The organism is Serratia plymuthica NBRC 102599 (assembly GCF_001590925.1).
Taxonomy (GTDB): domain Bacteria; phylum Pseudomonadota; class Gammaproteobacteria; order Enterobacterales; family Enterobacteriaceae; genus Serratia; species Serratia plymuthica.
This window is the reverse complement of record NZ_BCTU01000013.1, coordinates 111,382-169,052: the sequence shown is the minus strand read 5'-3', so window position 1 is coordinate 169,052 and position 57,671 is coordinate 111,382. Positions and strand designations below refer to the sequence as shown.

The 57,671-nt window shown below is 54.6% G+C and carries 49 protein-coding genes and 1 tRNA gene (2 of these 50 only partly in view); 15 read left to right on the top strand and 35 right to left on the bottom strand.

Annotation, left to right across the window (positions count from 1 at the left end; all coding sequences use genetic code 11):
* Nucleotides 1–546, bottom strand: the beginning of a protein-coding gene (locus tag SPL01S_RS10270; protein WP_063199403.1) for a GGDEF domain-containing protein. Its footprint begins 1,155 nt before the window's first position; the window shows 546 of its 1,701 coding nt (coding positions 1–546); it begins with the start codon at nt 544–546; the stop codon falls past the left edge of the window.
* A gap of 446 nt (nt 547–992) precedes the next feature.
* On the opposite strand from SPL01S_RS10270, the gene pepN reads away from it, so the two are divergent.
* Nucleotides 993–3,608 carry an aminopeptidase N gene (gene pepN / locus SPL01S_RS10265; protein ID WP_063199400.1) on the top strand — a complete coding sequence of 872 codons (2,616 nt, stop codon included), beginning with the start codon at nt 993–995 and terminating at the stop codon, nt 3,606–3,608.
* Between the two features lie 41 nt (nt 3,609–3,649).
* On the opposite strand, the gene ssuB is transcribed toward pepN, so the two are convergent.
* The 5 genes from ssuB to ssuE are packed head-to-tail and all read right to left on the bottom strand — an operon-like array spanning nt 3,650 to nt 7,971.
* Nucleotides 3,650–4,426, bottom strand: coding sequence for an aliphatic sulfonates ABC transporter ATP-binding protein (gene ssuB, locus SPL01S_RS10260; protein ID WP_004942726.1), 777 nt, complete (start codon nt 4,424–4,426; stop codon nt 3,650–3,652).
* Complete coding sequence (ssuC, locus tag SPL01S_RS10255) at nt 4,423–5,217, bottom strand: aliphatic sulfonate ABC transporter permease SsuC (RefSeq protein WP_004942729.1); 795 nt, start codon at nt 5,215–5,217, stop codon at nt 4,423–4,425. Before ssuC ends, ssuB begins: the two co-directional genes overlap by 4 nt.
* A gap of 11 nt (nt 5,218–5,228) precedes the next feature.
* On the bottom strand, nt 5,229–6,377 hold the full coding sequence (ssuD, locus tag SPL01S_RS10250) for an FMNH2-dependent alkanesulfonate monooxygenase (protein WP_063199398.1): 1,149 nt from the start codon (nt 6,375–6,377) through the stop codon (nt 5,229–5,231).
* Nucleotides 6,378–6,393: 16 nt separating this feature from the next.
* Nucleotides 6,394–7,359: a sulfonate ABC transporter substrate-binding protein gene (locus SPL01S_RS10245; protein ID WP_062871321.1), complete on the bottom strand. Its 966-nt coding sequence runs from the start codon at nt 7,357–7,359 to the stop codon at nt 6,394–6,396.
* 33 nt (nt 7,360–7,392) lie between these two features.
* Nucleotides 7,393–7,971, bottom strand: a complete 579-nt coding sequence (gene ssuE, locus SPL01S_RS10240; protein ID WP_006324576.1) for an NADPH-dependent FMN reductase — start codon at nt 7,969–7,971, stop codon at nt 7,393–7,395.
* Between the two features lie 257 nt (nt 7,972–8,228).
* Here ssuE and pyrD point away from each other — a divergent pair, with 257 nt between their 5' ends.
* Nucleotides 8,229–9,239: a quinone-dependent dihydroorotate dehydrogenase gene (gene pyrD, locus SPL01S_RS10235; protein ID WP_062870401.1), complete on the top strand. Its 1,011-nt coding sequence runs from the start codon at nt 8,229–8,231 to the stop codon at nt 9,237–9,239.
* Nucleotides 9,240–9,413: 174 nt separating this feature from the next.
* Nucleotides 9,414–9,962, top strand: a complete 549-nt coding sequence (locus SPL01S_RS10230) for a cell division protein ZapC (RefSeq protein ID WP_004942754.1) — start codon at nt 9,414–9,416, stop codon at nt 9,960–9,962.
* A gap of 6 nt (nt 9,963–9,968) precedes the next feature.
* Here the strand turns inward: SPL01S_RS10230 and SPL01S_RS10225 are convergent, their stop codons facing one another.
* Entirely contained in the window at nt 9,969–11,072 is a 1,104-nt protein-coding gene (locus SPL01S_RS10225) for a YcbX family protein (protein WP_063199396.1), read from the bottom strand.
* A 103-nt stretch (nt 11,073–11,175) separates the two neighbouring features.
* On the opposite strand from SPL01S_RS10225, the gene rlmKL reads away from it, so the two are divergent.
* The 6 genes from rlmKL (at nt 11,176) to rmf (ending at nt 19,230) form a co-directional block, all read left to right on the top strand.
* Complete coding sequence (gene rlmKL, locus SPL01S_RS10220; protein ID WP_111738562.1) at nt 11,176–13,296, top strand: bifunctional 23S rRNA (guanine(2069)-N(7))-methyltransferase RlmK/23S rRNA (guanine(2445)-N(2))-methyltransferase RlmL; 2,121 nt, start codon at nt 11,176–11,178, stop codon at nt 13,294–13,296.
* Nucleotides 13,297–13,301: 5 nt separating this feature from the next.
* The gene (locus tag SPL01S_RS10215; protein ID WP_006324578.1) at nt 13,302–15,209 is read left to right on the top strand and encodes an ABC transporter ATP-binding protein; all 1,908 of its coding nucleotides are present in this window, start codon (nt 13,302–13,304) and stop codon (nt 15,207–15,209) included.
* Between the two features lie 74 nt (nt 15,210–15,283).
* Entirely contained in the window at nt 15,284–16,600 is a 1,317-nt protein-coding gene (gene pqiA, locus SPL01S_RS10210; RefSeq protein ID WP_063199391.1) for a membrane integrity-associated transporter subunit PqiA, read from the top strand.
* Nucleotides 16,587–18,233, top strand: coding sequence for an intermembrane transport protein PqiB (gene pqiB, locus SPL01S_RS10205; RefSeq protein ID WP_063199388.1), 1,647 nt, complete (start codon nt 16,587–16,589; stop codon nt 18,231–18,233). Before pqiA ends, pqiB begins: the two co-directional genes overlap by 14 nt.
* Nucleotides 18,230–18,787 (top strand): membrane integrity-associated transporter subunit PqiC, encoded by a 558-nt coding sequence (gene pqiC, locus SPL01S_RS10200; protein ID WP_063199385.1) that lies wholly within the window; start codon nt 18,230–18,232, stop codon nt 18,785–18,787. Before pqiB ends, pqiC begins: the two co-directional genes overlap by 4 nt.
* 272 nt (nt 18,788–19,059) lie before the next feature.
* Nucleotides 19,060–19,230: a ribosome modulation factor gene (gene rmf / locus SPL01S_RS24560; protein ID WP_013812328.1), complete on the top strand. Its 171-nt coding sequence runs from the start codon at nt 19,060–19,062 to the stop codon at nt 19,228–19,230.
* A 63-nt stretch (nt 19,231–19,293) separates the two neighbouring features.
* Here the strand turns inward: rmf and fabF are convergent, their stop codons facing one another.
* The 4 genes from fabF to SPL01S_RS10180 all read right to left on the bottom strand — a co-directional run bounded on the left by fabF (nt 19,294) and on the right by SPL01S_RS10180 (nt 23,561).
* The gene (fabF, locus tag SPL01S_RS10195; RefSeq protein WP_062870408.1) at nt 19,294–20,568 is read right to left on the bottom strand and encodes a beta-ketoacyl-ACP synthase II; all 1,275 of its coding nucleotides are present in this window, start codon (nt 20,566–20,568) and stop codon (nt 19,294–19,296) included.
* Nucleotides 20,565–21,092 carry a winged helix-turn-helix transcriptional regulator gene (locus tag SPL01S_RS10190; RefSeq protein ID WP_063199381.1) on the bottom strand — a complete coding sequence of 176 codons (528 nt, stop codon included), beginning with the start codon at nt 21,090–21,092 and terminating at the stop codon, nt 20,565–20,567. The genes fabF and SPL01S_RS10190 overlap by 4 nt, the downstream gene beginning before the upstream one ends.
* A 130-nt stretch (nt 21,093–21,222) precedes the next feature.
* Nucleotides 21,223–21,741, bottom strand: coding sequence for a bifunctional 3-hydroxydecanoyl-ACP dehydratase/trans-2-decenoyl-ACP isomerase (gene fabA, locus SPL01S_RS10185; protein WP_004942787.1), 519 nt, complete (start codon nt 21,739–21,741; stop codon nt 21,223–21,225).
* A 68-nt stretch (nt 21,742–21,809) separates the two neighbouring features.
* Nucleotides 21,810–23,561 carry an AAA family ATPase gene (locus tag SPL01S_RS10180; RefSeq protein WP_174523956.1) on the bottom strand — a complete coding sequence of 584 codons (1,752 nt, stop codon included), beginning with the start codon at nt 23,559–23,561 and terminating at the stop codon, nt 21,810–21,812.
* Between the two features lie 209 nt (nt 23,562–23,770).
* On the opposite strand from SPL01S_RS10180, the gene matP reads away from it, so the two are divergent.
* Nucleotides 23,771–24,229, top strand: coding sequence for a macrodomain Ter protein MatP (gene matP, locus SPL01S_RS10175; protein WP_004942789.1), 459 nt, complete (start codon nt 23,771–23,773; stop codon nt 24,227–24,229).
* A gap of 102 nt (nt 24,230–24,331) precedes the next feature.
* Here the strand turns inward: matP and ompA are convergent, their stop codons facing one another.
* Both ompA and sulA read right to left on the bottom strand, forming a co-directional pair.
* The gene (gene ompA / locus SPL01S_RS10170; protein ID WP_063199374.1) at nt 24,332–25,411 is read right to left on the bottom strand and encodes a porin OmpA; all 1,080 of its coding nucleotides are present in this window, start codon (nt 25,409–25,411) and stop codon (nt 24,332–24,334) included.
* Nucleotides 25,412–25,769: 358 nt separating this feature from the next.
* The gene (sulA, locus tag SPL01S_RS10165; RefSeq protein WP_063199371.1) at nt 25,770–26,276 is read right to left on the bottom strand and encodes an SOS-induced cell division inhibitor SulA; all 507 of its coding nucleotides are present in this window, start codon (nt 26,274–26,276) and stop codon (nt 25,770–25,772) included.
* A 233-nt stretch (nt 26,277–26,509) separates the two neighbouring features.
* Between sulA and SPL01S_RS10160 the strand changes: the two genes are divergently transcribed.
* Nucleotides 26,510–27,169: a TfoX/Sxy family DNA transformation protein gene (locus SPL01S_RS10160; protein ID WP_063199368.1), complete on the top strand. Its 660-nt coding sequence runs from the start codon at nt 26,510–26,512 to the stop codon at nt 27,167–27,169.
* Here the strand turns inward: SPL01S_RS10160 and yccS are convergent, their stop codons facing one another.
* Together yccS and SPL01S_RS10150 are read right to left on the bottom strand one after the other, a co-directional pair.
* Nucleotides 27,170–29,305 (bottom strand): YccS family putative transporter, encoded by a 2,136-nt coding sequence (gene yccS / locus SPL01S_RS10155; RefSeq protein ID WP_006324587.1) that lies wholly within the window; start codon nt 29,303–29,305, stop codon nt 27,170–27,172.
* A gap of 26 nt (nt 29,306–29,331) precedes the next feature.
* Complete coding sequence (locus tag SPL01S_RS10150) at nt 29,332–29,784, bottom strand: YccF domain-containing protein (protein WP_006324588.1); 453 nt, start codon at nt 29,782–29,784, stop codon at nt 29,332–29,334.
* A gap of 166 nt (nt 29,785–29,950) precedes the next feature.
* On the opposite strand from SPL01S_RS10150, the gene helD reads away from it, so the two are divergent.
* Nucleotides 29,951–32,005, top strand: coding sequence for a DNA helicase IV (gene helD / locus SPL01S_RS10145; RefSeq protein ID WP_063199365.1), 2,055 nt, complete (start codon nt 29,951–29,953; stop codon nt 32,003–32,005).
* 33 nt (nt 32,006–32,038) lie between these two features.
* Here helD and SPL01S_RS10140 read toward each other — a convergent pair whose 3' ends face one another.
* The gene (locus SPL01S_RS10140; RefSeq protein WP_004942809.1) at nt 32,039–32,497 is read right to left on the bottom strand and encodes a methylglyoxal synthase; all 459 of its coding nucleotides are present in this window, start codon (nt 32,495–32,497) and stop codon (nt 32,039–32,041) included.
* A 122-nt stretch (nt 32,498–32,619) separates the two neighbouring features.
* Nucleotides 32,620–33,291, bottom strand: a complete 672-nt coding sequence (locus SPL01S_RS10135) for a DUF2057 family protein (protein ID WP_063199362.1) — start codon at nt 33,289–33,291, stop codon at nt 32,620–32,622.
* Between the two features lie 259 nt (nt 33,292–33,550).
* Here SPL01S_RS10135 and SPL01S_RS10130 point away from each other — a divergent pair, with 259 nt between their 5' ends.
* Complete coding sequence (locus SPL01S_RS10130) at nt 33,551–33,964, top strand: CoA-binding protein (RefSeq protein ID WP_020438813.1); 414 nt, start codon at nt 33,551–33,553, stop codon at nt 33,962–33,964.
* A 64-nt stretch (nt 33,965–34,028) separates the two neighbouring features.
* Here SPL01S_RS10130 and hspQ read toward each other — a convergent pair whose 3' ends face one another.
* Together hspQ and rlmI are read right to left on the bottom strand one after the other, a co-directional pair.
* Complete coding sequence (gene hspQ, locus SPL01S_RS10125) at nt 34,029–34,346, bottom strand: heat shock protein HspQ (RefSeq protein ID WP_004942817.1); 318 nt, start codon at nt 34,344–34,346, stop codon at nt 34,029–34,031.
* A gap of 61 nt (nt 34,347–34,407) precedes the next feature.
* A complete protein-coding gene (gene rlmI, locus SPL01S_RS10120) occupies nt 34,408–35,598 on the bottom strand; it encodes a 23S rRNA (cytosine(1962)-C(5))-methyltransferase RlmI (RefSeq protein WP_063199359.1) in 1,191 nt (396 codons plus the stop codon).
* Between the two features lie 91 nt (nt 35,599–35,689).
* Here rlmI and yccX point away from each other — a divergent pair, with 91 nt between their 5' ends.
* Entirely contained in the window at nt 35,690–35,968 is a 279-nt protein-coding gene (gene yccX / locus SPL01S_RS10115) for an acylphosphatase (protein ID WP_063199355.1), read from the top strand.
* A gap of 3 nt (nt 35,969–35,971) precedes the next feature.
* Here the strand turns inward: yccX and tusE are convergent, their stop codons facing one another.
* The gene (gene tusE, locus SPL01S_RS10110; RefSeq protein ID WP_004942823.1) at nt 35,972–36,301 is read right to left on the bottom strand and encodes a sulfurtransferase TusE; all 330 of its coding nucleotides are present in this window, start codon (nt 36,299–36,301) and stop codon (nt 35,972–35,974) included.
* Nucleotides 36,302–36,411: 110 nt separating this feature from the next.
* Nucleotides 36,412–37,071 carry an FtsH protease modulator YccA gene (yccA, locus tag SPL01S_RS10105; protein WP_004942825.1) on the bottom strand — a complete coding sequence of 220 codons (660 nt, stop codon included), beginning with the start codon at nt 37,069–37,071 and terminating at the stop codon, nt 36,412–36,414.
* Nucleotides 37,072–37,299: 228 nt separating this feature from the next.
* Between yccA and SPL01S_RS10100 the strand changes: the two genes are divergently transcribed.
* A tRNA-Ser gene (locus SPL01S_RS10100) sits at nt 37,300–37,387 on the top strand.
* A 402-nt stretch (nt 37,388–37,789) separates the two neighbouring features.
* Here SPL01S_RS10100 and SPL01S_RS10095 read toward each other — a convergent pair.
* The 14 genes from SPL01S_RS10095 to pigA all read right to left on the bottom strand — a co-directional run.
* Nucleotides 37,790–38,518, bottom strand: coding sequence for a DUF1295 domain-containing protein (locus SPL01S_RS10095; protein ID WP_013812343.1), 729 nt, complete (start codon nt 38,516–38,518; stop codon nt 37,790–37,792).
* A gap of 18 nt (nt 38,519–38,536) precedes the next feature.
* A complete protein-coding gene (locus SPL01S_RS10090; protein WP_063199352.1) occupies nt 38,537–39,616 on the bottom strand; it encodes a hypothetical protein in 1,080 nt (359 codons plus the stop codon).
* Nucleotides 39,606–40,163 carry a 4'-phosphopantetheinyl transferase superfamily protein gene (locus tag SPL01S_RS10085; RefSeq protein ID WP_232246019.1) on the bottom strand — a complete coding sequence of 186 codons (558 nt, stop codon included), beginning with the start codon at nt 40,161–40,163 and terminating at the stop codon, nt 39,606–39,608. Before SPL01S_RS10085 ends, SPL01S_RS10090 begins: the two co-directional genes overlap by 11 nt.
* 70 nt (nt 40,164–40,233) lie before the next feature.
* The gene (locus SPL01S_RS10080; RefSeq protein ID WP_013812346.1) at nt 40,234–40,548 is read right to left on the bottom strand and encodes a RedY/HapK family protein; all 315 of its coding nucleotides are present in this window, start codon (nt 40,546–40,548) and stop codon (nt 40,234–40,236) included.
* Between the two features lie 12 nt (nt 40,549–40,560).
* Nucleotides 40,561–42,873: a prodigiosin MBC biosynthesis protein PigJ gene (pigJ, locus tag SPL01S_RS10075; protein WP_063199346.1), complete on the bottom strand. Its 2,313-nt coding sequence runs from the start codon at nt 42,871–42,873 to the stop codon at nt 40,561–40,563.
* Nucleotides 42,870–44,339, bottom strand: coding sequence for a D-alanine--poly(phosphoribitol) ligase (locus SPL01S_RS10070; protein WP_063199343.1), 1,470 nt, complete (start codon nt 44,337–44,339; stop codon nt 42,870–42,872). The genes pigJ and SPL01S_RS10070 overlap by 4 nt, the downstream gene beginning before the upstream one ends.
* Before the next feature lie 3 nt (nt 44,340–44,342).
* On the bottom strand, nt 44,343–46,313 hold the full coding sequence (locus tag SPL01S_RS10065; RefSeq protein ID WP_063199339.1) for an aminotransferase class I/II-fold pyridoxal phosphate-dependent enzyme: 1,971 nt from the start codon (nt 46,311–46,313) through the stop codon (nt 44,343–44,345).
* Nucleotides 46,310–46,573 (bottom strand): hypothetical protein, encoded by a 264-nt coding sequence (locus tag SPL01S_RS10060; RefSeq protein WP_013812350.1) that lies wholly within the window; start codon nt 46,571–46,573, stop codon nt 46,310–46,312. The genes SPL01S_RS10065 and SPL01S_RS10060 overlap by 4 nt, the downstream gene beginning before the upstream one ends.
* A 14-nt stretch (nt 46,574–46,587) precedes the next feature.
* Nucleotides 46,588–47,613 (bottom strand): methyltransferase, encoded by a 1,026-nt coding sequence (locus SPL01S_RS10055; RefSeq protein WP_063199336.1) that lies wholly within the window; start codon nt 47,611–47,613, stop codon nt 46,588–46,590.
* Between the two features lie 11 nt (nt 47,614–47,624).
* On the bottom strand, nt 47,625–50,186 hold the full coding sequence (gene pigE, locus SPL01S_RS10050; protein ID WP_013812352.1) for a prodigiosin MAP biosynthesis aminotransferase PigE: 2,562 nt from the start codon (nt 50,184–50,186) through the stop codon (nt 47,625–47,627).
* Complete coding sequence (pigD, locus tag SPL01S_RS10045) at nt 50,183–52,783, bottom strand: prodigiosin MAP biosynthesis protein PigD (RefSeq protein ID WP_063199333.1); 2,601 nt, start codon at nt 52,781–52,783, stop codon at nt 50,183–50,185. Before pigD ends, pigE begins: the two co-directional genes overlap by 4 nt.
* 167 nt (nt 52,784–52,950) lie before the next feature.
* On the bottom strand, nt 52,951–55,623 hold the full coding sequence (gene pigC / locus SPL01S_RS10040; protein WP_063199329.1) for a prodigiosin ligase PigC: 2,673 nt from the start codon (nt 55,621–55,623) through the stop codon (nt 52,951–52,953).
* Complete coding sequence (pigB, locus tag SPL01S_RS10035; RefSeq protein WP_063199326.1) at nt 55,620–57,650, bottom strand: prodigiosin MAP biosynthesis oxidoreductase PigB; 2,031 nt, start codon at nt 57,648–57,650, stop codon at nt 55,620–55,622. The genes pigC and pigB overlap by 4 nt, the downstream gene beginning before the upstream one ends.
* Nucleotides 57,647–57,671, bottom strand: partial view of a prodigiosin MBC biosynthesis dehydrogenase PigA gene (gene pigA, locus SPL01S_RS10030; RefSeq protein WP_013812356.1) — the end only. 1,136 nt of this gene lie beyond the right edge of the window; 25 of the gene's 1,161 nt are visible here — the last part of the coding sequence; its start codon lies beyond the right edge, outside the window; it ends in the stop codon at nt 57,647–57,649. Before pigA ends, pigB begins: the two co-directional genes overlap by 4 nt.

Below are 57,671 nucleotides of genomic sequence, written 5' to 3'. Positions count from 1 at the left end.
CAGTCGGTTATTCAGGCGCACGGCTTCCAGAAACAGAAACGAGTCGGCATCGATCATGCGGGTATCGTAGGTATAACGGTAGTAGCTTTTGCTGGTCTGAGAAATGTAGTAGGCGCTGTTGATATTAAACAGATTGGCATTGGCATCGGTAACATATGAAAGCTGTCGATTATCGTTATCCAGCAATTGTTCCATCAGGCCGAGCATGGAAAGCGCGGCGATTTTTTGCCGTATACCGAGCTGTTGCGAAATCTTGCTGTCGATATGCGGCTTGAACCGGGCAATTTTTTCGCGCGCCAGGCTGTCGGCCTCTTGCCATTGCGCCGGGGTAATGTCCGCATTAACCAGACTCAGGCGTTTTAAACGGTGCGCCAACAGGGTGGCTTGAAAGGCTTCCGAGATCTCTTTGGCGCGACTCACCTTATACAGGTTAAGTTGATTGTCGCGATAGTCGGTATGGGCTTCAATCAGCTCATCGGAAATAAATATGGCGAACGATGACATCAGGGCAAAGGTAAAAAAATAGATCAGATATTTTACTTTCATATTGCCGTGAGCCCTTAAACCAGATTTATCAATTATATCATCGAGGCAGCTGATATGTCTTAACTATACCCCCGGAACCTCTGTCACCGAGAGGCGTTCTGCAGGCAGGGGTTTAGGGTTGGGAGCGGCGTTGAAACGGGGGTAATGGCCCATGGCGATGAAGTATTGACCGGTCTGTTATGAAAGGCGGCTTTTAGCATTAAATGCTGATTTTTGCTCTGCATCAGGTGAAGGAGCCTGATGGCATGGGCCCTTCGGCGACAACATTAGGATCCACCTCCGATTTCTCCGTTCCAGTACTCTGGCATCTCTAGGCTTTTTTCGTGGCTGTGATACAGTTTATTTACAATCAGGATCATCAACATTTTCGCGCCTCTGCGGCAGCTGAAATAAGCCAATGATGACAACCTGGCACCTGTAACTCACTGAGACGTCAAAGGGTTTTTATGACACAACTGCCACAGGCGAAGTATCGCCACGATTATCGCGCGCCAGACTACAGCATCACCGACATTGATTTGGATTTTGAGCTGGATGCAGAAACGACACGCGTCACTGCAGTCAGCAAGATTAAACGTCAGGGCGCTGCCGAGGCGGCGCTGGTGCTGAATGGCGAAGATCTGACGCTGGTAAGTATTCAGATCGACGGGCAGCCGTGGAGCGCCTATCAGTTGCAGGATAACAAGCTGGTTATAGAGAAATTACCAGCACAATTTACCATGACCATCGTCAATGATATTCACCCGGCGAAGAATACCGCGCTGGAAGGGTTGTACCTGTCAGGCGAAGCGTTGTGTACCCAGTGTGAGGCGGAAGGTTTCCGTCACATCACCTATTACCTGGACCGCCCGGACGTGTTGGCGCGCTTCACCACCCGCATTGTGGCGGATAAGGCGCGTTATCCGTTCCTGCTGTCGAACGGTAACCGCGTAGGCCAGGGCGAACTGGAGGATGGGCGCCACTGGGTACAGTGGCAGGATCCGTTCCCAAAACCTTGCTACCTGTTTGCGCTGGTGGCCGGCGATTTCGATGTGTTGCGCGACAGCTTTACCACCCGCTCCGGGCGCGATGTGGCGCTGGAACTGTTCGTTGATCGCGGCAATTTGGATCGCGCCGATTGGGCGATGACCTCGCTGAAGAACTCGATGAAATGGGACGAAACCCGTTTCGGTCTGGAATACGATCTCGACATTTATATGATCGTGGCCGTCGATTTCTTCAATATGGGAGCGATGGAGAACAAAGGGCTAAATATCTTCAACTCCAAATACGTGCTGGCGAAAGCGGAAACCGCAACCGATAAGGATTACCTGAATATCGAAGCGGTGATTGGCCACGAATATTTCCACAACTGGACCGGCAACCGCGTGACCTGCCGCGATTGGTTCCAGCTCAGCCTGAAAGAAGGCCTGACGGTGTTCCGCGATCAGGAGTTCAGCTCAGATCTGGGTTCACGTTCGGTCAATCGCATCGATAACGTGCGCGTCATGCGCGGCGCGCAGTTCGCCGAGGACGCCAGCCCGATGGCGCACGCCATTCGTCCGGATAAAGTGATCGAAATGAACAACTTCTACACCCTGACGGTGTATGAGAAAGGGTCCGAAGTGATCCGCATGATGCATACGCTGCTGGGCGAAGAACAATTCCAGAAGGGCATCCAATTGTATTTCGAGCGCCATGACGGCAGCGCAGCAACCTGCGATGATTTCGTTCAGGCGATGGAGGATGCCTCCAATGTCGATCTGTCTCTGTTCCGTCGCTGGTACAGCCAGTCCGGCACGCCGTTGCTGACCGTTCGCGATGAATACGACGCAGAGCATCAACAATACCGCTTGCACGTCAGCCAAAAAACCGAACCGACCGCCGATCAGCCAGAGAAGCTGCCGTTGCATATTCCGCTGGATATCGAATTGTACGACGCCGAAGGCAACGTGATTGCTCTGCAGAAAGACGGTGCGGCGATCGGTAACGTGCTGAACGTCACTGAAGCCGAGCAGACCTTCGTGTTTGACGGTGTGGCGCACAAGCCGGTGCCTTCGCTGTTGCGCGAGTTCTCCGCGCCGGTGAAGCTGGATTACCCGTACAGCGATCAGCAACTGACTTTCCTGATGCAGCACGCGCGCAATGAATTTGCCCGTTGGGACGCGGCGCAGAGCCTGCTGGCTACCTATATCAAACTGAACGTTGCCAAGCATCAGCAGAAACAGCCGCTGTCTCTGCCGTTGCACGTTGCCGACGCGTTCCGTGCCGTGCTGCTGGACGAGAAACTGGATCCGGCGCTTGCCGCGCAGATCCTGACGCTGCCTTCGGAAACCGAGATTGCCGAGCTGTTCGCGACTATCGATCCGGAAGCGATCGCCGCGGTGCATGAATCGATTGTCCGTTGCCTGGCAAAGGAAATGGCCGACGAGTGGCTGGCGGTTTATAACGCCAACAAAACCGACGGTTACCGGGTGGATCATGCCGATATCGGCAAACGTGCTCTGCGCAACCTGTGCCTGGGTTATTTGGCCTTTGGCGATGAAGCGCTGGCCGATCGGTTGGTGGCTGAGCAGTATCGTCAGGCGGACAACATGACCGATTCGCTGGCTGCGCTGGCTGCGGCGGTAGCGGCGCAGTTGCCGTGCCGCGATGCGCTGCTGGCGGCGTTCGATGAACGCTGGCATCAGGATGGGTTGGTCATGGACAAGTGGTTCGTGTTGCAGGCGAGCAGCCCGGCGGCGAACGTGCTGACCCAGGTACGCAGCCTGCTGAAGCACCGTTCGTTCAGCCTGAGCAATCCAAACCGCACCCGCTCGCTGATCGGCGGTTTCGCTTCCGCCAACCCGGCGGCGTTCCATGCGGCGGACGGCAGCGGTTATCAGTTCCTGGCGGAGATCCTCAGCGATCTGAACCAGCGCAACCCGCAAATTGCCGCCCGTTTGATTGAACCCTTGATCCGCCTGAAACGCTATGATGCTTCGCGTCAGGCTCTGATGCGCAAGGCGCTTGAACAGTTGAAAGGGCTGGAGAACCTGTCCGGCGATCTGTTCGAGAAAATCAGCAAAGCGCTCGACGCGTAAAAACTAACCAGGGACGGCGCTGCGACATGCCGTCCCTGGTTTCAATTCGTTGCCCGGCGTGGGCTTTCAGCCACCGGCGGGGGCGGTGACAGCACTCTGTCCAGCACCTCGGCTTCCAGTTCCGCCAATCTGGCCGACCCTTTACGGCGCGGGCGTGGCAGATCAATCGTCAGATCCAGCCCGATACGGCCCTCTTCAATCAAGATCACCCGATCCGCCAGCGCAATGGCTTCGCTGACATCATGCGTCACCAACAGCACGGTGAAACCATGTTGCTGCCACAGGCCTTCAATCAGCCCCTGCATTTCAATCCTTGTCAACGCATCAAGCGCCCCCAAAGGTTCGTCCAGCAACAGCAGACGAGGACGGTGGATCAGCGCGCGCGCCAGCGCTACTCGCTGTTTTTGTCCGCCGGACAGCGCTGCCGGCCATTCATTGGCGCGATCGGCCAGCCCAACGGCTTCCAGCGCCTGCAACGCATCGGCACGCCAGTCGCCGCGCAGGCCAAGGCCAACGTTATCGATCACCTTTTTCCATGGCAGCAGGCGCGCATCCTGGAACATCAGACGGGTATCCTCTTTGGCGCTGGCGAGGGGAGCATTTCCGCTAAGCAGCTCGCCGCTGCTGGCTTTTTCCAACCCGGCCATCAAACGCAGCAGCGTGCTTTTGCCACAACCGCTGCGGCCGACCACGGCGACAAATTGCCCGGAGCTGATACGCAACTGAATATTGTCCAGCACCGTTCGGTTGCCATAGCGTTTGGCAATAGAGTCCAGGGTAACCGGGGTGCCTTGGGGAATACGGGCGGGAGTCGTCATAGCGCTTCTCCTGGTTTAAGTTGATAAGCCGGATGCCAGCGCAACCATACGCGTTCCAGCAACTGCGCACTGACGTCCGCCAGCTTGCCGAGCAGGGCATACAGCACAATCGCCACCACCACCACGTCGGTCTGCAGAAATTCGCGGGCGTTCATCGCCAGATAACCAATCCCCGAGTTGGCGGAAATGGTTTCGGCCACGATCAGCGTCAGCCACATAAAGCCCAGAGCGAAACGCACGCCGACCATGATCGAGGGCAACGCGCCCGGCAATACCACCTGGGTAAATAACCGGAAACCGCTCAGGCCATAGCTGCGCGCCATTTCAAGCAGGCCGCTATCGATATTCTTGATGCCGTGATAGGTATTCAGATAGATAGGGAACAAGGTGCCCAGCGCGACCAGAAAAATCTTGGCGGATTCATCAATGCCGAACCACAAGATCACAAGCGGGATCAGCGCCAGATGCGGGACGTTACGGATCATCTGCACCGAGCTGTCCAACAGGCGCTCGCCCCAACGCGACAAACCGGTGATAAACCCCAGAACCAGCCCGATGCTGCCGCCGATGCTAAAGCCGATCAGCGCGCGCCAACTGCTGATGGTCAGGTGTTGCCACAGCTCGCCGCTTTTGGTTAGCGTCCAGAAAGCGGTCACTACCGCGCTTGGCGCGGGCAGAATGCGGTTAGACAGCCAGCCGGCTTCAACCGAGATTTGCCAGATAACCACCAGCGTGACCGGTAATGCCCAGGGTGCCAGCCGGTGCAGGATGCGTTGTGTGCCGTTTGCCATACCGCTTCTCCTCAGCTTTGCGACGCTTTTTGCGGAATATAAATATTGGCGACCACTTCACCTTGCGGTTTAACCGGCCGACGCTGAGCAGGGGCTTCGTTTTCCGCCAGATCGAGATGCGGGAACAGCAACTCGCCGACGCGATAGGCTTCTTCCAGATGCGGGTAACCGGACAAAATAAAGGTATCAATGCCCAGATCGGCATATTCCTGCATGCGAGCCGCCACCGTCGGGCCATCGCCGACCAGCGCGGTGCCGGCGCCACCGCGTACCAGGCCAACACCGGCCCACAGGTTAGGGCTGATCTCCAGATTGTCTTTCTTGCCGCCGTGGAGCGCCGCCATGCGCCGTTGCCCAACGGAATCAAAACGAGCGAAGGCTGCCTGCGCGTTGGCGATGGTCTCTTCATCCAGATTGGCAATCAGCCGGTCGGCTGCCCGCCAGGCTTCTTCTGTGGTTTCACGCACGATCACATGCAAACGAATGCCGAAACGTACCGTACGGCCTTTGGCTGCGGCTTTGGCGCGCACTTCGGCAATTTTTTCTCTTACCTGTGCCGGTGGCTCCCCCCAGGTGAGGTACATTTCAACCTGTTCGGCGGCCAGATCCTGAGCGGCAGCGGAAGATCCGCCAAAATACAGCGGCGGTCGCGGCAGTTGCACCGGTGGATACAGCAGTTTGGCACCTTTCACCTGAATGTGTTTGCCGTCAAAATCGACGGTTTCCCCTTCCAGCACCTTGCGCCAAACGTGGGTGAACTCTGCCGAGGCCTCGTAACGTTCTTCGTGATTCAGGTGCAGACCTTCTGCCGCCAGTTCTTCGGGATCACCGCCGGTGACCAGGTTAAACAGCGCCCGACCGTTGGAAAGACGATCCAGCGTTGCGGCCTGGCGGGCGGCCAGCGTAGGCGAAATGATGCCGGGGCGCAGTGCCACCAGGAACTTCAACCGTTGGGTGACTGGGATCAGAGAAGCTGCGACCAGCCAGGAGTCTTCGCAAGAGCGGCCGGTGGGGATCAGCACGCCGCCAAAGCCCAACCGGTCAGCGGCCTGAGCGATCTGCTGCAAATAGCCGTAATCGACGCTGCGGGCACCTTCAGTACTACCAAGATAATGGCCGTCGCCGTGCGTAGGTAAAAACCAGAATACGTTTAGGCTCATAGCTTGTTCTCCAAAATTATTGCGCACTCGGGTGCCAGATGCGTTGAGAGATATCGACCTTCACCGGCACCAAATGGTTGGCATAAAACAGATCGGCGGTTTGCTGTTGGGCGGCAATGGTGTGCGCATCCAAAGGTTTAATGGCGGTCGGCGGGCGATGATCCAGATAAGTGGCGATCACCTTTTCCGGCAGGCCCATGGCGTTTGCCAACAGCGTGACGCTCTGCGCGCGATCGCTGCGGGTCAGTGCGTCGGCCTGGGTCAGCACCTCAAGAACCTGGCTGATAAAGGGTCCGTGCGCCTGTACGTAGGGGCGAACCGCCAAATAAAACGAACCGGTTTGATTCAGACCACTGCCGTCGCCCAGCACCCGCACGCCGCCTTGCAGCAATGCCGCGGAATAGTACGGATCCCAAATCGCCCAAGCATCAACGTTGCCTTGCTGGAAGGCGGCGCGGGCATCGGCCGGGGTCAGGTAAATGGGTTGGATATCGGTAAATTGCAGCCCGGCTTTCTGCAGCGAGCGCAACAGCAGGTTGTGGGAGCTGGAACCTTTCTGGAAGGCAACCTTATGGCCTTTCAGCTCGGCGACGGTTTTGATCGGGCTGTTTTCCGGCACCAGGATCACTTCCGCCTTGGGTTTTGGCGGCTCTACGCCGACATAAAGCAGATCGGCACCGGCGGCCTGAGCGAAAATTGGCGGGATATCGCCGGTGCTGCCCAAATCGATACTGCCGACGTTCAGCGCCTCGAGCATTTGCGGGCCGGCGGGGAATTCTATCCAGCTGATTTTGGTCGAGGGAAAACGCTGTTCCAATAGCCGGTGGGTTTTTGCCAATACCAGGCTGACCGATCCTTTTTGGTAACCGATGCGAAACTGCGCCGGATCCTGCGCGCTGACGGCATTGCTCCACGCGAGGGAGAGAATGCCGGCCAATGTGCCTGCGCCAAGCCAGCGGCGGAGTGAATAGAGTCGCTTCATCATGATGTCCTTTTCCTTTTATTCTTTTCTCAGTCAGGCGGTCTGACGGGCAAACAGGGAAGGGGAGAGCTTTACCGTGGGCGGCTTGCGGCGGCCGAGCGCCAGATAAAAGCTTTCCAGCGCTTCTTCCAGGCGGGTTGCCAGGCCGTCAGACAGGTTGATTTCTTCGCCGTTCAGCACCACTTGGCTATCATCGGCAAACACGCCGTGCAGCACTTCCTGCGCTTTCAACGCCGCCAGCACCGGCTTCAGGGCGTAGTCCACCGCCAGCATGTGGCCAATCGAGCCGCCGGTGGCCAGCGGCAACACGACCTTATGGTCCAGAGCGCGTTCCGGCAGCAAATCCAGCAGGGTTTTCAACGCGCCGGAAAACGAGGCTTTATAGACCGGCGTCGACACCAGCAAACCATCTGCCTGGGCCAACTGTTCGGCAAAGGCTTTGATCGCCGGGCTGTTAAAATTGGCGTAGAGCAAATCCTCGGCATCGAAATCGTGCAGCGTGTAGGCAATCACTTCCACACCTTGCTGCTGCAACCAGTTTTGACTGAGGGTAAGCAGCGCGGCTGAGCGCGAGGGGATGCGGGGGCTGCCGGCCAGTGATATAACGCGCATTGCCACTCCTTATAACTAAAAGTTAGGTTTAATCAGGAAATGTTTGTGATCTGTTTTAAACCTATCAGTTAGGAGCGGGTTGCTTAAATCTCATTTTTTGATTTTGATATGCGTAAATGCGGATTGGCGGCGATCTGGGGTCGTTAAAGGAAAACGATTGCGTAAAAAACGCTTTTTTTGCTTTTAATCAATTCCAATTGTTCAGGGGATGCCGGATAATCGGCCCCCGGTTTGCAACCGGGAAATCAGGAGAGTACATGTACTACCCCATCATCAGGAAAGCGTTGTTCCAGCTCGATCCCGAGCGTGCGCATGAATTGACCTTTCATCAGCTTCGCCGTATCACCGGCACCCCGTTAGAATTTCTCATCCGTCAGTCTGTGCCGGCCAAGCCGGTTAGCTGCATGGGGCTTTCTTTTAAAAACCCATTGGGGTTGGCCGCCGGTCTGGATAAAGACGGTGAGTGCATCGATGCGTTCGGCGCCATGGGGTTTGGCTTTGTCGAAGTTGGCACCGTGACGCCGCGCCCGCAGCCGGGCAATGATAAACCGCGCCTGTTCCGCATTGTGGAAGCCGAAGGCCTGATCAACCGCATGGGCTTTAATAACCAGGGTGTGGATAATCTGGTTGAAAACGTTAAAAAATCCCATTTTGGCGGCATTCTGGGGATTAACATCGGCAAGAATAAAGATACCCCGGTTGAGCACGGAAAAGACGATTATCTGATCTGCATGGATAAAGTTTATCCGTATGCCGGCTATATCGCGATTAACATTTCGTCACCAAATACACCGGGGTTACGATCCCTACAGTATGGTGAAGCGTTGGACGATCTTTTAGCCGCCATTAAAAATAAGCAGCAGGAATTGCATGCGCGGCATCACAAATATGTGCCGGTCGCGGTAAAGATCGCGCCGGATCTTTCTGAAGAAGAATTGATCCAAATAGCCGACAGCCTGGTGCGGCATAATATCGATGGCGTGATCGCCACCAATACTACGTTGGATCGCAAGTTGATCCAGGGGCTGAATTACTGCGAGCAAACCGGGGGCCTTAGCGGTCGTCCGCTGCAGGCGAGCAGCACCGAAGTGATCCGCCGTTTGTCGATTGAGCTGCAGGGCCGCTTGCCGATTATCGGTGTCGGCGGAATAGACTCCCTGACCGCTGCGCGGGAAAAAATGGCGGCCGGTGCTTCGCTGGTGCAAATTTATTCCGGCTTTATCTTCCACGGTCCGCGCCTGATTAAAGATATCGTTAACTACATCTAATATTTTTTCTTTGATTTTCAGCCGGGGGTTTATTTCTTCTCCCGGCTCGTCTATATTTTGTCCACTGGCATAAATATCGTTCGCGGAATTATCCGATGTTTGAGCTACTTTATCGGTGATAAAATCGCCTTTTGGGTAAATAGAGTGTGGCATGGGCAGCGAGAAGGATAAGATATGAAGATAAAACCTGACGATAATTGGCGTTGGTATTTTGATGCCGAACACGATCGGCTAATGCTGGATTTAGCCAATGGGATGATCTTCCGCTCACGCTTCCCGGCCAAAATGTTAACGCCGGATGCCTTCGATGAATGCGCCTTTTGCGTTGATGACGCTGCGCTTTATTTTAATTATGAAGAGCAGTGCAAACAGATAAAGCTCAGCCATGAACAACGCGCCGAACTGGTATTAAACGCTCTGGTGGCCTATCGCTTCCTGAAACCCTTGATGCCGAAAAGCTGGCATTTCGCCCAGCAACATTACCCGCTGCAGCCGAAGAACGGCGAACTGGCGGCGGTGAAGGTGATGGACAGCGGCTCTGAGGCCCGTTTATTGGTCGTGGAAGCCGGCGATAACGCCAGCCTGTGTCTGCTGGCGCAAAATCAGCTGTCGCTGGCCGGGCGTACCATGGTGCTGGGTGATGCGATCAAAGTGATGCACGATCGCCTTAAACCCTGTGCGCAGGATGAAGCTTCCGCCCCGGCCTACGACAGGGCGGTGTAAGGCGGATCACGCCAGCGTCAAATCGCTTTTCGGAATACAGCTGCAGGAAAGAATGGTGCCGTTGCCCGCTACCGCACTTTTCTTCAGCGGTGCCACTTCGCCACTGACCAACTCAATACGGCAACTGCCGCAAATCCCCGCACGACAAGAATAAGGCACGCGGATCCCTTGCTGTTCCAACTGCTCCAGCAAGATCTGCTGATTATTGCCGGTAAACACCTTCCCTGCGTATTCGATGGTGACGCTCTGCGCACTGTCTTGCGGTGCCTGCACGCTTTCGACCACTTTACCTGCGCCATAAGGGCGTGGCGGCTTGGTAGATAACACTTCCACCGCATCGCCAACGCGGATAATACCGCTGTTGCGCGCCACCATATTCTGGCCAAAATCGATATCGCCGTTATCGGCGGTACGGAATTTTTGCAGGGTGCTCAGTGGCTCACCGCTAGGGTGTTTGCGCCCGCGCTCGGTGCTGACGGTGGTGAGCACGCAGCGGCTGCAGGGTTTTACCAGATCGAACATCACGTCACCGACGCGGATCACCTGCCAGCCGTCTTCGGCCCAGGCGCTGGCACCGGTCACCACCAGATTGGGGCGGAACTGTTCGAGCTTGATGCTGCCAGGGCAGCGCTGCTGCAAATCATTGAACGAGGCTTCGTTAATCAGCAGATAAGGATAACCGTCGGCGAAAGATAAAGGGATTTCCGGGTGTTTTTTGACTCTCCGGGTCAAGTCAGGGCCTAGCCAGCGTAGCTGTACCTCACGCTGGAAATAACCGCTCAGCCAACTGTTGATCGCCGGCGGTGCAATCAAGGCGGTGAAATGATTGCCCCACACTTCGGTTGGCTGCGCTTCGGCAGCAAAATCTGCGAAGCGGATAGCTGCGCTTTCCCCGTCCGGTGCGGTCAGAAACAGGCCGTCCGCCAGTAATGCAGGCGTAAACAATACCATCTGCGGATATTGGCGTGCGGTAATAAAAGTGCCATCCGGCTCGGTGATCATAAAGGCGCGATCGAATGCCAGACCGCTGCTGGAAACTTGTGCGTGAGAAAGTTGCAAACCCCGAAGCGATTTAACCGGATGAACGTAAAGTCTGGAAAGCGTAATCACCCTTATCTCCGTACGATTATTAAATAGAAGGGAGCAACTTTATGACAAGCGGTCTGGATTAGCTATAATGCGCAACAATTTTCTTTTTGGTGATAAGTACGATATGAACTCTCTGTTTGCCAGCACGGCGCGTGGACTGGAAGAACTGTTAAAAAGCGAACTGGAAGCGCTGGGCGCTCACGCCTGCAAAGTGGTGCAGGGTGGGGTACATTTTCAGGGTGACGATCGTCTTCTGTACCAAAGCCTGCTGTGGAGCCGCCTGGCCTCACGTATTTTGTTGCCGCTTAATGAATTCCGCGTACACAGCGATCTGGACCTGTATCTTGGCGTGCAGGCGATCGACTGGACGAACATTTTTGGCGTGGATAAAACCTTCGCCGTGCACTTCAGCGGCGTTAACGAAGAGATCCGTAACAGCCAATATGGCGCGCTGAAGGTCAAGGACGCCATTGTCGACAGCTTCACCCGCAAGATCGACCAACGCCCGACGGTGGCAAAGCAACAGCCGGACATTCGCGTTAACGTGTTCCTGCAGCGCGATATGGCCAGCGTAGCGCTCGATCTGAGCGGCGAAGGTCTGCATCAGCGCGGCTACCGTGATCTGACCGGCCAGGCGCCGCTGAAGGAAAGCCTGGCGGCCGCGATTGTGCAGCGTTCAGGCTGGCAACCGGGCACGCCGATGCTTGACCCGATGTGCGGTTCAGGCACCTTGCTGATTGAAGCGGCGATGATAGCCTCCGATCGCGCACCGGGCTTGCACCGTCAGCACTGGGGCTTTACCGCCTGGAACGGCCACAATGTCGATTTGTGGCGTGAAGTGATCACCGAAGCGCAGGTGCGCGCGCGCCGTGGTCTGCAGGAAACCACTTCGCGTTTCTTCGGTTCGGATATCGATCGCCGGGTGATTGAGATGGCGCGCGGCAATGCCCGCCGCGCCGGCGTTGCCGAACTGATTACTTTTAACGTCGCCGACGTCAGCAAACTGACCAACCCGCTGCCGGAAGGCCCGACGGGCACCGTAGTCAGCAACCCGCCTTACGGTGAGCGTCTGGAAAGCGAACCGGCGTTGATCGCGCTGCATAATATGCTGGGCCGCATCATGAAGAGCGCCTTCGGCGGCTGGCAACTGTCGCTGTTCAGTGCGTCGCCGGAGCTGCTGAGCTGCCTGCAACTGCGCGCCGAACGCCAATTCAAGGCTAAAAACGGTCCGCTGGATTGCGTACAGAAAAACTACCAATTGGCGGAGAACCCGCAGGGCGCCAGCGGCGTGCTGGCGGCGGAAGACTTTGCCAACCGTCTGCGCAAGAACCTGAAAAAACTCGACAAGTGGGCCAAGCAGCAGGGCATTGAATGTTATCGCCTGTACGACGCCGATCTGCCGGAATACAACGTCGCGGTTGACCGCTACGGCAGCAAAGTCGTGGTGCAGGAGTATGCGCCGCCGAAAACCGTCGATGCGCAGAAGGCGCGTCAACGTCTGTTCGACGTGATCAATGCCACGCTGTCGGTGCTGGACCTGCCGTCAAACCAACTGATCCTGAAAACCCGTGAGCGTCAGAAGGGCAAAAACCAGTACGAAAAGCTGGCTCAGAAAGGTGAGTTCTTGCTGGTGGAAGAGTTCAATGCCAAGCTGTGGGTTAACCTGACTGACTATCTCGATACCGGTTTGTTCCTCGATCACCGCATCGCGCGCCGCATGTTGGGCGAGATGAGCAAAGGCAAAGACTTCCTCAACCTGTTCGCTTATACCGGCACAGCCAGCGTTCACGCCGGATTGGGTGGCGCGCGCAGTACCACTACCGTGGATATGTCGCGTACCTACCTGGAATGGGCGGAGAAGAACCTGCGCGTCAATGGCCTGACCGGTAAACAGCATCGATTGATCCATGCGGACTGCCTGTCATGGCTGCATAATGCCGACGAACAGTTCGACGTGATCTTTATCGATCCGCCGACGTTCTCCAACTCCAAGCGAATGGAGAACACCTTTGACGTCCAGCGCGATCACCTGGTGTTGATGCAAGATTTAAAACGGTTGCTGCGTCGTAACGGAACCATCATGTTCTCGAACAATAAACGCGGTTTCCAGATGGATATGGCCGGCCTGAGCGAACTGGGTCTGGAGGCGAAAGAGATCACCGCCCAGACGCAGTCGCAGGACTTTGCCCGTAACCGTCAAATTCATAACTGCTGGCTGCTCACCCATGCCGGCGAAGGAAAATAATTACTATGTCGTTAATCAGCATGTCCGGCGCCTGGCTGTCCTTCAGCGATGCGCCGCTTTTAGACAACACCGAAATTCATATTGAAGACAACGAACGCGTTTGTCTGGTTGGGCGCAACGGCGCCGGTAAATCCACGCTGTTGAAGATCCTCGGCAAAGAAATTCCGCTGGACGATGGCCGGGTGATTTACGAGCAGGATCTGATTGTGGCGCGTCTGCAGCAGGATCCCCCGCGCAATATCGGCGGTACGGTATTCGATTTTGTCGCCGAAGGCGTAGCCGAACAGGCGGAACATCTGAAAGCCTATCACGCGATTTCGCATTTGGTGGAAACCGATCCCAGCGAGAAAAACCTGACGCGCATGGCGCAGATTATGGAGATCCTCGATCACCAGGGGTTGTGGCAACTCGACAGCCGCATCAGCGAAGTGCTGTTGCAACTGGGGCTGGACGGCGACGCAGAGTTGTCCTCGCTCTCCGGCGGTTGGCTGCGCAAGGCCGCTCTGGGCCGTGCGCTGGTCAGCTCACCGCGCGTGTTGCTGCTCGACGAACCGACCAACCACCTGGATATCTCAACCATTGACTGGCTGGAAGGTTTCCTGAAAGAGTTCCAGGGCAGCATCGTGTTCATTTCCCATGACCGTTCCTTTATCCGCAACATGGCGACGCGCATTGTCGATCTCGATCGCGGCAAACTGGTGTCCTGGCCGGGCAACTACGATCTGTACCTGCTGAGCAAAGAAGAAGCGCTGCGGGTGGAAGAGCTGCAAAATGCTGAATTCGACCGCAAGCTGGCTCAGGAAGAAGTCTGGATCCGCCAGGGCATCAAGGCCCGCCGTACTCGTAACGAAGGCCGTGTCCGCGCCCTGAAAGCGCTGCGTAACGAGCGTTCGGAACGTCGTGAAGTGATGGGCACCGCCAAGATGCAGGTGGAAGAAGCGGTACGCTCCGGCAAGATCGTGTTCGAGATGGAAGACGTTAACTATCAGGTTGGCGACAAAGTGCTGGTGCGCAATTTCTCCGCCCAGGTGCAGCGTGGCGACAAGATTGCGTTGGTTGGCCCTAACGGTTGCGGTAAAACCACGCTGCTGAAACTGATGCTCGGTCAGCTGAAAGCCGACAGCGGCCGTGTACACTGCGGCACCAAGCTGGAAGTGGCTTACTTTGACCAGCATCGCGCCGATCTGGATCCGGAACGCACGGTGATGGACAACCTGGCGGAAGGCAAGCAGGAAGTGATGGTCAACGGCCGGTCCCGCCACGTGTTGGGCTATCTGCAGGACTTCTTGTTCCACCCAAAACGCGCGATGACGCCGGTGAAAGCGTTGTCGGGCGGCGAACGTAACCGCCTGTTGCTGGCCAAGCTGTTCCTGAAACCGAGCAACTTGCTGATCCTCGATGAACCAACCAACGATCTCGACGTCGAAACGCTGGAGTTGCTGGAAGAGTTGATCGATGGCTATCAAGGCACCGTGCTGCTGGTGAGCCACGATCGTCAGTTCGTCGATAACTCGGTGACCGAGTGTTGGATCTTCGAAGGCAAGGGCGTGATCAGCACCTTCGTCGGCGGTTACTACGATGCGCATCATCAACGCGCGACGGCGAAACCGATCCGTCAGGTTGTCGCGGCCGATCAGAACAAACCGTCGGCGGAAAAAAAGGCTGAACAGCCGAAGAAATCAGCGGTTAAACTGAGCTATAACCTGTTGCGCGAGCTGGAACAGTTGCCGCAGCGGCTGGAACAGCTGGAAACGGAAATCGAAGCTCTGCAGGCGCAAATGAGCGACGCGGATTTCTTCACGCGTCCACACAGTGAAACACAGCAGGTGTTGACGGCGCTGGCCGCCGCTGAAGGGGCGCTGGAAGAAGCGTTCGCCCGTTGGGAAGAGCTGGAAGCGATGAAAAACGGCTAACCGTTGAGAATACCGTCCGCGCGCTGCTGCGGGCGGTATTGCCGTACCGGTGAGCAACGTTATTAAGGAGGAATATGGTGTGTTCCCACGACAATCACGAGCAGCACAGCCACGCAAAGCCTGCTGAACAGCAACGGGACAACCTGATGCTGTGCCCGCAGTGTGATATTTTAGTGGCGTTGCCGCCGCTGGCATATGGCACAAAAGCGGTGTGCCCGCGCTGTAAAACGACCCTCAGCTCCCGCTGGGAGGAGCCGCGCAAGCGGCCCATCGGTTATGCCGTCAGCGCTCTGTTTATGCTGCTGCTGGCGAATATTTTCCCGTTTATCAATATGCGCGTTGCCGGTCTCGGTAACGAAATCAAACTGATCCAGATCCCGCAAGTGATGGTGGCTGAAGATTACGCCAGCATGGCCACGCTGTTTATGGTATTCGTTCAGTTGATTCCGGCGTTTTGCATGGTGGCTATTATTCTGTTGTGCGCCAAGGTGCGAATGCCTCTTGGCCTGAAAGAGTGGATGGCCAAGATGCTGTTCCAGTTTAAAACCTGGTGCATGGTGGAAATTTTTCTCGCCGGGGTTCTGGTCAGTTTCGTCAAGCTGATGGCCTACGGGGATATTGGCGTCGGCAGCAGCTTTGGGGCTTATTGCCTGTTTTGCTTACTGCAGGTGCGTGCTTTCCAGTGCGTGGATCGCCGTTGGCTGTGGAACGACATAGAGCCGATGCCGCGCATCGATCGCCCGGTGGCGGTGGGGCGGACCGGGTTACGCCAGGGGTTGCGCTCCTGCCAGTGTTGTACGGCGATCCTGCCGGCGGAGCTGGCTCATTGCCCGCGCTGCCATACCAATGGTTATGTGCGTCGCCGTCACAGTCTGCAATGGACGCTGGCGCTGCTGTTTACGTCGATCATGCTGTATATTCCGGCGAATCTAATGCCTATTATGGTTACCGAGGCGTTGGGCAACAAAATCACTTCTACCATTATGGCTGGGGTGATCCTGCTGTGGGGGGAAGGATCTTATCCCGTGGCGATGGTTATCTTCATCGCCAGTATTATGGTGCCTTCGCTGAAGATGCTGGCGATTGGTTGGCTGTGCTGGGATGCCAACAGCAAACGGCAAGACAGGGCCGACAGCGAACGAATGCACCTGATTTATGAAGTGGTTGAGTTTGTCGGCCGCTGGTCAATGATCGACGTGTTTGTTATTGCCGTGCTTTCGGCATTGGTACGGATGGGACAATTGATGAGTATTTATCCTGCTACTGGCGCGCTGCTGTTCGCCCTGGTGGTGATCCTCACCATGTTTGCAGCCATGACGTTTGATCCCCGGCTGACCTGGGATCGCGTAAACGAGACAATAAAAAAGGAGCCGCAAGGTGACGGAAAATAATCATAACGTCGCGGACGTTGAAAAGATCAAGCGCTGGTCGCCGGTGTGGATTGTTCCCATCGTCACCGCGCTGATCGGCGCATGGATCCTGTTTTACCACTTTAGCCATCAGGGGCCGGTAGTAACCTTGGTTACCACCACTGCCGAAGGATTGGAGGCGGGCAAAACCAAAATCAAGAGCCGTAGCGTCGACGTCGGCGTCGTCGAGACCGTGACGCTGAGTGACGACCTGAGCAAGGTGATGGTGCAGGCGCGCCTTAACTCCGGCATGGATAAGCTGTTGCGTCAGGATAGCGCCTTTTGGGTGGTGAAGCCGCAGATAGGCCGAGAAGGCGTTTCCGGCCTGGGTACGCTATTGTCCGGCGCCTATATCGAACTGCAGCCGGGTAACAAAGGCAAAGACGGCAAGGATAACTACCAACTGCTCGACGCGCCGCCGCTGGCGTCTCCGGACGCCAAAGGGTTACGCATCGTGCTCGACAGCGAGAAATCGGGTCAGTTGAATGCCGGCGACCCGGTGTTGTTCCGCGGTTATCGCGTCGGCTCGGTGGAAACCAGCTATTTCGATCCTAAAGAGCGCGCCATGCGCTATCAGCTGTTTATCTCCGCGCCTTACGATCAACTGGTGACCACCAACGTGCGCTTCTGGAAAGACAGCGGCGTGGCGTTCGACATGTCGGCACAAGGTATGCGGGTGGAAATGGGCTCGTTGGCAACGTTATTCAGCGGCGGTGTAAGTTTCGACGTACCGGAAGGCTGGGATCGTGGTGAACAGGTTAAAGAAAAGGCGGAGTATGCGTTGTTCGATAATCAGCGCAGTATTCAGGATTCGCTGTATACCGTACACAAAGATTACCTGATGTTCTTCTCCGATTCGATTCGCGGTTTACAGCCGGGCGCCCCGGTAGAATTCCGTGGCATCCGTTTGGGTACCGTGGCGCAAGTGCCATTCTATAAAGAGGGCATGATGCAGCGGCTGGATAACGATTATCGCATTCCTGTGCTGATCCGCATTGAACCGGATCGTTTCCAGAAACAGTTGGGCGGCAATTTCGATATTGAGGGGCATTTGAAGGATGCGGAAGCGCGTGGTATGCGCGCCTCGCTGAAGTCCGCCAACCTGCTGACCGGCTCGCTGTATATCGATCTGGACTTCTATCCGCAGGAGAAAGCCTGGAAAGGGCCGCGTGAGCTGTTCGGTTATCCGTTGATGCCGACCACCAGCGGTGGTCTGGCGCAGATCCAGCAGAAACTGATGCAGACGCTGGATAAGATCAACTCGCTGCCATTGAATCCGATGATCAACGAGGCGACCAAAACCCTGGCGGAAAGCCAGAAAACCATGCAGTCGACGCAGAAAACCATGCAGTCGCTGAACGATATCATCGCCAGCAAAGAGATGAAGGCGCTGCCGCAGGATATGCAAAAAACGCTGCAGGAACTCAATCGCAGTGTGAAAGGGTTCCAGCCAGGTTCTCCGGCCTACAACAAAATGGTCGGTGATATGCAACGTCTTGATCAGGTGCTGCGTGAGCTGCAACCGGTGCTGCGTACCCTGAACGAAAAGAGCAACGCGCTGGTATTTGAAGCCGCGGGCAGTAACGATCCTCAGCCGAAGAAGGCCAATAAATGATGAAATGGATTCCGGTAGCCATGGCGCTGTTACTCAGCGCCTGTAGCAGCACACCACAAAAAACCTACTACCAACTGCCGGCGCTGGGTGTGTCGGCGCCGGTCAGTACCGGCGCTGCGACGCGTCAGCTGTGGTTGGAACACGTCAGCGTGGCGGATTACCTGGCGCAGAACGGTGTGGTTTACCAGACCAATGACGTGCAGTACGTGATAGCTCAGAACAACCTGTGGGCCAGCCCGCTCGATCAACAACTGCAGCAGACGCTGGTTACCAACCTGAGCAGCGCGCTGCCAGGGTGGGTGGTGTCTTCTCAGCCGATGAGCAGCGAGCAGGATGTGCTTAATGTCACTGTCAGCGGCTTCCACGGCCGCTTTGACGGCAAAGCGATTATCCGTGGCGAGTGGGTGCTGAATCATCAGGGCAATCTGACCAAACGGCCGTTCAGCCTGGAATTGAAACAGGGCGAGGACGGCTACGACGCACTGGTGCGTACGTTGGCGCAGGGGTGGCAGCAGGAAGCCCAGGCTATCGCCTCCCAGGCGGGACGTTTTTAGTCATAATTTGTACTAAAACGGTCTAATCCCTTCCGGCGAGAGATATTAAAACTTTTCTCCGGGAGGGATTTTTATTTCATTTCAATGAATTATCCTGTTATCCAGCATATCAGCCACTTAGCCAATTCTGCGGGCGTAGCTCACAAATATGACATTGGCGTGAATTTTGCGCATTGATCTTCCCTTCATTTAGCGCTATTGCTTATATGTGGTTGCACAAAAAGCAGCCATTGTTTTCTTTCCAACTGACCAAAAAGTGAGGGAAACGAGGCATGAAGAGACAGAAACGCGATCGTCTGGAAAGGGCGCATTCGAAAGGTTATCAGGCAGGTATTTTAGGACATCCGAAAGATCTTTGTCCTTATAAAACAACTGTGGACAGCCGGTCTCAATGGCTGGGAGGTTGGCGAGAAGCCATGGAAGACAGGGCTGTGACCGCTTAAGCGGCTCCCTGTCATAAAAAGGAACAACCTCCGCTCAAGGCGGAGGTTTTTGTTTAAGTCGTATTAGCCCTGCCAACGTTTCAGCAAGATACTCGCATTTACCCCACCAAAACCAAAACCGTTCGACAGCGCATAGTTGATGGTCATAGGCTGCGCTTTTTTCGCCACCAGATGTAGCCCCTCGGCTGCCGGATCCGGATTATCCAGATTCAGCGTGGCCGGTGCGATCTGATCGCGTAGTGCCAGCGCAGTAAAGATGGTTTCCAGCCCGCCGGCGGCACCCAGTAAATGGCCGGTCGCTGATTTGGTTGAGGTCACCGCCACGCCGCCGTCGGTACCGAACAGGTGTTTAATCGCGTTGATTTCCCCCAGATCGCCCACTGGTGTTGATGTAGCGTGGGCGTTCAGATGCTGGATCTGTTCGGGTGAGACACCTGCCTGTTTCAAGGCAATTTTCATTGCACGGTAGGCGCCATCGCCATCTTCTGCGCCTGAGGTCATGTGGTAGGCGTCCGCACTGGTGCCGTAACCGACAATCTCCGCCAGCGGTGTTGCTCCGCGGGCCAGCGCATGTTCCAGCGTTTCTATGACCAGCATACCGGCGCCTTCGCCCATGACAAAGCCGTCACGAGCACTGTCGAAAGGCCGCGACGCTTTTTCTGCCGCTTCTGGCGGTGTAGTGGACATGGCGCGCGCGGCTGCGAAGCCCCCCAGGCTGACGGTGTCGATAGCGGCCTCTGTACCGCCACACAGCGCGATGTCAGCCTCATCGTTACGAATCATACGTACTGCGTCGCCGATGGCCTGTACGCCCGCTGCACAAGCGGTAACGGGGGCGCCAATCGGGCCCTTGAACTGGTGTTTAATCGAGACGTGGCCGGCGGCCAGGTTAACCAGGAAGGAGGGAATGGTAAATGGCGACAGGCGTTTGGCACCGCGGCTGTCGGTGGTGCGCACCGCGTGGGCAATCGCCGGGAAACCGCCGATGCCAGAGGCAATCACGGTTGCGGTGCGTTCTTGTTTCTCTTCCGTATCCGCAACCCAGCCCGCTTGGCGGATCGCTTCATCGGCCGCTGCCATGGCGAACAGAATAAAGCGGTCCATTTTTTTCTGGTCTTTCGGCGCCACGGAAAGGTCGGGATCAAAGCCCGCTTCGGCATCCTGTTCCAGCGTAGGAACCTGACCACCGATTTTTACCTGCAGGTCGGCCACGATCGCTTCCGGAAGCGGACGAATGCCCGACTGGCCATTTAGCAGGCGCTGCCAGATAGCCTCTACGCCGCATCCCAGTGGTGAAACGGCGCCCATGCCGGTAATGACTATACGACGACTGTTCATAGTGACTCCTTGGATAATTCGGGGGGTAATGCAGAATGATTTTGTTGCATCAGGGCTGAGCGCCGACGTATACCGTCGGTTGCCGCCGGTCCTGGCGCTAAAGTGATGTTATGCAATGCGATCGGTTGCCGGGTGACGCTGTCGACCAGTTGCACGCATATCGGTTGCCCGGTACGGCGATCGACCAGTTCGGCGGTAATGCCTTCATCGGCCAGGTGGGTGTTGCCCCAGTGAAACAGAGCTGCCAGCACCGGGAAAAAATCCTGGCCACGTTCGGTGAGCAAATATTCATGGCGCACCGGCCGCGTCTGATAACGTTGTTTATGAAAAATGCCGCTTTCCACCAGATATTTTAGGCGGCGAGTCAGTATGGTGGGTGAAAGGCCGAGGCTTTGCTGGAATTCATCAAACTTCGACAACCCATGAAACGCATCGCGAAGTATCAGGATGCTCCACCATTCGCCGACGCGATCCAGCGAGCGTGCTACCGGGCATGGCATGTTATCAAAACGGGTTCTTTGCATGGCACACCTCTTAAGTAACTACAATAATTGTAGTAACTTGTTGGCCGTTATGAACGCGAGCTTTACAGATCACGACAAGATAACGGCGGGAAAAACAAACGGCGGCCGGGAAGGGCCGCCGTCACTGCGATTAGAACGCAGCAGTGTCCTTGAACAGGCCCACTTTCAGATCGCTGGCGGTATAAATGACCTGGCCATCGACCAGCACTTCACCATCAGCCACACCCATAATCAGTTTACGGGTGATAACACGTTTGAAGTTAATGCGGTAGGTGACTTTCTTCGCGGTTGGCAGTACCTGGCCGGTGAATTTCACTTCACCCACGCCCAACGCACGGCCTTTACCTTCGCCACCCAACCAGCCGAGATAGAAACCTACCAGCTGCCACATTGCGTCCAGACCCAGGCAGCCTGGCATCACGGGATCGCCGATAAAGTGGCAACCAAAGAACCATAGGTCCGGATTGATATCCAGTTCCGCTTCCACATAACCCTTGTTGTGGGAGCCACCGTCTTCGGTCATCTTGACCACGCGGTCCATCATCAACATGTTACCTGCCGGCAACGGCGGGCCACCGGCGCCAAACAGCTCGCCACGGCCGGATGCTTCGAGGTCTTCTTTCGTATAGGAGTCGCGTTTTTCTACCATGTTCTCAGTAAGCCTTATTTTATTGAAGGACGCAGATTAGCTAACACGTGTACGCTGAACAAGTCCGATCAGCCGTGGTTGAACCAGTTAAGCCAACGAAACGGCCATGGCCAGCGCCGACGTTCCTGCGGATTCACCTGCGCAATTCGTTCCTGAATAGCAGCTAACAGATTCGGTTGCTGTTCATCAGAGTAGGGGTAACCGGTGAGTAATGGCAAGGCTTCTGCGGCGCTGTCGACGGCCCACAGATGGAATTGCCCTTCGCGCACCGCATCGACCACATCCTGGCGCAGACACAGGTGACGCACGTTAGTTGCCGGCAGAATGATGCCCTGTTTGCCCGTCAAACCGCGACGCTGGCAAACTTCAAAAAAGCCTTCGATCTTCTCGTTGACGCCGCCAATCGGCTGCACATTGCCGAATTGATCGACTGAGCCGGTTACCGCAATCTGCTGGGTGATCGGTTGAAGCGACAACGCACTGATTAAGGCACACAGCTCGGCCAGCGAGGCGCTATCGCCATCTACTTCACCGTAGGATTGCTCAAACACGATTGAAGCGGAGAAGGGCAGCGGCTGATCCAGTTCCAGCTCGGAAATCAGAAACGCCTGCATAATCATCATGCCTTTGGCATGCAGGTTACCGCCAAGCTCGGCCTTACGCTCAACGTCGGTAAATTCGCCGTCGCCAAGATGCACAACGCAACTGATGCGGGAAGGTTCGCCGAAGCTGCGCGGATGCCCAGGGTATTCCAGCACGGAGAGCCCGTTGATCTGGCCGACAACTTCGCCTTCGGTCTCAATCAGAATTTGACCCAGCTCGATCTCATCTTGCATCCGTTCGGCGAGGTAGCTTTCGCGCCACTCGCGCGCATTCAAAGCAGCTTCAAAGGCTTTGGCTGTAATACTTTCTTCTTCGGCATACAGTGCCGCTTCAGAAAGTTGCTGGCCGATCCAGAGCGGTGAAAGCGGCAGGTTGCCCTGATCGCCACTGTAGCGCACAGCTTGTATCATCAATGGGGGCCAGGCATCCGCCGCCAGCGATGGCAGTTGTTGTTCATCGATAACGGTATTGACGTAGCTGCACCATTGCACCATATCCTCGGCTTCGGTGAGCTGCAGGTCATCTTCGTATTCGCCGTAGACGGCCTGCTCGCTAAGTTCCGGTTCGATATCATGGAAATCGGCAAGACCGTGACGATCGCCAACCACGATCAGACGCAGCTCAAGCGGCATCGGTGGAATAGTGACCGGAAGTGGGCGCGTTTCATCAGGAGAAACCCAATGGAACTGGCGTTGGGTGATCATTTGCTTCAATCGCAGCCATAGCAGCGGCTGGGCCAGCAGAGAACGTGCCGACAGGATCAGTACGCCGCCGTTGGCCTGATGCACCAAGCCCGGCTGCAGCGAGATCTCATCATTATGAATTCTGACACAGCCAAACAGTTGCTCCGGCTCCACCCATTCCTGAAACACGCAGGCACCACCGGCGGCAAAGGGCTCATCGCCCTGACGAGCAGGCTCTACGTTTATCTTGCTGCCGTGGATCACATAATGGCTGCCTTTGAACGCAGTGTTCTGTGGCTGCAATGGCTCAACCGCACGGGCAATCAATGCCAGATATTCGCGGGTTTCCTGCGCTTTCAGCAACATGAAACGCGGTGGCGACTGTGGGTGGCAAAACAGTGTCAGTGCATTTTCCAGCCGAGGCTGAATAGAGGCAAAGGACACTGGTGCCAATTGAGCAGCGGTATCAAATATCGCTTGATAAGGCGTAACGTCCGGCAACAGAGATTGCCATTCAAGTCGGTTATTGGTCAAAGTGTTAGATGCAATCGTCAAAAAGGGAAAGGGCGATTATACAAGAATAACGCCAGCTTGATACATACAGAGTCACTGTTGGTATCAGGGAGTTTGACATCGCGCGATGACTGTGCAAAAAACAGTCTAAAAGAGGGCGTAATTGCCGGGGAAATTCGGCGCAAAGCTGTTATGCTTAATAAAGTTACGCGGTCACTGAAGAGTTCAAGATGAAATATCAGCAACTGGAAAACCTGGAGAGTGGTTGGAAATGGAAATACCTGGTGAAAAAGCACCGGGAAGGTGAATCTATTACCCGCCACATTGAAAACAGCGTAGCTCAGGAAGCCATTGACGAGCTGCTTAAGCTGGAAAACGAGCCGGTAAAAGTGCTGACGTGGATTAGCAGGCATATGAATCCGGAGCTTGATAACCGGATGAAGCAAACTATCCGCGCAAGGCGTAAACGTCATTTTAACGCAGAACATCAACATACGCGTAAAAAATCTATCGATCTGGAGTTTCTGGTTTGGCAGCGTCTGGCCGCGCTTGCCCGTCGCCGTGGGGTGACGCTGTCAGAGACAGTAGTGCAACTGATCGAAGATGCCGAACGTAAAGAGAAGTACGCCAGTCAGATGTCGTTACTGAAACAGGATTTGAAAGCGATCCTCGGTAAAGACGAAGAGTAACCGACCAGTCTGGTAAGAAAATAGGCCGTCATTGCAACACTTACTGGCTAATAGACGAAAAAAAACCCCGCATTGCGGGGTTTTTTACTAAGAGGTTTTAACTTAGCCCTGTGGCTGAGTCACAACGTCTTTGATGCCTTTAACTTCGATCTCTACGCGACGATCTGGTGCCAGGCAAGCGATCTGCGCTTTAGTAGCACGGCCAGCTTTGTAGCCACAGGTGTTGCCAGTGACGGAATCAGCTTCGCCCATACCACGTGCGGAGATTTTGTCTGAAGGGATACCTTTAGAAACCAGGTAATCAACAACGCTTTGTGCGCGTTTTTCAGACAGTTTCTGGTTGTACTGGTCAGAACCCACTGCGTCGGTGTAACCCAGAACTACAACAGAACCGTCTTTAGGATCCATGGAGCTCAGCTGGGTGTACAGCTGGTCCAGAGCCTGTTGGCCTTCTGCTTTCAGAGTAGATTTGTTGAAGTTGAACAGCACGTCAGACTTCAGAGTGAAACGCTTGGTTTCAACAACTGGAGCCGGAGCTGGTGCTGGAGCAACTGGAGCAACAACATCATCCTGGCCGAAACGGTAAGAAACACCCAGGCTCAGCATGGTGTTGTCTGGACGTGCGCCGACAGTACCTGCATCGCCGATGTTGCTAACGAACTGATAGTCCAGGCGAGTAGCCCAGTTTTTGGTCAGTGCGTATTCAACACCCACTGCAGCCAGCGGAGAAACGCCGGTGTCGTGGTCGCTCAGACGAGTGCCATTGCCGTAGTTAGCTTTGGAGTCTGCACGCCATACCATACCACCCAGACGAGTGTAGATATCCAGATCGTCAGCAATTGGGTAGCTCAGTTTAGCTGCCAGTTGAACGCCCTGTGCTTTGAAAGCACCGTTGTTCACGCTGCCTTTGTAAGGCATACGGCCAAGCCAGTCATAGCCCAGCTCGAAGCCCAGGTATTGGTTCGCCTGGTAGCCCAGGAACGCGCCAGCACCCAGTTGATCTTTATGGGTCGGGCCATTGCCGATACCATTCTGGTAACCGTTGCCGTAGAAACCAGTGTCATGGTACTGGGACCAGCCCAGTTTAGCACCGGTGTACCAGGTATTATCTTTTGGGGCGGCTTGCGCTACGGTAGCGAAACCAGCCAGTGCCACTGCTAATGCGATAGCTGTCTTTTTCATTTTGCGCCTCGTTATCATCCAAATAGGCAATGAGCTTTAAAGCTGTTTTAAGCCCTTGGTTAAATTCCTTCGCCAAGGTTTGAGCCCTCGTTTGTTACTCGGCCAGTTTTTCTGGCGTTATAGAGCAACCTTGGCGATGTAAAGTCTACAACGTGGCGCGAAAGTTACAAGTGTGATGTGATAAAGCTCTAAAAAAAAACGCAGAATCGTACATATTTACTAACACTAACCGGTAAAAAATGGGGCAGTTTAGCCTGCATTTTTTCGTTCGGAACCGCAGTGGCACTCGCTTTGCACCTGATCCATCAAAGGTTCCCACCCAAAGAGATAAAAATGATGGGAAAAATCCTAAATTTACTTAATGATACAAAGAAGACTGAATTTTTAGCATGGAACACTGTCCGTGAGTCGGGTTTGTGTCACGTTGTGGACGCATAATGAACCCATAAGCGTGACCCAATTCTGCTGCACGCCGTAATTTTAGACGATCTTCTTCCGTAAGATCGGGCAACCACCCGAGAACCACACTGTAGTTACCTGTCAGAAGTGCCTTTTCCATCGCTTCAACGGTGGCAAGCGGAGTGATTTGGCTCAGTTGCACGACCTTATGGACAGGCAAACCAGACTGCTGTAACCACAATCTACTGAGTTTTTGTTGTGGGGTTAGCCATAACAGCCAGCGTGACTGTTTGCCTAACTGTTGCAACAGGGGGAGCAATAGTTGCGCCACTGCGGGTTGATGCTCGTTGTAAACAAGTTCACTGATAAGGCCATTTTCTTTACCGGCATCCGAGTTTTCCGCAGCATTGTTCACCGCAAAAGAGGTCTGGCTGAAATGGGGTTTGTAGAGTGATTGAGTACGCATAAAGTATCCCGCCCGTAGTGTCACTGTATGTTTATACAGTACATCTGGACATGAATAAGATCAACTCAAATTTTCGTAGTGCCTCGCATAATTGCGATTATTTTTTAGACGTCCTGTTTTTATGATTGGCAGGGCTGCGGATAGTGCGTATTTTTCTAATTACTTGTTCACGTTACTTTTATTTCATTGATGTGAGAAATAATACAATTAGAACCTACACAAGGAGAAGCTTCATGAAAGGGACATCTACAGGAAGAGTCAAACAGGCCAAAGCGTGTTTCTACGCATTAGGGAGCATTACTACGCGCTCGCAGTTTGGCGGTTATGGGCTGCTGGCTGATGGCGTTATGTTTGGGGTGATAGCGGAAGACGAGCTGTATCTTCGGGCGACGGATAGCCTGGAGCCTGCCTTCCGCGCCCGTGGAATGGTCAATATGGTTTACTCCAAACGGGGCGTACCAATCACCCTGCGTTATTACTGGGTCGATGAGTCTCTGTGGCGGGCGCAGGATGAGCTTGTTGGATTGGCGCGGCAGGCCATCCGGGAGGCCCGCCTGGAACTTCAGGTCAAAATGGACACGCATGGTCGGCTTAGAACGTTACCGAACATCGATATCAACATGGAGCGTTTACTGTGGCGGGTAGGTATTCGCAATGTCTATGACTTGCGCTTGAATGGCGCCAAACGGAGCTATCTACGGTTGTTGCAGCAGCAACGCAATTTAGGATTGCGAGTGCTGCTTTCCTTAGGCGGGGCGATTGCCGGTTATCACCATGCCGCCTTGCCACTGGCCCTGCGCAGTGAGCTAACCGAGTGGTTCGAACATACCATGGTCCTGCTTAGTCATGGGCACACGCCTGGAATCAAGGGTTTGATGAAAGATCTCGCGTGATCATGCCGATTTAGCTATCTGCTCTTTTAACGTCATGAGCTCCGGCAGCAGATCAATGACCAGCCCTATCTGCTGTAATACCAGTTGCTCTTTGCTTTCTGGTTCTGGAGCCGCGAGTTGGATGCGCTCGGCAAGGCTTTCTAACGCTTGAGCGATGCGTCGGCCGTCTTGTTCTTCCTGATGCAAGGCGCCATCGACATAGCATACGGCATCATTCAGCAACTCCAGCGTTGCGGGATTGTTCATGTGTTCGCGGTGTGCGCCCAATGCGGAGATATAACTCAACAAGGTGTGGTTCAGGCACAGCAGGCGAAAAGCGGCATCCTGAACCACCTTATCGGCCTTTGGATCGGCCGACATGTTTGAAATCACCGAGGCTAACTCTGCGTCGCTGTTGTGTGCATCCCTGCGGGCGATACGGTACGGCAAACCGTTATCCTTACCCTGATGGTATTGCACCAAAATCGCATCCAGATACCGGCAGTTGGCATTCAACGTTTTGCTCACCACGGCCGCCAATTGGCGAAAATGCCAATCTGGCCAGATAAAACTCACGGCAGCCCAAGCGATGGCGCATCCCAAAAGGGTGTCGTAAACGCGTGGCGCAGCCACTTCAAAGCCCTCACCCAGCAGGTTAAAGCACAGCAGGACGAGCAGGGTGATAAACATGGTTGCGTGCGCGTACTGCACGGTACGAAAAGCAAAAAACAGGACGCCGGCAATGACGATTAACACCATCTGGCCTTCCTGCGAGGGGACAAAATAGAGGATCGGCAGGCCGATAAGAATACCGGCAAGCGTACCTATGATACGCAGCGCCAGCCTGCGGCGCGTGGCATTGTAATTGGGCTGGCAAACAAACAGGCTGGTCAGCAGGATCCAGTAACCGTGCTGCATGCCAGTAAACTGAATAAAAGCATAGCCGATGCACAGCACCACAGACATGCGAATAGCATGGCGGAATAAGGCTGACTGCGGCGTCAGATGGCGGCTAATGCGCAGGCGGATGTCGCTCCAACCGGTGAGCCGATCATCTGACAGACTGTTCTCTTCCGCCTGGCCGTCGGCCAGCGCCTGCTCGGATTCGATATTCGCCAACTGCGCATCAATCGCGCGCAAATTCTTCAACAGGTGCGATAGCGCTTTGGTCAGCTCACGATTTTCCTGGGTGACGGCCACGCGGGCCAGAGCTTCATCAATGCGGCTGAAAGCCGGCTCAAAACGCAGGTTGTGCTGGTATTTTTGCCGCAGCAGGATCGACTGAGCCAACTGCTGGCAGGCGCGCGCTTGCATGCTGAGCAAGCGCTGGAAACGAAACAGGATATCGCTATGACGGAATTGTCGGCTTAGGGCCTGATATTGAACATGAGCGGAACTGGCACGCTCATGAATATCCTGCGCTACAAAATAATAATGCAGGGTACGACGGGTACCGCGCTGGCCGCGGTCGCCTTTAAGCCGTGTCAGCAATGAGACTTTGGTCTGATTGAGAGTCGTCACCAGCGCGCTGTTGGCCATTGCCACATCCATCCACGGCAGGTCCGCAGCATGTTCGGCATCGGGGTCAAACAGGTTGGCCTTGGCATCCAGATAATTTGCCAACCGATCATAGCAGCGCGCCAAATTTTCCTGTAAAGGACGAATAGGAAAAATCAGATGACCAATCAGCGTCAGGAGGTTGTACCACAGGGCGCCAATGATCAGCAGTATCGGTTGCTGATACCAGGCGTCATACATTGAGGTGCCAAGCATGGTGTAAACTGCGATCAGCAAGGCGCCAAACGCAATGGTGGCGTAGCGTTGCCCCAATGCCCCCAGTAAGATAAAGCCGCAGGTCGAGGTAGTCAGACCGAGGGCGAATAACCAAGGGTAAGGAAACAGCAGCTCAATGGAGGCGGAGGCTATAAAAAAACACACTAGCGTGATCAGCAGGTTACGCAGCCTGCCACTCAGGCGGTCATCCAAATCCGTCAGCGCCGCCGCTACCACTCCCAGAGTCAGGGGAATAGTGAGTTTGGGAATGGCCAGCCACCAAGGGACGGCGGCTGCGCCAGCCAGCGCAATAAAAATACGCAGGTTATAAAGCAAATTGCTGTTGTAGGCATAACGGCGTATTGCGGGTGCAAAAGAGAGCACGAAAAACTCCTCAGGCGGAGAAAAAATTAACGCTGTTGGTACTGACGCCGGGCATTTTCAGTTCTGGCCTGCTGAGCCATCTCAACTGATACCACGCGGCGGCCCACCGGCCACAGTGCGATGGCGGCGATCTTGAAATTGGCAATACCAACCGGAATGCCAATAATCGATACGCACTGCACGATGCCTGCGGCGATATGCGACAGGCACAACCACCAACCGAAGAGTACCAACCAGACAATATTCAGCAGTGAACCGCTGGCGGAAAGCAGCGCGTTGCTTTTTTCCGGATACAGCTCATTCACGTGAATGGCTTCGTTGCCGAAAGGCAGAAACGATAATTTGGTGATCTCCCAGCACGAGCGGGTCAGAGGCAGGGTAATAATCAGTATGACGCTGAATACCGTTGCGATCAGCCAGCCAAGGGTAGTGAAAAAACCGCCCAACACAAAATTAAGAATATTCAGTACAGTACGCATAGTCGTCATTCTGCTCTAATGATGGCCAAACCGCGAAGCGGTTGCGTTTGGTATCAAAACGCAAAATCTATTCTACCCTTTTTTTAGCGCTAGAGTGCCACTGCTTATCACAGGTAAACTGGCAGATATCCGTTATTTAATCTCAACATAGTCATGGCGCGCCGATATGGAACTTAAAGCGACATCGCTGGGGAAACACCTGGCTCAGCATCCTTACAACCGCGTGCGGTTGCTGCACGCCGGGGTTGAGGTGAGCGGTGAGAAGCACGAATATCTTATTCCTTTCAATCAGTTGATTAAAGTCCGATGTAAACGCGGCATCGTCTGGGGCGAGCTGGAATTTGAGCTGCCCGATGAGAAAGTGGTACGCCTACACGGTACTGAATGGCAAGAAACTCAGCGTTTTTACCACTACCTGCAACAGGCCTGGCAGCAATGGAGCGCCGAGATGAGTGAAATCAGCTCCGGCGTTTTACAGCAGCAGGTAGAGCATATCCAGCGTATTGAACAGCAGGATAAATGGTTCAAAAAGTCAGAACTGGGCAAATTGCAGCAGCAGATCCGACAGTCTTTTGGCGCCTTGCCAATGCCGGTAGCGCGGCTTGATGAGTTCGACAACTGTCGGGATGACTACCAGCTATGTCTGCAGTGGTTGCAGCATGGGCTGCGCAGTGTGGGGCAGCGTAATCAGCAGTGGACAGAGCGCATGCTGGAGACGTATCACGATTTCTTCCAGACTATCGAAATTTCGCCGTTGAATGACTCGCAAAGCCGTGCCGTGGTAAATGGCGAAGACTCGGTACTGGTTCTGGCTGGTGCCGGCAGCGGCAAAACCTCGGTGTTGGTGGCGCGAGCCGGCTGGTTGTTGCGCCGTCAGGAGGCTGAACCCGGGCAGATACTGTTGCTGGCGTTTGGTCGCCAGGCGGCGGAAGAGATGAATGAGCGCATTCAGGAGCGTTTGGGCAGCGTGGCGATTCAAGCCAAAACCTTCCACGCGCTGGCGCTGCAGATCATTCAGCAGGGCAACCGTAAAGTGCCTGCCATCAGCAAGTTGGAAACCGACAGCAAAGCCCGGCGTACGTTGTTGATTACCCATTGGCAGCAACAGTGCGCAGAGAAAAAGGCGCAGGCCAAAGGGTGGCGTCAGTGGTTGATGGAGGAGTTGGAGTGGGACGTGCCCGAAGGCGACTTCTGGCAGGATAAACGCCTGGCCGAGCGGCTGGCAGGCAGGCTCGAACGTTGGCTGGGGCTGATGCGGATGCACGGCGGCAGCCAGGCGGAAATGATCGAACAGGCGGATGAAGAGATCCGTGACCTGTTTTCAAAGCGCATTCGGCTGATGGCGCCGCTGTTGAAAGCCTGGAAAAGCGCACTTAAAGATGAGGGGGCGGTGGATTTTTCCGGCCTTATTCATCAGGCGGTCAATATTCTGGAAAAAGGGCGTTTCGTCAGTCCGTGGAAGCATATCCTGGTGGATGAGTTCCAGGATATTTCGCCGCAACGAGCCCAGTTGCTGGCAGCGCTGCGCAAGCAGAATAAGCAGACCTGCCTGTTCGCGGTGGGCGACGATTGGCAGGCTATTTACCGCTTTAGCGGTGCGGAGTTGACGCTCACCACGGCGTTTGCCGAAAACTTTGGCGAGGGCGCTCAGTGCGCGCTCGATACCACTTATCGCTTCAATGATCGTATCGGCGAGGTGGCAAACCGCTTTGTGCAGCAAAACCCGCATCAGTTGAAGAAACCGTTGAATAGCCTGAGTAAGGGCAACAAGAAATCGGTGGTAATTTTACCGCATGAACAGCTGGAGAACCTGCTCGACAAACTGAGCGGTTACGCCAAGCCGGATGAGCGCATTCTGGTGCTGGCGCGGTATCACCATCTGAAACCGGAAGTGCTGTCGAAAGCGTCGACCCGGTGGCCAAAACTGACCCTCGAGTTTATGACGATTCACGCCAGTAAAGGGCAGCAGGCGGAGTATGTGATCATCGCCGGTTTGCACGAGGGCAGCGATGGTTTTCCTGCGGTAGCGCGCGAGTCGGTGCTGGAGGATGTCTTGTTGCCACAACCGGAAGATTTCCCGGACGCAGAGGAGCGACGGTTGTTGTATGTGGCGCTGACACGCGCCAAACATCAGGTCTGGCTATTGCAAGATCGCGAACGCCCCTCGGTGTTCGTTGGGCATTTGCAGGATCTCGGCGTGCCGCTGCAGAAAAAACCTTAAGTTCACGGCCTGGTGTTTGCCAGGCCGCAATCACTACTTCAGGCGATCCTGCAAATAACGTTGATAATCCGGAATGGCGATTTCCACTTCGCGTTTAAACAGTGAGGAATCGATCAGGAAATCTGCGGTGGAGCGGTTGGTGGCGACGGGAATATTCCATACTGTCGCCAGGCGCAGTAGGGCTTTTACATCCGGATCGTGTGGTACCGCATTCAGCGGATCCCAGAAGAAAATAAGCATATCGATCTTGCCTTCCGCAATCAGCGCGCCGACCTGCTGGTCGCCGCCCATCGGGCCGCTCAGCATGCTTTGTACCGGAATGCCTGTAGCCCGTTGAATCAGATTGCCGGTAGTGCCGGTGGCGTAAAGCTGGTGCTGCTCCAGGACGGGCTTATTGTCTTCAACCCATTTGAGCAGGGCTTGCTTGCGATGATCGTGCGCCACCAGCGCAATGTGTTTGCGCGCGGCGATAGTGCGGGTGGTAAATTCCATCTCGATGTCCTTCGCTAATCGGGGGGATGTGCGACAGATTACTGAAACTGTTTTTCACTGCCTAGCGTTTACACCGGAAAATGCGAAGAAAGCGCGCCTTTGCGTAAAAGACGCCGATCATCTTAATGGGTGGGTTGTTTATTGGCCCACTGCAGGAAACGTTTCTGAGTGTCTTTATCTGCTTGCTGAAACCAATATTGCAGCATTTGTTCGGAAACGTTTTCACCCTTCAACGTCACCGTGGGGGCGCTTAACGCCGCGTTACCCAACGGGGAGGACGACGTGCCGGTACGAACCTGCGCAAAGGACGGCACCGAGGCCGGGCGATTCTGGCTGTTGTAATCTGCCATCAGTTTTTCCAGATCCACATTGAGCGTCACGCCATCGGGGTGCAGCACGTCGTGTCTCATCGCCAGCGCGTTACCTTTTTTATCGATAACCTGATAATTAAGCGTTTTATCAAACCTCTGACCATCACGCACATTCTCAATGCGTGGCAACTCGATGGCTACGGAGCTGACATTCTGCGTATTGAAGGTGGCGATAAGCGGTGGTGAGGCATAGGCCGTTACCTCATGCTGCCCCGAACGTACGGGCTTGACGACTTTAAACAGCAACTGATGCTGCCCGCCATCCAGCTCCAGGCTGTCGGCGCCTTTTAACAACGATCCCGTCATTTTCTTGCCGTCGACCACGAGCAGGTCGATATCAGGGGAGAGTTTCAGGGTCGTAGCTACGGCAGGCATGCTGATACTGACACTGAGCAGCCCCGCAACCATCAGACCAAATTTCATCGTTATCTCCTTATAAGTGGCATCGTTATTAGTGTTGAATACGCCATGGGGTGTGTCAAAATTTTTCAGGATTGCGTATTTATTTACAAATATACATATTTATATTCATCCTGACATCATTCGCCGAGTGAATGTTAGCAGTGACAGCATCAGACCGCAAAAGTGGCTGGGAGTTTCCGGGGGGCTGCGTTTAGCCGATTTAAGGGCAATGAGTTACACTCAGCGTAGGGAAGTCCCTGTCAATTTTTGGGAGCGGAAAATGCAAGACAACGAAATTGCCAGCCTGCTGCAACAGATGAAAACCATTGCGCTGGTGGGTGCCAGTGACAATCCGGCGCGCGCCAGCTTTGGCGTGATGGCCTATTTGCTTTCGCAGGGGTATCAGGTGACACCGGTTAGCCCCAAGTTGGCGGGGCAGACGCTGCTGGGCCAGCAGGTTTATGCGAAGCTGGCGGACATTCCGCATTCGATTGATATGGTTGACGTATTCCGTAATTCAGAGGCTGCATACGCGGTGGCTCAAGAAGCCATTGCCATTGGTGCCAAGGCGTTGTGGCTGCAAATCGGTGTCATTAATGAACAGGCAGAGGCATTGGCAAACGAAGCGGGGCTTAAGGTGGTGATGGATCGTTGCCCTAAAATCGAAATCCCGCGTTTGGGCCTTGAGCGCTGAGGAAAATAAAGGCCTGGCATAGTGCCAGGCCTTTAAGGCGAGTTTCTCAGGCCAGGGTTACGCATCAGTTGCGCAGACGTGGTGCTTGTAACTGGTGACGGATGGATTCCGCCAGTTCATCCAGCGAGGGTTGTTCGGGGTGGGCGTCCTGGGCTTCCCCATCCAGCTGTGCTTCCGCCAGATAAGTGTGCACCGGTTGGCCTTCTTCGTCTTCCATCACCACGTGGTACCAAGGGGCGAACCGCAGATCGGTATTCGCCGCTATCTCATCAGCTTTGGGCTGCTCGAGGGAGTATTCAGGGTCAATATCGATAATCACCCCCAAATACCCCAGCAACTTATGCCTAACCTGTTGTCCGATACCGAATTTGCTGGCAATCATGATGACCTCCTGAGAAACAGTGCTTTACTCTCTATATGAGGGCAAAGCAGCGTATTTCAAGTTACATCACCCGGCACGCAAAGCCTTTCAAGTACAACCCTTCAGGATAAGTTGCGATAACCGGGTGATCGGCAGCCTGACGGTACTGCTCTATAAATTGTACATCACGCCCGGCATCTACAGCGGCGTCGGCCAAAATTTTCTGGAACAAATCGGTAGGCATCAGGCCGGAGCAGGAGAAACTGAGCAAAATGCCGCCCGGATTCAGCAACTGCAACGCCAGCATATTGATATCTTTATAGCCGCGACAGGCGCTGGCCAGCTGGTTTTTGTTTTCGACGAATTTCGGCGGATCCATAATGATCAGGTCGAATTTTTCACCCTGCGTGCGGTAGGCGCGTAGCAACTGGAACACATCATCGCGCACAAACTCCGCTTTGCTCAGGTCCAACTGGTTCAGTTCGACATTCTGTTTAGCGATATCCAACGCTGCCTGTGATGTATCTACGCTGATCACCTGTGAACAGCCGCCCATCAGGGCCGAAACGGCGAAGGCGCCGGTGTAGGAGAAGCAGTTGAGTACGCGGCGGCCAGCGGAGTAATTACGTGCAGCCAGGCGACTGTCGCGCTGATCGAGGTAAAAGCCGGTCTTGTGGCCTTGTTGGATATCCACCAACAGCTTCATGCCATGCTCGGTAATGGGCAGCAGAGCAGGGGGAAGATCGCCCAGCACCGGCCCCTGAGCCAACGGCAAACCTTCTTTTTTGCGCACCGCTACGTCTGAACGATCGTAGATTGCGCATTCCGGATAGCAATGCTGCAAGGCGGTAATCAGCGCCGCGCGTTGGTATTCGGCGCCGGCTGACAGCAGTTGCAGGACCAAGAAATTCTGGAAGCGATCGATGGTCATACCTGGCATACCGTCAGATTCGCCGGCAATCAGGCGATAGCCGTCCAGTCCATCACGTTTCGCTAACCAATCACGCCAGTTTTGTGCCTGCTGTAAACGGCGAATGAAGAAATCGATGTTAATCTCTTCGTCCTGCTGGAAGGTCCAGACACGGGCGCGGATTTGGGACTCCGGCGAGTAGGCGCCGCGCGCCAACCATTTGCCCTGGGCGTCGTGAATATCAATGGTTTCGCCGGAAAGAGCTTTACCCTCAATACGTTGAACGGCACCGGAGAATACCCACGGGTGGCGACGAAGTAAGGACTTTTCACGTCCTTTGGCGAGATACAGGCGTACGGTCATAATTAAGAATGCTGCCAGCTAGGTAAAAAGAGTGACATTGCCGTGCGGCGCACAGGCAATGCCATAAACGAAAGTTAATAAGGAGCGGATTATGACACAAGTTTGCATTGCTGCGTATGTCTATGGCGTGGTGCAAGGGGTGGGGTTTCGCTATAACACTCAGCATCAGGCGACGGCGTTGGGGTTAAGCGGTTATGCGCGCAATCTTGACGACGGCAGCGTAGAAGTGGTGGCCTGCGGCGAACAACCGCAGGTGGATAAGCTGGTGGAATGGCTGAAGAACGGTGGCCCGCGCAGCGCACGTGTCGATCGCGTGTTGGTCGAACCCCGAGGCACGGCCGATTACCGGGGGTTCAGTATCCGCTATTAACCTTTAGATGCATTTTACCGGTTTCGGCAGGCCGGCGATTTTTGTTGCCTGCTTGGCCGGGCCTTTTGGAAACAGGCGATACAGGTAACGACTGTTGCCTTTCTCTTCACCGTATTTCTGCGCCATGGCTTTCACCAGCATGCGGATTGCCGGTGAAGTATTAAATTCCTGGTAAAAGTTGCGCACAAAGCGCACCACTTCCCAGTGCGCCTCGCTTAGCGTTATCTCTTCCTGCGCAGCCAGCAGCGGCGCCAGGCCCTCATGCCAGTCTGCGCTGTTTTTCAGGTAACCTTGCGCATCAGTTTCAATAATCTGGCCTTCAAACTCCAACATACTGCCTCGATAACGAATGATTCAGAACGGCCGCCAGTTTAACAAATTTTGGTTGTCGCAAAAAACAAAACCCCGCCGAGGCGGGGTTTGAGTGTTTGGCAAGCGTTGACTCAGTTGCTGCGCGCGAAGCCCAAAATGCTTAACAGGCTGATGAACATGTTGTACAGCGACACGTACAGGCTGACGGTGGCGCGGATGTAGTTGGTTTCGCCGCCGTGGATGATATTGCTGGTTTCCCACAAGATTGCGCCGGCGGAGAACAGAATAAACAGCGCACTGATCGCCAGATGCAGGGCAGGAATTTGCAGGAACAGGTTAGCGATTACCGCAACCAGCAGCACCACAAAGCCTGCCATCATCATCCCGGACAGGAATGACATGTCCTTGCGCGTGGTCAGCACGTAGGCCGAACAGCAGAAGAACACCACTGCGGTGCCGCCCAATGCCAGCATGATCAGATCGCCGGCCCCGGTATTAATGAACGAACTGAGGATTGGACCCAGCGCGTAACCCATAAAACCGGTCAGCGCGAACGCCGCCAGAATGCCCGCCGGGCTGTTCGCCAGTTTGTGGGTCAGGAACATCAGGCCATAGAACCCGACCAGCATCAGCAACAGGCCCGGTGCCGGTAGCCCCAGCATGGTGCTGGCGGTCGCGGTCAGCGCGGAAAACGCCAGCGTTAACGAAAGCAGGAAGTAGGTATTGCGCAGAACTTTATGCGTGCTGAGCAACGAGTCGCGCGAGGAGGATGAGACGACAATACGGTCCATAATGATCTCTCTTATCAGGTCATCACAAAATTAGTTCCGATGATAGGCAGCGCAAGCGTTTGATTAAAGTTTGTTTACCAATCTTTACCCTTAGTTATCATTGCTGTCACTCTGAGCTGTCGTTGGTGGTTTCTTCAACGCTCGCACGCCGGATGCTGTTTTTTCGTTCGGTTGAGCGGTAATGGGCTTTACAAGCCGATTGGCTCTGTTTATAGTTCGGCTCGTTGCGGAGGGGTGGCCGAGTGGCTGAAGGCAACGGTCTTGAAAACCGTCGACGGGAAACCGTTCCAGAGTTCGAATCTCTGCTCCTCCGCCATACATTCTGACCCCGTGCTCTTCGAGCGCGGGGTTTTTTGTTTTATGGACTTTCAGTATGCTGCCCAGTATGGCATGGGCCATTGGCTTCATGCGTGTACATTATCCTATGTTGCGCTGAGATCTTCACTTTTTACCCCTATCTTCCCTCGCTGGCTTTGCACCAAAATAGCCGTCATTACCCGCTAGCCATACGTCGGTGGATAATGAATATGAGATATCGTCATAATCGTGATGCCGACACTTGCGGATAATGCCGCGCCAGACTCTCGTTTATCCTGTCAACCCGAGCCAGTCACTTGACTATGGTCGCGGTTAACGCCGGCTGTCTAAAGTTGGCCTTATGACCGAAGGTATCAGAAGAGGGGTGGCCAACCCCCGGTCTGCCGTTGGGGTGCGGTAGCTAAAAGATGAACGGAATAAAACATTTTACTTTGCGTTTATATTCGAGCCAGGCGTCACCATAACGCTGCTCGGCCATCTTTTCGCTTTTAGGGATCGCATCGGCAAAATACTGAATCAGATTGGTCAGTGGCGCGATGATGCCAAATACATTGCCAGCCAGCAGCCCAAAGCTGGTGAAGATCAAAAAGTCACCGAAGTAATTAGGGTGCCGTGCCGTTGCCCAAAAGCCGGTGTCGAGAATTTTCCCCTTATTGCTTGGGTCCTGTTTGAAACGTCGCTTTTGGTAATCACTACCGAAATGATATAGGGTGCCGAGACAATAAACACCGATGGCCAGCCATTGCAGTGTTCCCAATGGCCCTTGTAATTGACTGGCCCAGTAAAAGGGCAGGCAATATAACCAACCGAAGATATTGACCATCATTACCGCTAATAGCGGTACCTGTCGAATGGGCATCACGTTCTTGAGTTTCGACGCGGCAGTATTATCATACCAGCGAGTGAGTACGATATTCATGCGCAGCAGGTAAATTACAATAAATATTATAATCAGTGCTTTATGCGATATATCTCCCTCGCCAAAGTAGCAATATACCAGCGCGACCGGGCCCATTGAGTTAAACCCCCATAAGAACATGGGCCGGGTATCTTGCGCTTTTTGGCTGGTGACAAAGGCCAGTACTGACAGGGTGAGCAATACCACTACCAGAGTAATCCAAACATCCATTTTATACTCCTTTTCAGGTTAAAATTTGCTGACATCGGCCTTGGTTTCAGCGGCCGAATGTTGATGTGATACGGTTAAAATACTTTGCCAACTGCGCCTGGGAGTGGCTGCGCCAGATTGTTGCAAATGACCAAAGCGTGCGAAAAAAACGGCTGGGTTGACCAGCGCCAGCGTATCGGACAGGGCATGCCGTGCACTGGCGTGTTGCACCAGCACGCTGATCGGATGCAGGCCCCATCCCCATGAGTGTAAAGTCAGCCACAGCTGACCCAGCGTCATGCCGGCGATAAACAGGTGTTCGTCACTTTCATCCTGCAGGCTCATTGCCAGGTATTGCGGCCCTTCGCCCACCTGTTTTGCCAACCCTTTCGCCATCATGGCGGGCAATTGCAAACGCGTGGCCAGCGGGGTCAGTTTCGGGTGAAAGGCGATCCGGAAAACGCACTTGAACAGGTTGGAGACCGGGCCAAACAGGTTATGCAGATAGAAACCATCCTCGGTGTACTGACGTTCATTAAACCGAATGAACTGATAGGTTTCTTGCCAAGCCTGATGATGAGAGAAATCAAGAGACGCATATCGAGTGGTAAGGTGGGCGACGGCATGGCGCACCGGCTCACCCTGGTAGAAGTGAAGGGTGACCGGGGAGCCGTCGAATAAAGTCTGTAGGCATGCCTGCTGTATTGGATTCACCTGCGTTGGCTGATAAGGCGCCCTGACGGTGCGCCGTTCTGTAATCGCTTTGGCTAATTGTGAGTAAGCATTGATATCGGCGGTGATAGGCATCGCCGGTGTAAAGGAGATCAATCCCCCAACAGGATCATCCCGATGCGTACCTTCCCACCGCCAGTCAAGCGGGTAACCGGCGTGTTTTAGCAGAGTGCTGACATACTCGAAGAAAAGGCCACAGCTCATCAGCATTTCTCGCTCCAGTGAGGGTAATCCTTTGAGCGCGCGTGGTCGGTCGATGGTGACCCAACCTTGTTGAGTATCGGCATGGTAGCGGACTGACCATGGCTGGCAGTTATGCGAAGAGGGCGCGAGGCGGGCTATATCAACTCCGTTTTGCAATGCCTGCTCAAATGCGTCATTTCTCATGGCGATAGATCCCCCGTGAGCAAGAGATAACGTCAATGTCGGTATCAGGCATGGCAATCGTCCCGGTTGGAAAGCACAGTGCGCACACCCATTCCAAGCTGTACCACAACCAGAACTGCCTGCGTTCGAGCCGGGCTGATAAGGTGGAAACCTGCGACTGTTGCCAGTCGATATGGATATCCCGCAATGGGTAAGGCAAGCCTTGCCCGTGACTTTTTAAAAAAGCTTCGCGAATAGCCCAGGCCGCAGAGGTTTGCACATATCCCAGGGCGTGTTCATCGACAGTAAAGGCCAGACGCCGCGCGGTGGCGCTAAATGTCCGATACTGTTGCAGATCAATGCCCACTGCAGCATTGCTGGTCGCTCCCGCATACCAGGAGTGCGAATGGCTGACGGACACCTGTCGCCATCCCAGCAAGGGATGTTCGCCAATCGGTTGGCCAGAAGCATGATGACGCAGTATGAACCCCGTTGTGCACCAGACCTGATCCAACAGCGCCAGGGTCAGTTCACGGGCATTTTGTTTCACCCGCCGTTGACGATACAACCTCGGTTCTTTTGCATCGGCAGCAGCGTGTGCAACAGCAATGACGACGCGGGACGGCATTCCGCCACTATTACAGCCGATAGCCATCAGCAATCCGCTCACCGGTAATTTCGTTAACGACTTCAGCCAACTGATTAAACCGGTTGACCAGACTGTGGAACAGCGGTGTTTGCATCTGTTGCTCAAAGCGTTGCAACGAATTCAGGTGAATAATCTCGATAAAATGAAATTGGGCATCCGCGCTCTGACTGATCTCAATAACCTCGAAAGCCTGTACGGCACTCAGTTGTTTGCAGGCTGCATAATCGCTGGTTTCCACCCAGTCGCGAAAAGCGCCTCGTTGGGCGATGTCTTTCAGTCGAATTTTATGGATGATGACGTGCATAGGGGCCGCCTTTTATGATGATTGGTTGATGACCATATGGTAGTTGATGCCGCCGGTGCCAAAGGCGTTGATCGCCGCTTGGCGCTCTCCCTCATCCGGCTGGGGCCAGGGCATTGCCTGCTGCGGAATCTCTGCGGGGATATCGTCCAGTGGCAAATGGCTGTTCAGCTCAGAGACGGGCGTCGGGGGAATTTGCCCATGTTCGAGGCCGCTTAACACTTTGCATAGACTCAACGCCCCGGCACCGGCAAAACAGTGTCCAAAGTTGTACTTCACCGATCCCAGATATAACGGGACATCAGCAGCGCGGCGATAGCTCCCTTGCAGGGACTGTAGCTCGGATTTGTCGCCCAGATCGGTGCCTGTACCGTGAGCCTCAAGATATTGCACCCTCTGGGCATTGATCTCGGCCAAACCCAAGGTTTTCGCGATCGCCAGCGCCTGCCCCTGAGGTGAAGGGGCGGTCATGGAATGGCTGTCACAGGAGCCAGATATCGCCTCAACGGTGGCGATGGCCTGGGGTGATGGGTGATGGGTCAGAATGAAAAAACCGCCGCCATCGCCAGGGGTAAATCCATCAGCGTTTTTTGCGAACGGGCGCATACGTGTGGCGGAAAGCATCATTTGCGCGCTACACAAAACCAGATCCCGCTCCAGTGTCGCGGTTTCGATCCCGCCGACCAGCACGGCATCATAACGGCCCGCCTGCAATGCTCTAACCGCATTGTGCAAAGCGGCCAATGAACTGGCGCAGGCGGCTTCCACCGCATAACAGTCGGCGTTGACCCCGAGAGACTGAGCCAAAAGCTGTGCCGTGCCGATACCGCAGGCACCATACCAGCTCCAGACGGTAAGCTCAGGCTGAGCCGGCAGGGGGATCGCCACTGCTGAGTGCGGCAGATCGGGCCACAAGGCCGTCGTCGCCAACAGACGGTCGGCGCTCAACGACAGGTTGCTGGCGACCACAATGGCGATGCGTTCGAATTGGCGTACCTTATCGGACCATAAATGACAGCCGTTCAGTGCGTATAACTGCGTGACATCCAGCCGCAGTTTCTTGGCGGGCATCATCGGCTTGTTGAGGCTGACATCATGTGGACGGTGTGTCGGGAAACTCATTGCCCGCTGAATATAAGTGCTCAGTTTTTGTGGTGTGGCGCGCAGGAACGCGTCGGGATGAAGTTGCTCCGCACTCTGTGTCCGTAAAGCATCGTCTCCGGTTACCAGCGTTTGCCAAAAACGGTCCTTGTCCAACCCCTGTGCGGTCACCGGTTGATAATCTATGATCGCCACGCGATCCTGCACGGCAGGGGAAAATGAGTGGGTTTGCGTCACGCTGATCTGCCAACTGCGCCCGGTAAAGGATCGTCCCCCACAATGCTGGCGCTGATTCAGCACCATCTCGACAATCTGACTGAAAACCTGGTTGGCACCGGAAAAATAGCGAGGAGGCGGGAACTGCATTTCGTTTTGCCCTTGTCCGCCCGGCAAGGTTATCAAATCACCCAACAGCGTGATCACCGGCCATCCCTGTTCACTGGCTACTCTTTGCGGGCAAACGACCAGACTGATGGCACCTTCCTGCCAACAGACCTGCTGAGAGACGCCTTGTTCAAGTAACATGTATGCCTGCGGACGGTGGTGGAAACATTGCACGGACGTCAATACAGCCATCCGACTGTCATGATAGCGAAAGCAGTCCTGAGCTAATTGCAGCAAGCGCAAGCCGCCCAGATCGGCACCATCGAGAGTCTGGCATTTGCCGCGCGTCTGCGAAAAGTGTGCAATGCGAGCCGGAATGCTGGAGGCCATTTCGCCCACCCGATCATGAGACGAGCTGCCGAATGTTTGGGCCAACTGCTGCTTATAATCATCGAGACGGCGCATCACCTGCGCGGGCGGGAGGCCCTGCGCCCTGAGTTGTTCGGCTAACACCCGCAGCGCGCTGATTTTGGTTGTATTGCGATAGGCGGCATCACTGCCTAAATGTGTTGCGCAGAACTGATCGCAATGGTCACGCAGTGTCGTCGGCAGCGACAATGTTCGCAGGGCGTCTTCAGCCGCTCGCAGCGCCAGACGCGTTTCCCGACTGACCGCCAGCTTGAACAACGGAGGAATAGAGAATTTTTTGAAATCAAATGCCGTATCGTTCACCAGTCGCCCCTGGATCGGTCGAGCGGCTTCACTCCACGGCAAGAGGGAGGCGGATTCATAGCCGGCTTCCCATTGGGCGGGGGTGAGCAAATCATCAAATCGTGCAATGTCGGGCAACGCGCAGCCAATGCCGACCAGAGCCAGTGGCGCGGTGCGGTTGTTCTGGCTCATCGGGCAGTCACCTCTGCCAGACGCTTGCGATCCACCTTACCATTGGCATTCATCGGCAGGCTGTCGGTGATGACCAGTGCGTTGGGGATCATGTAAGGGGGAAGGCGAGGTTGCAGGAACTGTTTTAGTTCCAGCAGACCCGGTTGTGCGGTGCCGGCATGGATGCTGACGACCATGACCAGCTTTTGTTTCAGTTCCCCATGTTCGACATATAAAGCGGCTTGACTGATGGCGGGATGGTGATGGAGTACCGACTCGATTTCGCCCAGCTCCACCCGATACCCATTAATTTTTATCATGTCATCCACGCGGCCACGGAAAATCAGACCTTCTCGTGTCATTTCGACCCAATCGCCGGTTGCATGACACCGTTGCGAGTGTAACTCGGTCTGGCGGGCCACCCTGACATTACTGTAACCCGGAGTGACGCATGGCCCGCTGATCAGCAGTTCACCGCTGATCCCCAGCGCGTGATCGAGCGGATAGCGGTGACCGCTTTCGTCCTCCAGTTGTGCACTAAGTCCTGTCAGTGGGTAGCCTATGGGAATGTGTTCCAGCCGGTTCAATAGCGACCGATCTATGGTGTAGGCAGTGCACACATTGGTTTCCGTCGGGCCGTACCAATTGCTGATCCGACACTGGGGCGGCAAACAGGGCAACAGCCGGTTCAACGCGGCGACCGGGTAAGGCTCTCCGGCAAAAGTGACTTGCCGCAATGACTGAGTGACGCCTTGATCCAACAGCAAGCTTTTTTCCAACATCACCAGAATGGAGGGGACGCTGTACCACACCGATATGCCATGGGTTTGCAAACCCTGGGTAATGGCCTGGCAGTCCTTCTGTTCTTGTTCGCGAACGATCCAGGTTGCGGCGCCGACGCTGACACCGGCAAACAGATCAAAGGTGCTCAGGTCAAAGGCAAAACTCGCGTGGTTGGCCAGAACATCCTGCGCCGTTAGCTGAGTGTCCGCTATGGCCCATTGGATAAAAAAAGTCAGCATTTCGTGGCTGATTTGCACCCCTTTCGGGGTGCCTGTTGAACCGGAGGTATATAAAATGGCGGCAACAGGATTGGCGAATCTGTCGCTCTCCGGCTGCCACTGCGTCTCGGTGTCTGAGGGGAGCGCCGCCAACCAGGCCTCATCGATAACCAGCGCGGGTTCAGCTGCGGCAATGATACGTTCAATCCGTGCCGCAGGCTGGCTATAGTCAATAGGAACATAGTGGTTACCACTGATCCAGGTGGCATATATCGCGGCAACGGTGTCCAGACTTTTCGGCAGCTTGAGCAAGATGGCCTGCCCCGATAGCCCTTGTTGGCGCAGGGTGGCGGCGATAATCTGAGCGCGCGCGCTCAGTTGCCGAAAATGCCATCGTTGCTCGCCGCACAGCAATGCCGTGCGCTCCGGGATCTGCCGTGCGTGCTCCTGCAACCGGCCCAACACCCAAGGCGTGAAGGTTGTCATTCCTTAGGCCTCCTTGGCGCTCGCCGGTTCTTTCCGGCGTACTGACGGGGTGACGGATACGCCGGTTTCCAGAGCGGACTCTACCAGTATGGCAAAGGCTTCATCCAGGTCATCTCTCGTGTGTTCACTGGTGATGCTGATCCGCAAACGCGCATCTCCGACGCTCACGCCGGGGAACACCACGGTTTGGCAGAACAGACCACGCGCCCGAACGGCACGACCAAAACGCAAGGTCCTGGCATCATCACCGACTACGATCGGCACAATGGCGGAATCCGAATGCTCAAGGTCAAACCCGGCATTCAGCAGCAGAGTGCGGAAGTAATAGATGTTGTCCCACAGTTGCGTTAAACGTTCGGGTTCACGCAGCATGATATCAATTGATGCGATCACGCCGGCCGCTACTGCGGCGGGAATGGTGGCGGCAAACACGTAAGAGTTGGAGTAAAAGCGCAAGAACTCCACGACATCGGCGTCAGCGCAAACAAACCCTCCTAATCCCGACAAGGCTTTGCTCATGGTGCCCAATTCCAGATCGACCTTGCCCTTCATATTAAAATGCTCTGCCGTGCCTGAGCCGGTTTTGCCCAAAACGCCGGTTGCGTGGGCATCATCAACCAACACTCTGGCCCCGTAACGTTCGGCCAGTTTCATTAGTCGCGGCAGATCAACGATGTCGCCGTGCATGCTGAAAACCCCGTCGGTTACAATCAATTTTCCGCCGGGATGATCTGCATATTTGGCCAGAGATTGTTCCAGACTGGTCAGCGAGTGGTTATAGATTTTACGCTGTGCGCCTGCCAGCTTGCAGCCATCCTGAATGCTCATGTGATTGATGGCATCGGTAAATACCAGGTCATGCCTGCTGGTCAGCGCCGAAATGCAACCCAGGTTAGCCGAATAACCAGAAGGGTAGACAATACAGTCTTCACGCCCTTTGAGTTTGGCCAGTTTGCGCTCCAGTTCCAGGTGCAGCACATTGCTGCCGGCGATGATGCGGCATCCGGTATTGGTGGCACCGTATAAACCGGCGGCGTCCTGAATGGCGTGAATGACTTCCGGATGGTTTGACAGCCCTAAATAGCTGTTGGAACCGAACATCAAAAACTCGCGGCTTTTGCCGGTGGTTTCATCAAACATGACCGCCCGGTTTTTGCATGGGGTCTCCAGCGGCATGCCGTACCAGTAAAGCTGTTGCGCTTTTTTCTCTCGGTAAAAGGCTTGGAATTCCCGTGCCTTATGAAAAAGATCCGGGTGCTCAATACCGACGAAATCACGCATGGTGCGTGGATCGCCGATGTCATCGCAATCCACTGGCGAGGCCGATGTCACCGTCGCCGCAGCGGCATCATTGTGGCTGGTGAAGGCCTCCCGATGTGCAGTTGGAACGCTGAAATGTGTAAACCACTGAGGGCCTTTTTCTTGTTCCAGGCGAGTTGCCAGACAGCGTTGCCACTCTGACAAGGTATGGCAGTGTGTCAACGCGGTAGCGTCATGTAGCTGCAGTTGTTTCAATAAATCGCTTTGGGCAGACACCACCGCCACCGAGTCAATCCCCAGGTCTGCTTCAATGGCGACATCGGGCGTCAGCTCTTTGACATCGTAACCACTGTGTTGGGCGAAAATCTGCTGGATCAGGGCGTTAAGCCACCGATCGGGATCGCCGGTGGCGTCTCCCGTTGCACCAGGTTGTTGTTTCGGCAGTTGGAATTCACGTTGCAAAATGTGGTCGAGAGCATCCTGAATAGTTTTTATCTCTTGAGTCACCAGTGGCGTGCTCAACTGAAATTGCCGGGTCAGTGAGGCGGCAATTTCAGCCAGTGCAATGGAATCTATCCCCAGGTCATTTTCCAGATGACTGGTTAAGGCCAGCGCCGAAAGATCGTACTCGGTCAATTGCGCGAAGGTGTGTAATACGGAGTGCTTGAGGGCATCATGGTTTTGAGCCAATGCAGTGTCAGATTGAATGTTCATACCTCACCTCCCAGCACCGGATCTGTCTTCAACCGTTGAACCAGTTCAACCATCGCTTGTACCGAGGAAAAATTTGCCGGGTGGATCTCATGCATGCCAATCTTGACGTTGGATTCTTGCCGCAGGAAATCCACCAGATCAAAAATGGATGCGGAGTCAACGACGTTAAGCTCAAACAGCGGGGTATAAGCATTCAGCCCTTGCTTGTCGCCATCGAGAAATTGGGTGGCGATGTGGTGTATCAGTTTGCTTTCCAACATAGTGAACTCCCGTATTAATTGGTTGTTTTTTCGCCGACAATCAGGGTGCGAGGGCCGGGGATATCCATGATTCGGACCTGACTGAATCCTGCCTGCCTGAATCTGGTCAGATATTCCTGAGGGCTGCTCTCTATGCCGCCATCGGTAGAGACCAACATGTTCAGTGACAGCAATGCGGTGAACTCCGGCCCAGATTTGTCTGCATTTAAGGGGGTTTCCGAAGCGATAAATCGGCCGCCGACCGGCATCGCCTGGTAGATATTGCGCAAAATGGCCAATTGGGTTTCAGGGGCATAGTCATGAAGCATCCAGCCCAGATGGATCAGGTCATAATCGCCGATCGGTAAATCGCCGGTGATGACATTGCCTTCAACGACCTGGATGCGTTCGCCGTAACCTTGCGCTGTCAGCTTGTCGCGCAAGAACGCAGAGGCTTGCGGCAGTTCGCAAATGGCCAGCCTGATGTCGGAAAAAGCACTGGCGACAGCGATGGGCAGGTTGCCAATGCCGCTGCCGATATCTAAAAAAGCTCGATGTTGCGAGAAATCGTAATCGCGGATAAATCCGTCGATAAAGGGGGCGGCAAATTTGCCCAGGAATTCCTGAAAGTCAACTACGTCATCCGGATTTTGATACAGGATATCGAACCAACTGCGATCGTCGCCGAAGACGCTCTGACGCTGATGCGCATCATTTTCTACCGCCAATTTCAGCTTGCCCCACAGAGGGTACAAGAAGGTATCGATATGGCGGCCCAGCCATCCCAGCCACTGCGGCTGATCGCTGACCAGAAATGTCCGATGCTCCGGAGGCAGGTGATAGAGATCGCCCCGTTTTTCAAGATACCCCATGGCATGAAGTGCAATCAGCAACTGCTCGCTGGAACGCAGCGGACTGTCGATGCGCGTCGCTATCTGTTGCGCGTCGCGATCCTGATCGCGTAAATGATCGAACAGCTTTAAGGCCAGAGCGGCGGTCAGGGCTTTGGCTTGAAAAAAGCCCATCATCTGGTTCACTGCGTCTTGCTTGGTTAATGCCATTTCACAGCCTCCTATTCTAAAAAGGTGGATAGTTCATCGCACACCGTGGCGAATGCGCTGACGAAACGATCGATCTCTGCTTTGTTAATGGTGAGTGGGGGTTGAATGCGGATCACCGTCGAGCTGTTGGCGGTTATAAACGTCAGGATCTTGTGGTCCTGACAGAGCTTGGTGACAAACTTCATGCAGAACATTTCACCCAGCGACTGCTCCATGCGATCCATGGCCGCTTTCAAGTGGGCCTGCACTGGGTCGGGCAGGAATTTCCAGGTGGTGTGCCAGTCTCCGGGCAGGCGGGTGGCAAACTCGCGGGCAGAAGCACTGACCGCTCCGGCAAAGGTTTGATCGAACTGGATCCCCAGCATCAGACCGCGCCCGCGAATTTCTGCGACGAAGGGATAGCGTGCGGCGACGTCGGTCAGCGCCTGTTTAAAATAGGCACCCAGCCGTTCGGATTGCCCGACCAGATCCTGGGCCAGGATCTCCCGCAAGGCGCTAAGCGCCACCACTGAAGCGACGTTGCCACCGCCAAAGGTCGAGCTGTGCACCAGGAAGCGGTCTGCTGTGCCATAGGCTTTCTGCCAAATATCGGCCCGGCACAGGGTGGCGCCAATGGGGAGAAGCCCACCGCACAGCGATTTTGACAGCATCAGAACGTCTGGCTCGATGTTATCCCATTCACAAGCAAAGAGTTTCCCGGTGCGTCCCAGCCCGGTTTGCACTTCGTCGACCATCAGTAAGGTGTCAGTCTGGCGACAAATCTGCTGAACCGCTTGCAGGTAACCGTCCGGCGGGATATGAACGCCGCCTTCCCCCTGAATAGGTTCGATCATCACGGCACCGATATCGTCGCGGTTCAGCACCTGACGCAATGCTTCTATATCGCCAAACGGCACTTCAACCATCGAGTCCAGCAGCGGGGTAAAATAGCGGCGGTGTTTGTCGCGACCGGTGATGGACAGGGCGCCCAGTGTCTTGCCGTGGTAGCTGTTCTTCAGGTAGGCGATACCCGGTTTACCGGTCGAGGCTTTGGCGATCTTCATGGCGGCTTCTACCGCCTCGGTGCCTGAATTGCTGAAGAAAACCCGGCCCATATTGCCTGGCGACAGCTGGCAGAGTACTTCGGCAAGCTTGGCGGTTTGTTCGGGAATTGAAATGTATTGAATAAAGTTGGGACCTTGAGCATCGAGATAGGTTTTCAATGCATCGATCACCGGCTGCGGGTTATGACCGAGATTGAGGCAACCATAGCCGGCCACCATATCCAGAAAAGCCTCGCCGTCGGTGGTGTAGAGCTGGGTGCCCGCAGCGCGGCGGAATACATTGTCGCAATGCTGCAGTTTGAGGAAATCCACCATCATCGGGTTAATAAACTGGCGATAACGGTCGAGACTGTCCTCCCGAGCGGGATCTTGCGCGATAATAGCGTCGATAAAGGCCAGACGCGTCTCGCTCTGTTTGGCAACGTCCGACTCGCCGGCATAGATATCCTGGTGGTAGTAACGCTTGAGGTTAATGACGCTCTGGCGATCAATCCGCTCGCCATATGAGGCCAGAGGATAAGCCATGAAACCGTGGCGCTCGGCAATTTCACCGATCTCCAGCACCTTCTCCGGCGGCAGATAACGGCCCAGCGAGAAGTTTTCCCGGCGGTTCTCCAAAGACAACACTATGGTTTCCGCCATACAGCCATTCATCTGCTGTTTGATAGTCACATTCAGCGACTCACCTCCCAGCTTGACCGCATCCGTTGCCGTTACGCAGCCGCCATCGATAATCAGAATGTCATCCCGATTTGGGCGGGTGTCAGCCTTGATATCTCTGGGCAGCGCGACGTCGATAAAAATAGATCCAGGCTGCAATTTATACGGGTCGATCACGCCCCCCGCAGAAGTTGCCGCGGCAAAGAGTTTGCAACGTGGGTATAAGTCATTGGGGTCGCTGGTCAGGGTCACTTGCGCGTGATACTGGTCGGGCAGATGGCTGAGTAATTCTTCCCGGTCATGGTTACCGGCGCGGTGCAGCAAATGAAGGGAAAACCCCTGCGCAAGCAATAATCGACTCAGTGCCAGGCAGATAGAACCCGGATAGCCGACAATCGCCACCGGTTCCTGATCCGGTTTAATATCCAGCCAGGATTGAATTTGCATCATGGCCTTGTAACCGGCATAGGTGGTCAATGAATTGCCGGAGGTGACAGGAACCGGGGATTTTTCGGCAGTGGCTTCGCCACGTCGACCCACAATGGAAGTAAACCCGCCCAAACCAACCAGTTCTGCTCCTTCTCCGGCCAACTCTTCAATACCTTGCACTACCCGATTGGCGATGCCACGGGCATCGGCCAGCATTTCATCGGCGACCAGCGGCATATATTTGATCACCCCTTCGCAGGTGGCGCCGGTAGCCGAGGTGATTCTGGCAAAGTTCATAAATGGCACCAGGTTTTCGCGGACCCAAAGGTCGCGTTTGTAACCGCTATGTTGCTCAGTCGAATTACGCTGCAGCAGGTCGAGCATTTTGACGTAACGTTTTAAACCAACCGAGGTCGGATGAGCGATAAATCCAAACTTCATGATGTGGCTTCCTTTGTTTGATCTTGGTCGAAGGCGGTACTGGTTGACTCCGGTTGCAGGGCGGCCCAGGCTTTGCGTTCTTGCAGCGCATCCTGATCGCAGGGGTCACGTTGCCAGCCTTTGGCGGTGGCCAGCGAGATGCCGTCACCTTCGTTGTTATGCCCCAATACCACGGAAAACAGGTTGAGACGTTTCGGGGTGGTCAACGCCTGGCGGATGGCGTCTTCATCGAAGTGGGTGAGCGTTTTGCCCTGGATGTGGAAGTTATTTATCCGTTGTTCGAACTCCGGTTGATCCACATTCACCAGACGCATTTGTCGTGATGTTCGATTAAATAGAATGCGTTCCTGGTAGGTGTTAATCACCGACAGGCCACCATTACAGAAATAAAAGACGGTGATGCTTTTATTAAGCAATTGCGGGTGAGTGAGAATATTGTCGATAAAGGCCGGCAGAATATCCGGCACTATCCCTTTGGCCCCGTCGCCGATAAACGCCACCACATGGCTTGGGCTGGTATAAGCCAGATAGCTGGTGGCCAATAGCGCATCGCCCATCAAGGCGCGGCCATACCAGCCGGAGAAACCGCGCCGGGTTTTCGCGACATTGCGCACCGCAGAGATACCGCAACGGCCCACATCGTAGACGCCGGTAAAATCGAAGTTTTCCGTCTCGATTAAATTCTCTATCACCTGATTCAATTGGCAAAAGAAGTAGTTGGCCGACATCGGCAGGCTGGGCAACTGACTTACCACGTCGGAAGGGGAATCCAGATAGGCGGCAATCAGCGCCCGGCGTTTATCGCGCAGCGCGGGGCTGACGGCAAGATGGGCTTTTACGGCGCGCAAAAAAGCCAGGCAATTCATGTGCAGATGCACATCGGCATACGGCGACAGGTGCTGTTCATCATGGGTGAGTTGCACCAGATGCACCTTGCGCTCCAGGCGACCGTCGGAAAATGGCGTGGTGATCTGAGCGACGCGGCTCTTAATCATAAACAGACTTTGTTCGCTCATGGCGTTGAGCTTGTCGTTGGTGTGCAGATAGTTGTACACCCGTGGACTGTAGCCATAAATTGCCAGGGTGCCCAAATAATGGGGGTTACGTTTACCTTGGTAATATTTGGGGGCTGAACCTGGGTGCGCTAATGAGTCCACCAGCGCGAGGCCGGCAGCATCGGCAATTTCATGGATCAGGGCGTACTCGTCATCACTGACTGGGCCAAGTTGCCAAAGTACTCTCTCGGGGCCCTCGTTGAGCAGCGCCATCGCTTGGGTAAAGCTGTCGGTTATTGGCGGGACGTCATCGTTCGGCAGGTTGGATATCGATACCGCTTCCTCAATGTCGCCTTCCAGCGAAAGGGTAGATTCCAGCACGTTTTGCGTCGCCAGGATCACCACCGGGCCGAGGTTCTGATGATAAAGGCGAAATGCTTCGCTCAGACCGGCGACTATCCCTTCTACGTCGTCAATATAGACATACGGAATGCGTTTGGCGGTCAACACCTCACGCATGTCTTCCGTCGGCGTCAACGTACCCTGAAAGCCATACCACAGATTGCTGCGGTTTTCCGCCGCGACAATAATGCCCTGGGCCGCGGTTTCCTTCAGGTTGGTTAAGGTGCCCTTAAATTCATCCATCATGCCGGAGGTCACTATGCCCAAAAACGGTATGCGATAAAGCTGCCAGTTGGCCATGGCGCCACAGGCAATGGCATGTTCGTTGGGACCGCGCAGAATGAGCGCGCCACGGGCTTCGGCATGCCGGTCCAGATAACCGATTAAGTTGGAGATGACCGAGCCGGTGTAGTAAGACACCAGCCAGCGGTTTGCGGTGGTGCGTTCAAAGAACTGAATCAACTGTTCGCCGAGGGTATTGTGCAGCGTCAATGCGCCGATCGGCTTGACCCGGCGATTGGTGTAATTCATTTCAAAAAAGTCCATCCACAGACATAACAATTCAGTCTGGAAGATCGCCGGATCTTCGCTGCGGACAATCTCGCGATATTGCTGGGGCAAATAACGGAACGGAGAACGCAATTCACGAATAAAGGCGACGGTCGAAAAGGTGGTGTAAAACGCCGGAATGCCGCTGGTTTGCAATGCGCTGTAAAATGCATCCAGATCGCGGTCAATTTGTTCAATGCTGTTGTCAGCGTGTGTAGGCGATATCTGGTCGTAGAACAACATCCCCAAATGGAATGCGGGGCGCTGTTCCAGAGCATGGGTGTAAATAATTTTACCCGTCGCCTCCGCCAGGCTGGCACATTGGATGATGCGGATATTGATCGTTTTATTCTGACTTTTCAGGAAATGGACGGCTTTTTCACGCGCTTCCAGATACAGCGAATCTGATTCCAATTCAAACAGCTTGGGGGGAAGCTCCGACTGGATATGGACACGGTTAAACACATAATCGCGAATGTCATTCAACACACTGAGCCCGGTCTGGAAAAATGCCGGATTACGCGTTACCACGACGACGCCTACCGTAATGGTATCCGGATCCATTCCTCGACATGACGTTGGGTCCGCCTGCCAAATTTGCTCATAGGAAGCGGAGTTTGCTGGTCTTGCTTGTCCTGTCATGGTGCTCATGATCGAATTCCTTATGTAGCCAAAATGTAGTGATGACATGGGTCGATCGGGCAAATTTGGCACTATAAAGCCCGCAACGGTTCTGCCTGCGGCGGGGGGCCGTCTGCATCAACCATCGTTAAGTACGGCGGGTCGCCGCGATTTATTTCTGTTGTGTAGGGCGTGGATCAGCCATCAGCGTCAGGTTCTTCTCCGCGTTGGATAATGACCGTTCCGCTATCGCCATCGAGGATCAGAGTGTCTCCGCTGGCAATCAGTTGGGTGGCTACTTTCAGGTTGACTACGGCGGGGATGCCAAACTCTCGTGCCACAATGCAACTGTGTGAAAGCGTGGATCCGATATCGGTGACAATACCGGCCGCCAGTGCGAATAACGGTGTCCAACTGGCGTCGGTAAAGCGCGCCACCAGGATTTCGTTGGGTTGAAGCTCACCAGCCTGGGTTGGCAGGTCGGTAATGACTCGCGCTTTTCCCACCACTTTGCCGGGGCTTGCGGCAAGGCCGGTGAATACGCCGGCGGTATTATCCGCTGCGGGGGTTTTCATTTTCGGCGTGTAGGAACCGATAATCGCCAACGGCGGCTCTTCAGCATGCAAGTTCAATAAATGCTGGTGGCGATTCTGATCGAGCAGTGTCTGCGCAAAAGCCTGTTGTGCCGGGATTTTACCCGCCATATAGGCGCGGAACTGCTCGAAATCGACATAAGGGAGGTCGCTCATTTTAACGACGCCCTGAGTTTCCAGGCGTCGCAGAACTTCCAGCATAATGCAGCGATAGAACCAGGTTTCGGTGATAAAGGTGGGGCGGGTGGCCTCACGGCGTTCGGCCATCACGGCATATAGCCTGGTCAGGGTTTTTAACTTGAATCGACCGACCCATGTCATTTCTTTGAACAGTGCTTCGCTGTCCTGATGACGCAGCCTTTCCGTTTCTCTGAGTTTCTTTTGCAGATCCACCGGGTGCTGCAAATACATTTTCATTACCTGCAACAGATAACTGGGATCATCATTCCAGCGCGGAATACTCAACTCAAATTCCTGGCGACCACGGGTGCCAAATTCAAACAGGAAATCCTTAAAATCGCCCTGCCAGAATACGCGGGAGATCTCATCTTCGGGCAAGATGTTGACCAATTCATTGGCGCTGTGCTGTTCAAACAGCGCTTTCAGCGCAGGTTGTCGATTGACCTTGTCCACCATTTTGATGATACCCAGTGTCACCTCAATGGTGCGCAGGTTGTTCATCGACGCCTTGATGCGATTTTGCAATCCCTGGCCCCGGCCTTTGAGATAGCGTTCGCAGGTTTGAGCCAGGGCGTCATAGAGGGCAAATGATTGCAGGAAAAAAGGCATGTAGGCGGCGCAACTGTCGAGGAAAAAGCGGTCAACCCGTTGCAGTTCTTGCTCCAGTTCAACCAGAGACAGGGCGGTTAAATCCAGCGCCAGAAAGCGGCGGGTTTCCTGTTGGCGTAAAGCAATCATCTGTTCGACGGTGTTGGCGGCACTGCGCAGATTGTGAACCTGCTGTTTGAGCCAATACCAACCACTTTTGACGTAGCTCCAGCCTTGCACGCCTTTCCCATAGGGATTCTCATAATGGCTGAAATCAATGTCGGCGGTGGCATAACGGGTGGTGAATTTCATTTCATCACGGGTCGGCGGACACTGCCTGAGCATATAAGCCGAACCGGAAATATTCAGATAAACATAGCCCTGTATATACCCCATGTAGATTTGCCAATCGCTGATATCAGCAAGTCCCATGGTTTTAATCGCCGGGCCATGAATATGTTTCTGGTAGAACCGACAAAACGACAATCCCAGCGGCGTCATCAATCCAGTGACAATCTCTCCGGTGTCCATCCGCGAGAAAAAGGCCCGATCCTTGATCGCCTGATCGTTCTCCCAGGGATTGGCGTAGATAACCTGAGCAGGCTTGGCCTGGGTAGTGACAGGCCGTGCCTGTAGCAGCCAGACCTGGTTATCTTTTACCGCCCATTCAATATCCAGTTCGGTGCGGTAAATAAGTTGGGCCTGTCTGGCCAGGGTGACCAATTGACGCAGCTGCTCCGGGGTCAAACTGGGTATATCGCGTTTGGCCTCAGGGGTGGACAGTAGCGTCACTTGCCCCTGAGCATCCCGCTGGCAGTAATGCGATTTGTGGCGGATTTGCCGATCGCAAAGGTTGGCACTGGCTTTGTCCAGAGTGAAGCTGTCCGTGGTCACCTGTCCGGAGACCACGCCTTCTCCCAGGCCCCAGCAGCTGTCGATCACCACCTGATCGGCATTGCCGGTCAGTGGATCCTGGGTAAACATCACCCCGGCGGCATCGGCGTCCACCATCACCTGCAACACCACGGCAATCTCGCTTTCCGAGGCGTGCGTCTGGCTGTAGTGCGCCGTCCGTTCTGCCCACAATGACGCCCAGCAGGATTGCACCTTGCGTAATACCTCCTCGGCGCCCTTAACATGCAGATAGGTGTCGTACTGTCCGGCAAAGGATTGATGTTGGCCGTCTTCCTCCAATGCCGAGGAACGAACGGCAATGGAGGCGTCATCGCCCAATTGCTGATAAGCGTCGTTGATTGCCTGCTGCAAAGAGGTGGGCACATTAGCGCCCAGAATAATATCGCGTACCTCGCCTCTGGCACCCTTCGTCAATATCTGCCCGGGAACTGTGGCTTCAATAAATTGCTGGTAAGCCTGGACGGTGATGCAAAATGCCGGCGGTACCGGCAGGCCGGCTTTGATTAGATGATTTAATGAATACCCTTTACCACCCAGATGGTGATGCTTCAGCATCGGATCACCGGAGAGTTCGACAATCAGTGAGCGACTCATGACGACATCTCCAGATTGGCGGCGAAATCTATTGGGGGGAACTCCTGAGCCAGAGCCGCTTTCACAGCCGTTGCCGCCTCAAGCCCGGCAGACACCGCACTTTCAATATTGCCGATACCGACGCTGTCCTGATTGGCGAAATGGATGTTTTTAAACGGTTGGCGAGCAAGGTTAAACACCCCCTGCGCTTGTTGCCCGACCACGGAGGTCACCAGTCCCGCTGGCCAATACCAGATGTGGATATCTTCGATCATGCTGGCGGGGATCCCCAGGTTGCGCAGGACTTTGGCGATTTCGACATAGGTTTGCTGCTGCAACGCCACAAACTCGTTTTTTGCGGTACGATCCTGGCGCTCCGAGCGGGTGGTGGGTTTCAGCAAGGTCAGAACACCGACGTCGGCACCCGCCTGATTATCCATCCAATTGGCGACCAGACAGGTGCCTGCTTTACACCAGGAATACGGCTCGTTGGCTGCGTCAGGTTCGATCAGATAACCGCCGAATGAATGACTGAGCAGGGGTTTTTCCAGCAAGACATTCGCCAGATAATAATCTTCGTGGCGGATTTGCTCGAGTGCGGCCAACTGTTCGGCAGGCAGCGCCGGTAGCCAGCTTGCCAGTTCGGTTTTGGGTGCAGCCCAAATCACTTGTCGGGCCATCACCCGGCTGAGTTCGCCATTGACGATGACCTCAATGAGCGTCCCGTTTGGCTGAGGGGTGATGGCTTGCAGTTGAGCATGACTTTGCAGCCGGATAGTGTCATGGCCGCTCAGGTAATCGTACAGACCGGCGCTGATGCCGCCATTTCCCCCTGGCAGCGTGACCAGATTTCCGCGCAGGTAACCGACCAGAAAATGCAATCCGACATAGGCAGATACGTCATGAATATCCAGACACTCAACCCGCAGTGTGGTGGCCACGGCATTTTCCACTAACTTGCCCAGTTTACGCGGTGGTTGCAGATGTTCCGGCAACGGGCCGAGTTTGTCCGGCTCAAACAGATAGTCGTGAAGGGAAAGGTTATCCAGCAGCGCCATGTGCTCATGACTCCAGGCGCTGTCCGGTGTCCAGGGCAGACTTGGATAGTGTTTGCTGCGTGGGGAGAATTTATCCAGAAAAGTATAAAGCTCGGCAAAAATAGGGTCGCCCAGTTGCTTGGCTGCCACGACATAAGGTTTACCTATAATCGCATGTAAAAAAAGTTGGCCGGTCAGTCCCCAAACCGAGAGTTTGAGCAAGTAGGCGGGGTATTTGAGAAAACCCAGGGTGACCTCACCCAGGCAACGGAGCAGTAAAAAGGTATCGAAAAAAACCAGGGTATCTTTTTCATTGGATTTGTAAGCCTGATCCAGGCCGACTTTTTTCAGCAGGCGCATCATGGACGAGTCTGGCTGCGGTTGCTGAAAACAGACCCCGGCGATGGGGAATTTCAGCGTGCTGACGGTGTTATAACGGGCATTTCCGCCGAAGGTTGGGCTTTTTTCCAGAACCAGAACCCGCTTGTGGGTCAACTCAGTAGCCGCTGTCAACCCAGAGACGCCGCCACCAATAATCACCACATCATATTCGTCTTCCAGTGGCGGGGACGTGGGGGGGGCAGGGAGCGTAACGGGCGTTGAAAAGGCGCGAGTGGGGAAGGTCCGTGGCTGCGGCTTGCGGCGATATTGCACATGCAGCATATAAAATGCGGCCAGAGCGAAGAGGGCGTCTAAAAATATGACCTGCGGCTGGGAATGATGTAACAGGGTGACAAAGATGGCCATCATCAGCAGTTGACCGTAAATCACTAACGTAGTCCAGAGCGGGTTAAGCATCAACACCAACCCCGATCCGAACAGCACTGCGCCTACCAGAATATTGACTGCTGCGCCGTGTTCCGCCAGCCAGAAAGTGATCCCCTGATACCAGGTACCCTGGTTGGCAATCGCCGCTAGCTTGAGAGTTTCAGCCACACTTTCCAGTTCAGGGAAGGCTTTGGCCAGCCCCGCCAGCATATAAAGAACGGCAAAGAGTCGTTGAATAATCATAATGCCGTTCCCCGTAAACCC

Bases quoted from the DNA above. Each gene is read 5' to 3' on its own strand.
- pigD (WP_063199333.1), bottom strand. From the start codon at position 52,783: ATGAGCACCATGACAGGACAAGCAAGACCAGCAAACTCCGCTTCCTAT.
- rmf (WP_013812328.1), top strand. From the start codon at position 19,060: ATGAAGAGACAGAAACGCGATCGTCTGGAAAGGGCGCATTCGAAAGGT.
- ompA (WP_063199374.1), bottom strand. From the start codon at position 25,411: ATGAAAAAGACAGCTATCGCATTAGCAGTGGCACTGGCTGGTTTCGCT.
- SPL01S_RS10055 (WP_063199336.1), bottom strand. From the start codon at position 47,613: ATGGCATTAACCAAGCAAGACGCAGTGAACCAGATGATGGGCTTTTTT.
- SPL01S_RS10215 (WP_006324578.1), top strand. From the start codon at position 13,302: ATGTCGTTAATCAGCATGTCCGGCGCCTGGCTGTCCTTCAGCGATGCG.
- SPL01S_RS10135 (WP_063199362.1), bottom strand. From the start codon at position 33,291: ATGAAATTTGGTCTGATGGTTGCGGGGCTGCTCAGTGTCAGTATCAGC.
- SPL01S_RS10190 (WP_063199381.1), bottom strand. From the start codon at position 21,092: ATGCAAAGAACCCGTTTTGATAACATGCCATGCCCGGTAGCACGCTCG.
- hspQ (WP_004942817.1), bottom strand. From the start codon at position 34,346: ATGATTGCCAGCAAATTCGGTATCGGACAACAGGTTAGGCATAAGTTG.
- sulA (WP_063199371.1), bottom strand. From the start codon at position 26,276: ATGCGTACTCAATCACTCTACAAACCCCATTTCAGCCAGACCTCTTTT.
- ssuD (WP_063199398.1), bottom strand. From the start codon at position 6,377: ATGAGCCTAAACGTATTCTGGTTTTTACCTACGCACGGCGACGGCCAT.
- SPL01S_RS10160 (WP_063199368.1), top strand. From the start codon at position 26,510: ATGAAAGGGACATCTACAGGAAGAGTCAAACAGGCCAAAGCGTGTTTC.
- SPL01S_RS10060 (WP_013812350.1), bottom strand. From the start codon at position 46,573: ATGTTGGAAAGCAAACTGATACACCACATCGCCACCCAATTTCTCGAT.
- fabA (WP_004942787.1), bottom strand. From the start codon at position 21,741: ATGGTAGAAAAACGCGACTCCTATACGAAAGAAGACCTCGAAGCATCC.
- SPL01S_RS10080 (WP_013812346.1), bottom strand. From the start codon at position 40,548: ATGCACGTCATCATCCATAAAATTCGACTGAAAGACATCGCCCAACGA.
- ssuC (WP_004942729.1), bottom strand. From the start codon at position 5,217: ATGGCAAACGGCACACAACGCATCCTGCACCGGCTGGCACCCTGGGCA.
- pigB (WP_063199326.1), bottom strand. From the start codon at position 57,650: ATGATTATTCAACGACTCTTTGCCGTTCTTTATATGCTGGCGGGGCTG.
- pigC (WP_063199329.1), bottom strand. From the start codon at position 55,623: ATGAGTCGCTCACTGATTGTCGAACTCTCCGGTGATCCGATGCTGAAG.
- SPL01S_RS10090 (WP_063199352.1), bottom strand. From the start codon at position 39,616: ATGAGAAATGACGCATTTGAGCAGGCATTGCAAAACGGAGTTGATATA.
- SPL01S_RS10065 (WP_063199339.1), bottom strand. From the start codon at position 46,313: ATGAACATTCAATCTGACACTGCATTGGCTCAAAACCATGATGCCCTC.
- SPL01S_RS10070 (WP_063199343.1), bottom strand. From the start codon at position 44,339: ATGACAACCTTCACGCCTTGGGTGTTGGGCCGGTTGCAGGAGCACGCA.
- matP (WP_004942789.1), top strand. From the start codon at position 23,771: ATGAAATATCAGCAACTGGAAAACCTGGAGAGTGGTTGGAAATGGAAA.
- tusE (WP_004942823.1), bottom strand. From the start codon at position 36,301: ATGTTGGAGTTTGAAGGCCAGATTATTGAAACTGATGCGCAAGGTTAC.
- SPL01S_RS10130 (WP_020438813.1), top strand. From the start codon at position 33,551: ATGCAAGACAACGAAATTGCCAGCCTGCTGCAACAGATGAAAACCATT.
- SPL01S_RS10150 (WP_006324588.1), bottom strand. From the start codon at position 29,784: ATGCGTACTGTACTGAATATTCTTAATTTTGTGTTGGGCGGTTTTTTC.
- pepN (WP_063199400.1), top strand. From the start codon at position 993: ATGACACAACTGCCACAGGCGAAGTATCGCCACGATTATCGCGCGCCA.
- yccX (WP_063199355.1), top strand. From the start codon at position 35,690: ATGACACAAGTTTGCATTGCTGCGTATGTCTATGGCGTGGTGCAAGGG.
- pqiA (WP_063199391.1), top strand. From the start codon at position 15,284: ATGGTGTGTTCCCACGACAATCACGAGCAGCACAGCCACGCAAAGCCT.
- rlmI (WP_063199359.1), bottom strand. From the start codon at position 35,598: ATGACCGTACGCCTGTATCTCGCCAAAGGACGTGAAAAGTCCTTACTT.
- fabF (WP_062870408.1), bottom strand. From the start codon at position 20,568: ATGAACAGTCGTCGTATAGTCATTACCGGCATGGGCGCCGTTTCACCA.
- ssuB (WP_004942726.1), bottom strand. From the start codon at position 4,426: ATGACGACTCCCGCCCGTATTCCCCAAGGCACCCCGGTTACCCTGGAC.
- SPL01S_RS10095 (WP_013812343.1), bottom strand. From the start codon at position 38,518: ATGGATGTTTGGATTACTCTGGTAGTGGTATTGCTCACCCTGTCAGTA.
- pyrD (WP_062870401.1), top strand. From the start codon at position 8,229: ATGTACTACCCCATCATCAGGAAAGCGTTGTTCCAGCTCGATCCCGAG.
- SPL01S_RS10230 (WP_004942754.1), top strand. From the start codon at position 9,414: ATGAAGATAAAACCTGACGATAATTGGCGTTGGTATTTTGATGCCGAA.
- SPL01S_RS10140 (WP_004942809.1), bottom strand. From the start codon at position 32,497: ATGGAATTTACCACCCGCACTATCGCCGCGCGCAAACACATTGCGCTG.
- pigE (WP_013812352.1), bottom strand. From the start codon at position 50,186: ATGAAGTTTGGATTTATCGCTCATCCGACCTCGGTTGGTTTAAAACGT.
- pqiC (WP_063199385.1), top strand. From the start codon at position 18,230: ATGATGAAATGGATTCCGGTAGCCATGGCGCTGTTACTCAGCGCCTGT.
- rlmKL (WP_111738562.1), top strand. From the start codon at position 11,176: ATGAACTCTCTGTTTGCCAGCACGGCGCGTGGACTGGAAGAACTGTTA.
- helD (WP_063199365.1), top strand. From the start codon at position 29,951: ATGGAACTTAAAGCGACATCGCTGGGGAAACACCTGGCTCAGCATCCT.
- ssuE (WP_006324576.1), bottom strand. From the start codon at position 7,971: ATGCGCGTTATATCACTGGCCGGCAGCCCCCGCATCCCCTCGCGCTCA.
- SPL01S_RS10245 (WP_062871321.1), bottom strand. From the start codon at position 7,359: ATGAAGCGACTCTATTCACTCCGCCGCTGGCTTGGCGCAGGCACATTG.
- pigJ (WP_063199346.1), bottom strand. From the start codon at position 42,873: ATGAGCCAGAACAACCGCACCGCGCCACTGGCTCTGGTCGGCATTGGC.
- yccA (WP_004942825.1), bottom strand. From the start codon at position 37,071: ATGGACCGTATTGTCGTCTCATCCTCCTCGCGCGACTCGTTGCTCAGC.